At 46.0% G+C, this 57,671-nt stretch carries 47 protein-coding genes and 2 tRNA genes (1 of these 49 running past the window's edge); 31 read left to right on the forward strand and 18 right to left on the reverse strand.

Annotation, left to right across the window (positions count from 1 at the left end; translation table 11 throughout):
- Positions 1-1,012, reverse strand: a 1,012-nt coding sequence (locus HQM11_13340) for a hypothetical protein (protein MBF0352011.1), incomplete at its 3' end; no start/stop codon positions are given.
- 941 nt (positions 1,013-1,953) lie between these two features.
- On the opposite strand from HQM11_13340, the gene HQM11_13345 reads away from it, so the two are divergent.
- The gene (locus HQM11_13345) at positions 1,954-2,322 is read left to right on the forward strand and encodes an SPOR domain-containing protein (GenBank protein ID MBF0352012.1); all 369 of its coding nucleotides are present in this window, start codon (positions 1,954-1,956) and stop codon (positions 2,320-2,322) included.
- A gap of 90 nt (positions 2,323-2,412) precedes the next feature.
- Here HQM11_13345 and HQM11_13350 read toward each other — a convergent pair whose 3' ends face one another.
- Together HQM11_13350 and HQM11_13355 are read right to left on the reverse strand one after the other, a co-directional pair.
- Positions 2,413-3,846 (reverse strand): serine/threonine-protein phosphatase, encoded by a 1,434-nt coding sequence (locus HQM11_13350; GenBank protein MBF0352013.1) that lies wholly within the window; start codon positions 3,844-3,846, stop codon positions 2,413-2,415.
- 106 nt (positions 3,847-3,952) lie between these two features.
- Positions 3,953-4,279, reverse strand: a complete 327-nt coding sequence (locus HQM11_13355) for a hypothetical protein (GenBank protein ID MBF0352014.1) — start codon at positions 4,277-4,279, stop codon at positions 3,953-3,955.
- 271 nt (positions 4,280-4,550) lie between these two features.
- Between HQM11_13355 and HQM11_13360 the strand changes: the two genes are divergently transcribed.
- The 9 genes from HQM11_13360 (at position 4,551) to HQM11_13400 (ending at position 13,907) form a co-directional block, all read left to right on the forward strand.
- Entirely contained in the window at positions 4,551-4,979 is a 429-nt protein-coding gene (locus tag HQM11_13360) for a hypothetical protein (GenBank protein ID MBF0352015.1), read from the forward strand.
- Complete coding sequence (locus tag HQM11_13365) at positions 4,976-5,323, forward strand: STAS domain-containing protein (protein ID MBF0352016.1); 348 nt, start codon at positions 4,976-4,978, stop codon at positions 5,321-5,323. The genes HQM11_13360 and HQM11_13365 overlap by 4 nt, the downstream gene beginning before the upstream one ends.
- A 10-nt stretch (positions 5,324-5,333) precedes the next feature.
- Positions 5,334-6,134: an EcsC family protein gene (locus HQM11_13370; GenBank protein MBF0352017.1), complete on the forward strand. Its 801-nt coding sequence runs from the start codon at positions 5,334-5,336 to the stop codon at positions 6,132-6,134.
- A complete protein-coding gene (locus HQM11_13375) occupies positions 6,119-6,994 on the forward strand; it encodes an NAD(P)-dependent oxidoreductase (GenBank protein ID MBF0352018.1) in 876 nt (291 codons plus the stop codon). The genes HQM11_13370 and HQM11_13375 overlap by 16 nt, the downstream gene beginning before the upstream one ends.
- A 309-nt stretch (positions 6,995-7,303) precedes the next feature.
- A complete protein-coding gene (locus HQM11_13380; GenBank protein MBF0352019.1) occupies positions 7,304-8,722 on the forward strand; it encodes a hypothetical protein in 1,419 nt (472 codons plus the stop codon).
- Positions 8,723-9,012: 290 nt separating this feature from the next.
- A complete protein-coding gene (locus HQM11_13385; protein MBF0352020.1) occupies positions 9,013-9,774 on the forward strand; it encodes a thioredoxin domain-containing protein in 762 nt (253 codons plus the stop codon).
- Between the two features lie 20 nt (positions 9,775-9,794).
- Entirely contained in the window at positions 9,795-11,678 is a 1,884-nt protein-coding gene (gene uvrC, locus HQM11_13390) for an excinuclease ABC subunit UvrC (protein MBF0352021.1), read from the forward strand.
- 202 nt (positions 11,679-11,880) lie between these two features.
- Positions 11,881-12,282, forward strand: a complete 402-nt coding sequence (locus tag HQM11_13395) for a hypothetical protein (protein MBF0352022.1) — start codon at positions 11,881-11,883, stop codon at positions 12,280-12,282.
- Positions 12,283-12,395: 113 nt separating this feature from the next.
- Positions 12,396-13,907 carry a RimK family protein gene (locus tag HQM11_13400; protein MBF0352023.1) on the forward strand — a complete coding sequence of 504 codons (1,512 nt, stop codon included), beginning with the start codon at positions 12,396-12,398 and terminating at the stop codon, positions 13,905-13,907.
- A 10-nt stretch (positions 13,908-13,917) separates the two neighbouring features.
- Here the strand turns inward: HQM11_13400 and amrS are convergent, their stop codons facing one another.
- From amrS to HQM11_13425, 5 genes are all read right to left on the reverse strand, one after another.
- Positions 13,918-14,988 (reverse strand): AmmeMemoRadiSam system radical SAM enzyme, encoded by a 1,071-nt coding sequence (gene amrS / locus HQM11_13405; protein ID MBF0352024.1) that lies wholly within the window; start codon positions 14,986-14,988, stop codon positions 13,918-13,920.
- Positions 14,989-14,996: 8 nt separating this feature from the next.
- Positions 14,997-15,557, reverse strand: coding sequence for an AmmeMemoRadiSam system protein A (gene amrA, locus HQM11_13410; GenBank protein ID MBF0352025.1), 561 nt, complete (start codon positions 15,555-15,557; stop codon positions 14,997-14,999).
- A gap of 292 nt (positions 15,558-15,849) precedes the next feature.
- Positions 15,850-17,178 carry an ammonium transporter gene (locus HQM11_13415; GenBank protein MBF0352026.1) on the reverse strand — a complete coding sequence of 443 codons (1,329 nt, stop codon included), beginning with the start codon at positions 17,176-17,178 and terminating at the stop codon, positions 15,850-15,852.
- Positions 17,179-17,895: 717 nt separating this feature from the next.
- Positions 17,896-17,972, reverse strand: a tRNA-Arg gene (locus HQM11_13420).
- A 72-nt stretch (positions 17,973-18,044) separates the two neighbouring features.
- A tRNA-His gene (locus HQM11_13425) sits at positions 18,045-18,120 on the reverse strand.
- A 127-nt stretch (positions 18,121-18,247) separates the two neighbouring features.
- Here HQM11_13425 and HQM11_13430 point away from each other — a divergent pair.
- The 3 genes from HQM11_13430 to thpR are packed head-to-tail and all read left to right on the forward strand — an operon-like array spanning position 18,248 to position 20,924.
- Positions 18,248-19,087 (forward strand): hypothetical protein, encoded by an 840-nt coding sequence (locus tag HQM11_13430; protein ID MBF0352027.1) that lies wholly within the window; start codon positions 18,248-18,250, stop codon positions 19,085-19,087.
- Positions 19,088-19,103: 16 nt separating this feature from the next.
- Positions 19,104-20,321: a hypothetical protein gene (locus HQM11_13435; protein MBF0352028.1), complete on the forward strand. Its 1,218-nt coding sequence runs from the start codon at positions 19,104-19,106 to the stop codon at positions 20,319-20,321.
- Between the two features lie 24 nt (positions 20,322-20,345).
- Complete coding sequence (thpR, locus tag HQM11_13440; GenBank protein MBF0352029.1) at positions 20,346-20,924, forward strand: RNA 2',3'-cyclic phosphodiesterase; 579 nt, start codon at positions 20,346-20,348, stop codon at positions 20,922-20,924.
- On the opposite strand, the gene apaG is transcribed toward thpR, so the two are convergent.
- Positions 20,893-21,276: a Co2+/Mg2+ efflux protein ApaG gene (gene apaG / locus HQM11_13445; protein MBF0352030.1), complete on the reverse strand. Its 384-nt coding sequence runs from the start codon at positions 21,274-21,276 to the stop codon at positions 20,893-20,895. The genes thpR and apaG overlap by 32 nt on opposite strands.
- A 151-nt stretch (positions 21,277-21,427) precedes the next feature.
- Between apaG and HQM11_13450 the strand changes: the two genes are divergently transcribed.
- The 3 genes from HQM11_13450 (at position 21,428) to rlmN (ending at position 24,838) form a co-directional block, all read left to right on the forward strand.
- The gene (locus HQM11_13450; GenBank protein MBF0352031.1) at positions 21,428-22,555 is read left to right on the forward strand and encodes a hypothetical protein; all 1,128 of its coding nucleotides are present in this window, start codon (positions 21,428-21,430) and stop codon (positions 22,553-22,555) included.
- 18 nt (positions 22,556-22,573) lie between these two features.
- Positions 22,574-23,641, forward strand: coding sequence for a GTPase ObgE (gene obgE, locus HQM11_13455; protein ID MBF0352032.1), 1,068 nt, complete (start codon positions 22,574-22,576; stop codon positions 23,639-23,641).
- Between the two features lie 141 nt (positions 23,642-23,782).
- Complete coding sequence (rlmN, locus tag HQM11_13460) at positions 23,783-24,838, forward strand: 23S rRNA (adenine(2503)-C(2))-methyltransferase RlmN (protein ID MBF0352033.1); 1,056 nt, start codon at positions 23,783-23,785, stop codon at positions 24,836-24,838.
- An 8-nt stretch (positions 24,839-24,846) separates the two neighbouring features.
- Here rlmN and HQM11_13465 read toward each other — a convergent pair whose 3' ends face one another.
- Positions 24,847-26,277, reverse strand: coding sequence for a pentapeptide repeat-containing protein (locus HQM11_13465; protein MBF0352034.1), 1,431 nt, complete (start codon positions 26,275-26,277; stop codon positions 24,847-24,849).
- Between the two features lie 385 nt (positions 26,278-26,662).
- Between HQM11_13465 and HQM11_13470 the strand changes: the two genes are divergently transcribed.
- The 5 genes from HQM11_13470 (at position 26,663) to HQM11_13490 (ending at position 30,920) form a co-directional block, all read left to right on the forward strand.
- On the forward strand, positions 26,663-27,334 hold the full coding sequence (locus tag HQM11_13470) for a metal-dependent transcriptional regulator (GenBank protein ID MBF0352035.1): 672 nt from the start codon (positions 26,663-26,665) through the stop codon (positions 27,332-27,334).
- Between the two features lie 19 nt (positions 27,335-27,353).
- Positions 27,354-28,241, forward strand: coding sequence for a metallophosphoesterase (locus tag HQM11_13475; protein ID MBF0352036.1), 888 nt, complete (start codon positions 27,354-27,356; stop codon positions 28,239-28,241).
- Between the two features lie 99 nt (positions 28,242-28,340).
- Positions 28,341-29,225, forward strand: a complete 885-nt coding sequence (locus tag HQM11_13480; GenBank protein MBF0352037.1) for a universal stress protein — start codon at positions 28,341-28,343, stop codon at positions 29,223-29,225.
- Between the two features lie 218 nt (positions 29,226-29,443).
- Positions 29,444-30,004, forward strand: a complete 561-nt coding sequence (locus HQM11_13485) for a thioredoxin family protein (GenBank protein ID MBF0352038.1) — start codon at positions 29,444-29,446, stop codon at positions 30,002-30,004.
- 31 nt (positions 30,005-30,035) lie between these two features.
- A complete protein-coding gene (locus HQM11_13490; protein ID MBF0352039.1) occupies positions 30,036-30,920 on the forward strand; it encodes a TIGR01777 family protein in 885 nt (294 codons plus the stop codon).
- A 39-nt stretch (positions 30,921-30,959) separates the two neighbouring features.
- Here the strand turns inward: HQM11_13490 and HQM11_13495 are convergent, their stop codons facing one another.
- The 3 genes from HQM11_13495 to HQM11_13505 form a co-directional block, all read right to left on the reverse strand.
- Complete coding sequence (locus tag HQM11_13495; protein MBF0352040.1) at positions 30,960-32,393, reverse strand: DUF3336 domain-containing protein; 1,434 nt, start codon at positions 32,391-32,393, stop codon at positions 30,960-30,962.
- Between the two features lie 390 nt (positions 32,394-32,783).
- Positions 32,784-34,220, reverse strand: coding sequence for an aldehyde dehydrogenase family protein (locus HQM11_13500; GenBank protein MBF0352041.1), 1,437 nt, complete (start codon positions 34,218-34,220; stop codon positions 32,784-32,786).
- 23 nt (positions 34,221-34,243) lie between these two features.
- The gene (locus HQM11_13505) at positions 34,244-37,696 is read right to left on the reverse strand and encodes a response regulator (GenBank protein ID MBF0352042.1); all 3,453 of its coding nucleotides are present in this window, start codon (positions 37,694-37,696) and stop codon (positions 34,244-34,246) included.
- 220 nt (positions 37,697-37,916) lie between these two features.
- On the opposite strand from HQM11_13505, the gene HQM11_13510 reads away from it, so the two are divergent.
- The 3 genes from HQM11_13510 (at position 37,917) to HQM11_13520 (ending at position 41,294) form a co-directional block, all read left to right on the forward strand.
- A complete protein-coding gene (locus HQM11_13510) occupies positions 37,917-39,272 on the forward strand; it encodes a cyclic nucleotide-binding domain-containing protein (protein MBF0352043.1) in 1,356 nt (451 codons plus the stop codon).
- Positions 39,273-39,350: 78 nt separating this feature from the next.
- Positions 39,351-40,136 (forward strand): MBL fold metallo-hydrolase, encoded by a 786-nt coding sequence (locus HQM11_13515; GenBank protein MBF0352044.1) that lies wholly within the window; start codon positions 39,351-39,353, stop codon positions 40,134-40,136.
- Between the two features lie 6 nt (positions 40,137-40,142).
- Positions 40,143-41,294, forward strand: a complete 1,152-nt coding sequence (locus HQM11_13520; protein MBF0352045.1) for a glycosyltransferase — start codon at positions 40,143-40,145, stop codon at positions 41,292-41,294.
- 437 nt (positions 41,295-41,731) lie between these two features.
- Here HQM11_13520 and HQM11_13525 read toward each other — a convergent pair whose 3' ends face one another.
- The 4 genes from HQM11_13525 to HQM11_13540 form a co-directional block, all read right to left on the reverse strand.
- Positions 41,732-42,730: a metallophosphatase family protein gene (locus HQM11_13525; GenBank protein ID MBF0352046.1), complete on the reverse strand. Its 999-nt coding sequence runs from the start codon at positions 42,728-42,730 to the stop codon at positions 41,732-41,734.
- Positions 42,731-42,745: 15 nt separating this feature from the next.
- Positions 42,746-44,146, reverse strand: a complete 1,401-nt coding sequence (locus tag HQM11_13530) for a sodium:solute symporter (GenBank protein MBF0352047.1) — start codon at positions 44,144-44,146, stop codon at positions 42,746-42,748.
- Positions 44,147-44,233: 87 nt separating this feature from the next.
- Entirely contained in the window at positions 44,234-45,235 is a 1,002-nt protein-coding gene (locus tag HQM11_13535) for a radical SAM protein (GenBank protein MBF0352048.1), read from the reverse strand.
- Positions 45,236-45,244: 9 nt separating this feature from the next.
- Positions 45,245-47,395, reverse strand: a complete 2,151-nt coding sequence (locus HQM11_13540) for an FAD-dependent oxidoreductase (GenBank protein MBF0352049.1) — start codon at positions 47,393-47,395, stop codon at positions 45,245-45,247.
- Positions 47,396-47,758: 363 nt separating this feature from the next.
- On the opposite strand from HQM11_13540, the gene HQM11_13545 reads away from it, so the two are divergent.
- From HQM11_13545 to HQM11_13575, 7 genes are all read left to right on the forward strand, one after another.
- Entirely contained in the window at positions 47,759-48,547 is a 789-nt protein-coding gene (locus HQM11_13545; GenBank protein ID MBF0352050.1) for a dioxygenase, read from the forward strand.
- A 149-nt stretch (positions 48,548-48,696) separates the two neighbouring features.
- On the forward strand, positions 48,697-50,523 hold the full coding sequence (locus HQM11_13550; GenBank protein ID MBF0352051.1) for an aminopeptidase P family protein: 1,827 nt from the start codon (positions 48,697-48,699) through the stop codon (positions 50,521-50,523).
- Positions 50,524-50,745: 222 nt separating this feature from the next.
- Positions 50,746-51,594: a hypothetical protein gene (locus tag HQM11_13555; protein MBF0352052.1), complete on the forward strand. Its 849-nt coding sequence runs from the start codon at positions 50,746-50,748 to the stop codon at positions 51,592-51,594.
- Positions 51,595-51,791: 197 nt separating this feature from the next.
- Positions 51,792-53,420: a TolC family protein gene (locus HQM11_13560; GenBank protein ID MBF0352053.1), complete on the forward strand. Its 1,629-nt coding sequence runs from the start codon at positions 51,792-51,794 to the stop codon at positions 53,418-53,420.
- 416 nt (positions 53,421-53,836) lie between these two features.
- Positions 53,837-54,496 carry a hypothetical protein gene (locus tag HQM11_13565; protein MBF0352054.1) on the forward strand — a complete coding sequence of 220 codons (660 nt, stop codon included), beginning with the start codon at positions 53,837-53,839 and terminating at the stop codon, positions 54,494-54,496.
- A 397-nt stretch (positions 54,497-54,893) separates the two neighbouring features.
- A complete protein-coding gene (locus HQM11_13570) occupies positions 54,894-55,640 on the forward strand; it encodes a hypothetical protein (protein ID MBF0352055.1) in 747 nt (248 codons plus the stop codon).
- Positions 55,641-55,721: 81 nt separating this feature from the next.
- Positions 55,722-56,750 carry a DUF2804 domain-containing protein gene (locus tag HQM11_13575; GenBank protein ID MBF0352056.1) on the forward strand — a complete coding sequence of 343 codons (1,029 nt, stop codon included), beginning with the start codon at positions 55,722-55,724 and terminating at the stop codon, positions 56,748-56,750.
- 3 nt (positions 56,751-56,753) lie between these two features.
- Here HQM11_13575 and HQM11_13580 read toward each other — a convergent pair whose 3' ends face one another.
- Positions 56,754-57,671, reverse strand: partial view of an adenylate/guanylate cyclase domain-containing protein gene (locus tag HQM11_13580; GenBank protein ID MBF0352057.1) — the end only. It continues 1,215 nt past the right edge of the window; only the last 918 of its 2,133 coding nucleotides appear in the window; its start codon lies off the right edge, out of view; it ends in the stop codon at positions 56,754-56,756.

The following is a 57,671-nucleotide window of genomic DNA, read 5'->3' on the forward strand; positions in this document are numbered from 1 at the left end:
CGACTTTCGCTTTAAAACTGGAACTATGCGTTTTTCGGGTTGTCATCTTCCACCTCCTGCCATTTGAATCAGGGTTATTGTCGGGATGGTACCTTAACACACTGTCCAAATTTTGGGGGGAATTATAGATAGTCGTTTGATTGCTAGATTCATAGTCAGCACCAACAACTAACGTATCTCCGGATATAGCAACTGATTTACCAAAATGATCACTAACGTCATTATTGACGGCTTTGATATAAGCTTCCTGAACCCAAGAGGTTCCAGTCCGTTTATACACATAAACAGCACCTGATCCTGAATTACTGTTATCACTACTGGCGGTAGTACCATTGGTGATAGTCGTTTGATTGCTACTTTCACCCTGAGCACCAACAACTAAAGTATCTCCTGATATAGCAATTGATTCACTAAAATGATCAGGAGAATCATTATTGACAGCCTTAATATAGGCTTGTTGTGATATCTTATCGTCATCCGTGTTGGTCAATGAAACCGAGGAAATGGCTATCCCTTGATAATTGGAATCAGAACTGCTGGCGGACAGGGTGACAGAATAGGCAATATTTCCATCCGCCACATAGTCATTCACGCCTGTAATTGTGACAGTTTGAGGTGCCGCATAGTTGGCGGAGGTGAAGGTTAATGTCGCAGGTGAAACCGTGCCTTCCGTGGTATCGCCACTTGTAATATTAATGGTGACATCCGCGGTGGGTTGCGAATTCAGTTTGACGGTGAAAGTGCCAGTGTCTCCGGCTTCAGTGGTGGTGGCATCGGTAGTGACCACTGTCACACCGGCGGTTTCATCATCGGTATTCACAACAATCACATCGTCTGGATCAAGCCCATTGTAAAGCAAGTCTAAACTGGATGCAGGAGAAATAATTACAGTGTAGGTAACATTTCCATCCTTGATATGATCATCCACTCCGGTAACTGTGATGAGGTTTTCAGCGTTAAAGTTGTTTGCTGTCAAGGTAAGTGTCGAAGGATTGACTGTGCCTTCAGACATATCGGAGCTGGTTATTTCAAGGGTCACATCATTCAATGGCTGACTTTTAAGTTTCACAGAGAAAATGGCTGTTCCTCCTGCTTCAGTGGTGTTTCCGCTGATTTTATTCACATCGAAACCAACCAGTTTGTCACGAATGGCTGCAATGGTATTATTCAAATGCGCAATGGCCTGTTCCGGCGGTACCAGATTTTGACGACCTCCTGTTGCCGCTGTCACATTGGCAACAGAGGCAACAACGGATTGAACTGAGGCGTTTTCGGAAAAAACGGAAGAATCAACATTGAAGTTGATGGATTGTCCGCTACTGACTATAGCTTGAACTACCTCTTTGGATATGTTGATACCATTTGTTGGATCACCATCACTATCCAGCGTTTGAAGAAAGGCGGAAATGTTGGCTACGGCTGGAGTGTCCGCTGTCCCATTCTCAACCAGATTGATAGGTGTTAATACCGCCCCGCCCTGTGTTTCACCCAATAAAATATCACCTACTTTGAATTGTATGCGCTCACCGGAAACATAGGTGAACTTCCCGTTGTTGTCGGTGGTCCCGCTCGTACTGTTTGAAGAATATCCAATTCCTGCGGCTGGACTATCATGGAAAAAGCCTTCCAATGCACTTTCTGAAGTGTATTCAGGCTCTTGAGTGTATTCGTTATTTGAGGCGTTTTTAGCTCTTTTTAATGTTGAGGCAGGATCTTCACCACAGGAAATAACCATTAAAAAGGACGCTGTGAGGGATATTATTGAAATTAAAATAATATTTCTATTAGCATTTTGGCTCAACATAATCATTCCATCTATAAAAAGGTTTTCATCTACAATGGAATAAGTATATTTTATTTTGTGAAATGTTCAATTTTCAAGTTCGGAAAAGTTCGGAAAAACTATGACCCACCGGAGGTGGGTGCGAAGCAGAGCTTCGCTTGGTGGATAACGTGCCCCACGGGAGTAGGGTACGAGCAAAAAATCGTTTTTCCGAACTCCAGGCCACAAACTGGGTGACCCGAATCAACCGTGAATCTGATTTGCCCGGTGAAGCTTATCGAAAAGCCTTGGGAAAGGACTATCAGATTTCGCTGGGTTCCTATTCGGATAAACAGACCGCTGACCGCGTTTTGAAAGGAATCAATCAGAAATTCAAAGGGGAACTGGTGTTTGAAAAACATCGTGTCCGTCAGAAAATTGCCCAGTTCAAGATCCGACTGGAAAATTATGACACACGGGAAGCCGCCAATCAGGTTAAAAAAGAACTCTCACGGAAGGATAAACGATTGCAGGATATCTGGGTGGTAGAAACTCCATGAACAAAGGACAAAGGGAAAAGGGAAAAGGGAAAAGGGAAAAGGAAAACTTCGTTGTCTGGTTGTTGGCGGAAAAATGCGGTTTTCGGTCAATTACGGCGACGGGGTTTTCCATTGAATGGCCACAATGGTGGTATCATCAGCCATTTGCTGTCCCTCATAAAATTCATAGGCGTCCTTGACCACTATATTCACAAACTCTTTCAAGGATTCCTCACCTTTTTCGGCTAATACGTTTCGCAAACGTCGTTCGCCCCACATTTCGCCTTCCTTATTTTCATTTTCGATCAGCCCGTCGGTATACAGAAAAATAATATCGCCTGTTTGCAGTTGCAGGGCGGATTCTGTGAATTCAGAATCCATTTTGTCACCCAGTCGAAGATTGCTGTTGAGGAGTTTGCTCACCTGTCCACCGCTTTTAATGACAAACGGGAAATTATGGCCAGCGTTGGAAAACGTCATGTATCCCGTCTGAATGTCAATGGCCGCGACAAAAAATGTCATGAGATATTGGGACGAACCCGTGTCACGTACAATGTGGTTGAGATGGGACAGGATTTCTCCGGGGGATAATTTTTTTTGTTCCAGCAGATACAGTTTCTGGATCATGGCACAGGTCGCACTGGCTGTGGCGGTTACCAGCGCGGCCGGAGTTCCGTGGCCTGTGACATCCCCGATGAGACTGTAGAGTGTGTTTTGAATCTGCATGAAACCATACCAGTCGCCCCCGGTTTCGGAGGCTGACTGAAAAAAACTGGCAAACTTGAGGTTTTCAAAATCTGGAAGATGTTTGGGAAACAGGGCCTGCTGCACCGCGGAGGCTGTTTTAAGTTCCGCGGCCATACGGATTTCACGCTGAATCTGACCAAGATTATTGATCAGCGTATGAATTTTTTCTGTAATGCCCTGAACAAACTCCACATCAAAATCAAGGAATTCTTCGCTACCGATGCGAATGAAGCACATGATGAATTCGAAGCCTTTCAGATGGACAAACATGAAGTGAGCGCCATCCAGAAACAGGGCATCTTCCTCATGAAAAAATTCATAAACCGGGTTTCCCGCGGCAAGATGGTTGAAAATACCGACTTCTTTTTCAGGTGTATCAAAGATTACAGGCAGAATGGTCTCGTCCAGGGGCTTATTCAGAAAATCTGTGAACGATTCCTCAACAGGAACATATTTGTCAATTTGTCTGGCATAGAGAGTCGCGTCACTGTTGTCCAGATAGCGATTGAGCAGTGTGAACACATTTTTAACAATGGTCTGGTTGTCTTTGATCGAGTTGAAGCTTTCAAAAAAATCAGAAAGGAAGAGCAGTTTTTCTTCTTTTTTCTTGGAATTGATTCTGAGCAGATGGAGTTCATGTGCCAGAACATTCACCGCACTGTGGGGCGAGGTGAAGATCGTATCCGTTTTGAGTCGGGCCAGTGAAAAATTTTCAATTTTTTTGATCCATTCCAGCAAAGAACTCAATTCTTCCTTAATGGAGTCGGCCTCTGAAAGATGATTGTCTTCAGTGCTCATTATTTTTCCTTCCGTAGTGTTGATTGTTGTGGGCGAATGGATCAATTCAAGGATTATCAAGGTAATACAAATCAAAACTTTTACAGAAGGTCAACAGAGAATTATATTACAGACCGGAATCCATGAAAAACGGGTCGCCACTGTCAAGGTTTTGCCATTCCAGATCAAAGGCGTCACAAAAGTTTGAAGCTTTTCTGACATCCCGGGCGGCTCTCCGGGATTCGCTGCGGAGACGTTCATGGAACGCTGAAAGAATTTGTTTGTCTGATTTGCCTTTAAGTTGTTTTCGATAATATCCCAGCAGTTGCACATTATCTTCTTGCTGTTGTCGCCATGATTCACTTACAATTTTCAGCACATCTTCAGCGTAAGTCAGGTCTGATTCAGGTTGTTGTGCCCAAGACCGTTTTGATTTCTGGAAACTTGTGTTCATGGTGCCTCCTGATCAAGCATAAAAAGTTATTGAAGGATGAATTTCCTGCTTTTTCATTCAAAAAACATACCAGCAGGATGCTGTAGAACAACTATTCACTGAGTCTCAGGGCTGTTCAGTTTTCCTTATTGTGAGCGTCAACTGGATGGTAGGCGGGAATTATAGGCCCCGCAAACGCCACAAATCGTATGTTTGACGGGCACGTAATCCCGTCCTACCATAGAAGTGAACCGCCCTGAGCGGAGTCTGGATCTTTTGGGGTAAAACTGAAATGCCGTTGAAAACCGCTGAAATGAGTGAAAAAGAACTGTTTTTCCGGGTTAAATCCGCGTTTGGCTGGAAATGCGCGGCTTGCGGGTTGAGGTTGAGCCGGGAACGGGCTGCGGATTTAGTGATTCATTTCATTGATCTCAATTCTGTCAATCGACGAAAAGACAACCTGCTGGCCTTGTGTACGGCCTGTCACAAACAAATAGAGGATGAAGCACAGCATGTTTTTTCAAAACACTATTGCCAAGGCTGTTTATTTAAGGAATATGAATATATAGAAGTCATGAGACAATTGCTCTGGAAAGGCTTGCAACAAAATTTATTTGACGAGGCCATCGCTCCAGCGTTAAGAAAGAAACAGTCGTCCCATTCCAAATCAATGATCAGGCAGTTGTCGCTGTTTGAAAAACCTGTTATCCGAGATAAATGACTATGCCCGTATATCATCAAACCACTGAATCTGCCTGTGTCTTGTTTCTGGAAGACAATGTGGACCTTGCTTCACCAGAGCGGATGCATCCGTACTTGTTGGAAATCAAACAGAATGACGCCATCAAAAGCGTGATCATCAACTTTGAAAAAATTGACTTTATTGACTCCTCCGGAATCGCGGTGATTGTGAAATTGTTCAAGGATCTTCAAAATCATGGAGTTCGCATGGTTCTGTGTCAGATGGAAAAACATGTTTTTGAATTGTTTTGTCTGACAGGTTTTGACCGTCACATTAAAGTCTATGCCACTGAGGCTGATGCCCGAAAAGCCCTGGAGGAGTGAATACTGAAACATGGTGAACACAATGAACATGACTCTGGAAGATAGAATAAAACTGAATGAAGCACAAACCCTGCTTGAAAGCCAGGGGCTTGCGTCTCATTTGAATCGGGTTCTGGGATCTCCAGTTGAAAAAGGCTTTCGCATGTTGCCTGACAGTTGGCAGGAAATTGTGGAGAATGCCACAGAAAAAGCTCTCAAAAAAGCCCTGGAATTTTCCATTCACAGTTTGGATGGTACCCCAAAAGATGACCCGTCCAATCTGTTTCATAAAACCCTGGCGGCATCCAGTGGCGCGTTCGGGGGCGCGTTCGGAATTTTTTCACTTCCTGTGGAATTACCAGTATCCACCGTGATCATGTTGCGCTCCATTGCTGATATTGCACGCAGTGAAAAAGCCAATATCCATCTGCCTGAAACAAAACTCTCCTGTCTGGAAGTGTTTGCGCTTGGAGCGGGAACAGCCAGTGATGGCAATAAATCAAATTATTACATCACCCGCACTGCCTTGGCACAGGCTATTGGCGAAGCCGCTGAATATATCGCGACCAGAGGGTTGGTGGATGAAGCCGGTTCTGTGGTGGTTCGTCTGTTGGCCGCGATTGGCGCAAAATTCGGGGTGATGGTTTCGGAAAAAGTCGCGGCCAGTGCCATCCCGCTTGTGGGTGCGGCCAGTGGCGCATTGATCAATACCATTTTCATGGATTATTTTCAGACACTGGCCAAAGGGCATTTTATTATCAAACGCCTGGAACGCAAATATGGTCAGGAACACATACAAAACGCCTATCAACACTTATGTCTCGCCTCTTGATTACAGGTGCCAGCGGATTCCTTGGATGGAACCTGTGTCAGCAACTGAAGCATCAATTTGAAATCATTGGCACATGCCATCAACATCCGATGAGGATGCATGGAATTTTTACTGTCCCCATCAATCTGGCACAGCTCGGGGATCTACAGCATTTTTTTGAAGACATCCGTCCCGATGCAGTGATTCATACCGCCGCCTATTCCCAGCCGAATTTCTGTGAAACTCACCGGAATGAAACAGATCCGCTCAATGTCATGGTGCCCGGCCGTCTGGCTGATTTGTGTGCTCACAAGAAAATTCCACTTGTCTTCACCTCTTCAGATATGGTGTTTGACGGAAATCATCCGCCCTATGACGAAGCATCAACGGTGAATCCGATCAATTATTATGGCACCCAGAAAGCGTTGGCCGAACAGAAAGTGATGGCACATTATCCAGAGGCGGTTATTTGCCGCATGCCCCTGATGTTTGGCAACCCCGGACCGTTTGCGTCCAGCTTTATCCAGCCTTTTCTGCAGGCCCTGAAAGCTGGAAAACCCCTGGATTTGTTTGTGGATGAATATCGCAATCCCATCAGTGCGCGCGATGCTGTTTCAGGCATTTTGCTGGCCCTGAAATCATGGCACGGCATTTTGCATCTAGGGGGACAGGAGCACCTTTCACGGTATGAATTTGTGAAGAAAATGGCCCGGATCTTTCAGTTTCCGGATGCCATCCTGAATCCCTGTCGTATTCAGGATGTCGTTATGCCAGCACCCAGACCCGGAGATTTGAAAATGATCAGTAACAAAGCTTACAAACTGGGTTTTAATCCCGGATCTGTTGAAACCGAACTCGAAGCTCTGTATCAACAATTGTAGGGGCGACCTGCCGGTCGCCCTTGTGTTTGCAAGGGCGGTGGGAACGTATTCCGCAGGAAAGGGCGACCCGCCGGTCGCCCCTACGATTTTTGTCATGAAAACAGAACCGAAATCACCCACAATCATTTGTAGGGGCGACCCGCCGGTCGCCCAACGATGTGGTTTATGAAAACAGAACCAGGATTATCCGACATCAATTGTAGAGGCGACCCGCCGGTCGCCCAACGATGTGGTTTATGAGAAAAGACCCGAGACCACCCACAATCATTTGTAGGGGCGACCGGCGGGTCGCCCCATTATAATTCTGCAATGGCTATTACCATGACCAACGAAACACCCGCACAGTTATTACGTGAAGCCCTGAAAAACAAAGGCATTGGTCCCACAGGGAGCAAACATCTTGATCCGGAACTTCTGGAACAGGTTCTCCCTTTGTTGGGCCTGCCTGAAACCAATGTGGTCACTGCCGCGACTTTCTGGACAGCCTGTCTCATGCTGGATAACAATGATGAAGAAGAGGCTTTGTTGCGTCCGTTGAAAGCGAATCCTCGGCAATATCTGACGAGGGAACTGCAATCACTCACCAAGCCTGAGATTGTCGAGCCTGAGTCACGAAGTTTTGCTGAATTGACGAACATCGTTATTCAAAAACAGAATCTGACGTTTGATCAGGCATCCTCTGCCGTGAGTTATCTCTGGCATCCGGAGATTCCTGTCTGGCTCAAGGCCTCATTTTTACAGGCCGAACGGCTGAAGCGTGAAACCCTGGCAGAAAATGTGGCGTTTCTTCAGCAGATGTGGAACCAGTCCCGTTCTGTGGATGTTCAGTTGCCTGTGCTGATTGATCTTTGTGATGCTTATGACGGCACTAAACGCAGTTATCATCTGACACCTTTTTTTGCGGCGGTTCTTGCTGCCATGGGGATTCCCTGTGTGGTGCATGGCCTGGAATCCGCGGCACCCAAACATGGCATCACAACCGCCCGGATATTGAAACATGCCGGTAAAAATCCGTATAGAGATTTAGCGTCGGTTCAAGCCGGTATTTGTGATTCTCAAACAGGTTGGGGATACTGTGATCAGTCTGTGTTTTTCCCTGAACTCCATGCGTTGCTCCCGATGCGTCATGACATGGTCAAACGGCCTTTTCTGGCAACCTTTGAAAAATTGCTGAGTCCTGTGCGTAATCAGGGGGGAAACATTCAGATTACCGGTTATGTGCACCCGCATTACCGTATTGAGATGGTCAAGGCCCTTGCCCTGCATAATCGTCAGCGGATGTTTTTTAATTTGAGAAGCATTGAGGGTTCAACCAATTGCTGGATTAAGAAAGAAACACCCTATGTGGGATATCAGCTTTCGGATCAGGTGAAGATTCCTCATGGATTAAAAGGGACACCGACCCCGCTGATGCTGGACGCGGATTGGACCACCCTGTTACATTCCCAGCAATCCCAACCTCTGGAAGGAACCTTGGCCCCTGAAACATTCGGAGTTTTCCGGGAGGATCAGGAAATCCTGAAAGACATCACACTGGAACAAACGGTTGAGGCCGGAATAGCCGCGTTGAAAGGCGATTCCGGACTGGTACGTGATTTGCTGATCTATCATGCGGCGATGTACGCATGGCTTGGCGGTTGTGAAGCTTCTCCGGCCTCAGCGACAGCTCATGCCAGAACGGTGCTTCAATCCGGAAAAGCACTGGATCACTGGAACGCACAGAATTAACCTTGCCCTGAGCCATGGTTTTATGGCATATGCCGTGCTTCATGAGTTAAATGCTTGCAAAAAAATAAAATACCAAAGTCTCAGGAAGACAGTTAACGGTAGCCCGGGGTTACGTCCCCGGGAATGAGCCCAATGTCGTCAACTTAAACATTCTGAATGGTGCTGTGTTTCAATTCCCCCTTGGTTCAAGGGGGTTAGGGGGATGTAATTCTGAGCTTTAAATCCCCCATGCCCCCTTTGAAAAGGGGGATTCCCCAGCGAAGAACGCCTTAAGTTGATGACATTGGGGAATGAGCCGGGACGTAACCCGGCTCTACCAATCATCCCGGAATGGTATCTTTGACGGGATACCTGAAAATTGGAGACGCACCAATTGTGTGTTTCCACGGACCATTGAACTGGAAATTTTTGTTAACCAAACAGCAGGAGAAACGCAGATGCGACAAAATCTTAAACTTGGATTGATAATTTTCACCCTCATTCTTGGTCTTGGCACAATTGCCTGGGGTGCAGAAAAAAAAGCGCCGTATGAAGTGATTGGAACAGCGCCGGCGAAACACAGCCTGGACAAGGTTGTTGTTGAGGAATTTATGAATTTCGGCTGTCCCCATTGCAATCATTTTCATGAAATGAGTGAAAAAATTCGTCTGGATTATGCGTATCGTGTTGAATTTGTGACTAGGCCCATTCTATTCCGTGGACAAAACGACGCGCCCCTTCGATTGTTTTACATCGCTCAATCTCTGGGGCAGGGGGAAAAAGTGAAGGCTGAAATTTTAAAGGTGAAATTCAAGCATGGTGTCGATGTGTTTGATCCCGGCGTCGTCAATTATATGGCCCGTTCGCTCGGGTTGTCTGAGCAATATCAGAAAGAAGCCAAACAGGACTGGGTGACCGAAAAAATCAAGGAAGCAGAACAGCGAGCCACCGGCTTTGGCATCAACAGCACTCCGACAATCGTGATCAGTGGCGCGTTGAAAATGCAGCCTCAACAAAGCATGGAAGCGTTTGTAGAATCTCTGCCGGCAGTGTTTGATGAGTTGCTGAAATAAGCCTCCAGCCTGTGATAGCCATGTCTGAGACACCTCTTCCACTGGATGAAAAACTGGCGCTTCTCCCTGAGGCGCCAGGGATTTACATGTATAAAAACCAGTCGGGAGATATTCTTTATATCGGCAAGGCGAAGTCTCTCAAAAAACGGGTTCGTTCCTATTTTTATCCTTCCGCCAAACATACCCTGCGCATCCAGGTCATGATCCGGCTGGCGTATGATATGTCGATCATTGTCACCGATACTGAAGCCGAAGCCCTGATCCTTGAAGAACAACTGATCAAAACCCACCAACCCCGCTACAATATCTTACTCAAGGATGACAAATCCTATCCCTATTGCAAACTGACCGTGAATGAAATGTATCCGCGCCTGTTTCTTGTTCGTGAGAAACGGGATAAAAACGCGGAATATTACGGCCCTTACACGTCGGTCCGTGATACGCGCCACATTGTTGAGGTGATCCAACGCTATTTTCCGTTGCGGACCAGCAAGATGGAGCTTGATGGCACCAAAACATATCGCCCCTGTCTGAATTTTCAGATGAAGCGTTGTCTGGCACCATGCACAGGACAGGTCAAGGTGGAAGACTATCAGGAGGCAGTCAATCAGGTCCGATTGTTTTTCAAGGGAAAGGATCAGGAACTGGCGCAGAGCCTCGAAACCAAAATGCAGGAAGCCGCGGCGGAATTGAAATTTGAAAAAGCCGCCCAGATTCGCGATCAACTCAGAGCGATTCAACGCATCTGGGAACGGCAGAAAATCATCAGTCAGGACAAACACGATCAGGATGTGTTTAATTTCTACCGTGAATCGGACACGGCCGGGGTTCAAGTCATGTTTGTGCGCAATGGCCGGTTGATCGGCACTGATTTTTTCTTCATGGAACACACGGAATCCGTGTCTGATGACAATCTTCTGGGCCAGGCTCTGAACCGGATTTATACCGGTGATGCTCCTGTCATTCCCCACGAAGTTTTTCTGCCGTTCCATTATTCGGATCAGGAGGTTCTTGAACAGACGCTGAGTGATGTTTCCGGTCGAAAAATCAGCATTCTCGTTCCGCAGAAAGGTCAGAAAAAAGAACTGGTTTCCATGGCCTATAACAATGCCAAAATCAATTTGCAGGAAAAACGGCAACGGATCTATGATCAGAGCAAAATTCTGGAGCAGGTCAAATATGCCCTGCATCTCAGGAAAGAACCTCAGATGGTGGAAGCCTTTGATATCTCACATCTGGGCGGCAATCACACGGTGGCATCCCTGGTTTGCTGGAAAGACAATAAACCCTTCAAGGAACAGTACCGTAAATACAAGATTCAGAGTGTTCAGGGGCCGGATGATTTTGCCAGCATGAAAGAGGTTCTCAGTCGGCGTTATCAGCGTGCGGTTTCCGGTGAAATGCCTCTGCCTGATATGATTATGATTGATGGCGGTCGCGGGCAATTGAATATCGCGGTGGAAGTGCTGAAGGAGCTGGGAATATCGCTGGATCAGGTGGATCTCATCGGGTTGGCCAAGGGACGTTCTGACAGACGTAAAAAAGTACAGCGTCCCAATCAGGAAGATTTTGAATATGTCATCAAACCCAATCAGAAAAATGAAATCCGTCTCCATCGCCATTCGGCCGTCCTGTTTTTTTTGCAAAACATCCGGGATGAATCACACCGGTTCGCGATTACCTTTCAACGCGAGCTGAAACGCAAACAAAACCTCCATTCCCTGCTGGACGAAATTCCCGGTATCGGACCTCATCGAAAAAAATCACTGCTGAAACATTTTGGCAGTCTCAAACGAGTCAGGGACGCTTCTGTCGAGGACCTTCAACAGGTCCGGGGCGTTTCAGCGGAACTGGCTCAGTGCATCCGTGATTTCTTGTCACAGGCTCCTGAAGAGTCCGGTTGAAAACGGATTGGATGATTGCTCAGGGGATTATGATCGGCTGTAAAGTTCACTGAATCCAAAACCACAAAAAGTATCTTGTACTTTATATATATTAACGTTAGTGGGGGTCTCAGGTGAGGCGATGTGTTCCAAAATCTGAATCTTGAGTTATTCAGTGCATTGAACTCACATATCGGGATATCAAACACAACAAAGAGGGATTATGAAATCAAAACTTTTCGGAAAAATAACCAGGGTGATTGTGATCGGGTTGCTGGCAACAGGGTTGTATGGCTGTAAAAAAGCCGAACAACCACCCGCCAACGAACCTGTTACCATGGAACAGCCCGTCATGAAACCGACTGAAGCCACAATGCCTGAAGAAAAAATGGCACCAGCTCAGGAAGAAAAAATGATGTCTCAGGAAGAGGGCTATGAGCAACCGTTACCTGAAGACAATGGCACGGAAGAAGGCGATATGAATGATGAAATGTCGCCTTCTGAAGGAGACACCCTTTATCCCTCTGATGAAATGATGGAAGATCCCATGGATGCTCCGCCCCCCATCGAAGAATGCGCCAACCCTGACGATTGTCCTGAAGACGAACCTACTGAGGTTCAGTAAGATTTAAATTTCCTGCTTTTCCTCTATAAAGCTGGATCATTCCTGACACGGATTATGCCGTGTTCAGGAATGATTTTCAACACAGGTTTCATCATTTTATTTGAAAGTGATACATGGAAACATTGATTGTTGTTAATGAACCTGACGACTGGGTTCTGGATATCCCGGATATCAAGGTGGTTGCGGCACGGGACTATCTGATGGATCCCTCTTATACGGAAATACGGGCCAGGGTTTATAACCTGTGCCGCAGTTACGAATATCAGCGTACGGGTTATTATGTCTCGCTGCTGGCTGAGGCCAGAAAACATAAACCCATTCCCAACGTTTCCACCATTGAAGACCTGAAATCTCCCACACTGATCAGTGAAGCGGCTGATGATCTGAATGAACTGATTCAGAAAGTCTTCCGACATTTGCAATCGGACACCTACACTCTCAGCATCTATTTCGGACGAAATCCCGCAAAACGCTATAACGTCTTATGCTCCAGATTGTTCCGTCTGTTTCAGGCCCCGTTTGTCAGAGCCTATTTCATACGTCAGGATGAAAAGTGGTATATGGAATACATCGGTCCGATTTCAGCAAATGATATCCCTGTGGAACATCTGGAGTATGTCCATGAATTCACCCGGGAATATTTTGATGGCCGACGTGCCTATTCCAAACCAAGAGAACAATCCCGGTATGATCTGGCCATTCTGCTGAATCCCAATGATCCCCATGCTCCGTCTAATGAAAAATCCATCAAGCGCTTCGTGAAAGCCGCGGAAACAGTTGGCTTTTCAACAGAATTGATCACGGTTGATGATTTCCAGCGACTTCCGGAGTTTGATGCGCTGTTTATCAGGGAAACAACCAATGTGCATCATCACACCTATCAATTTTCCCGAAAAGCTGTGGCCGACGGGTTGGTTGTGATTGATGATCCCGATTCTATTCTGAAATGCACCAACAAGGTGTTTCTTGCGGAAATGTTACGCAGACATAAAATCAAGGCTCCCAAAACATTCATCCTGCATCATGACAACCTGGAACAATGTCTTCAGGAAATTGGACTCCCCTGCGTGTTGAAACGTCCGGATGGTTCTTTTTCTGATGGTGTGATCAAAGTTCAGACACGTGAAGAGTTTGAAAAAGAAGCCGAGCATTTTATGGAAACGTCCGATCTGGTGATTGTCCAGGAATATCTGCCTACCACCTTTGACTGGCGGGTGGGCGTTCTGGATCAGAAACCCCTGTATGTCTGCAAATACCATATGGCCCGAAAACACTGGCAGATTGTGTTGCGTGATGAGGATGGCAAAACCAAGGATCAGGGACGAGTGAACACGTTTGAAATTGATGATGTCAACCCGTTGCTGATTTCAACCGCGGTCAAAGCCGCCAATCTGATCGGAAACGGTTTGTATGGTGTGGATGTCAAACAGGTTGATAAAAAATATTATGTGATTGAGGTCAACGACAATCCCAGTATTGACGCCGGCATTGAGGATATGGTTCTCAAAGATGAACTTTATCTGACGATCATGCGAAGTTTTGCCCAGAGAATTGAGCGAAAACGGCTGGAAGTCTTGTCTGATTCAACCCCTGCCGTTAAAGAACAACCAAAAGCTTCACAATGACAGACATTTTTTAATAGCCCTGAAGAACAACTGGTTGACGGCGGGCGCCCCAGTTTCCCGGTTGTTCCTCAAACAATCCCGCACAAAGGGTGCCGCAAAATCCGCAATGGCCGCCACGATCCAGATTCCAATCACTCAATTCATACCAGTCTCTGCCAATCAGCATTTTGCCACAATGATAACAGAAGGTGCTTGAGCCTGATTTGTCATGCACATTCCCGGTATAGGCGTATCGCACACCATTGCTGAGGGCAATAGTTCTGGCCTTGGTCAGGGTTGTTGCGGGCGTTCGTGAAACATTGGTCATTTTCCAGTCCGGATGAAAGGCTGAAAAATGCATCGGCACCTCAGGTCCCAGATGTTCCACCACCCATTGTGTCATGGCATGCAGTTCCCTGTCCGAATCGTTGTGTCCGGGAATCAGCAGAGTCGTGAGTTCCATCCAGACCCGGGTTTCCTGTTTGAGGTATTCCAGGGTTTCCAGAACAGGCTGAAGCGAACCGCCGCAAATTTCACGGTAAAACGACTCGGTGAAGCCCTTGAGATCAACGTTCGCGGCATCCATGTAGCGAAAAAATTCATTGCGGGGTTCGGGTTTGATATACCCTGCGGTCACGGCCACTGAATAAATTCCCAGTTCTCTACAGGCCTGTGCGATGTCCACCGCATATTCCAGAAATATGACAGGATCGTTATAGGTATAGGCCACACTCCGGCAACCTTTGGAATGGGCCGCGCGGGCAATTTGTGACGGTGATGCCCTGTCGGCCAGAATATCGGTTTCACGGGATTTGCTGATGCCCCAGTTCTGGCAGAATTTGCAGGTGAGATTGCATCCGGCTGTGCCGAAAGACAGGATCGAGGTTCCCGGGAAAAAATGATTCAGTGGCTTTTTTTCGACCGGATCAATGCAAAATCCACTGGATCGGCCATAGGTTGTGAGCAGGATCTGTTGATTGACGCATTGTCTGACAAAGCAAAGTCCCCGTTGACCTTCGTGCAGTTTGCATTCCCGGGGACATATATCACACTGGATTCGGGAATCCTCGAGAACCTGCCAGTAACGTCCTGGAGCACTCATGGCGCCTCCTAAAATTCATCGGTGGTGTAGCGTGTGATTTCAAGGGTGTTTGACCAGTAATGGGCCGACAAACCGGCCTTTTGTTTTAAATGACGCAGAAACTGTACTGGCTCTGGGAGTTGCTCCCATACGCTGGGCAAAAATGTTCCTCGATACCGTCCCTCGGTGAGCACCAGTCCATCAATTCCAGGCCGGATCTGTTGGAGCAGATCTTCTTCTGATACAAACACAATAGGAGTCTCCGGACTCAACACAGAAATTTTAATAACGAGTTCAGGAAATTCTCTGTCGGTCAGTGGAGAGAACCTGTAATCACGAAAGGCCGCGGAATAAGCATTGGACATGACATCTGCGGCCAACGGCTGGTGGGCCTGCAAGGAACCAATGCAACCACGGAGTTGTTTGTGTTTCATCAACGTGACAAAGGATGCTCCGGGCTGTCCCAAGGCCCCCTCAAGATCTTTCGTCGTTGCCGTGGCTGGTTTGCCTGAATTTAATCCGGTTTCAATGGATTTTCCTGCAAGGATTTTCAGGTGTTGCTTGTGCGATAATGATAACATTGTTTCCATTCAAACCTTCTTACATTTTAGGGATTGATCCTGTTTTTGGCCACAAATTGTAGGAGCGAACCTGTGTGTTCGACCTGAGCCCACTGTTGTCAGTTTAGGAACGTTCAAAAAATAACATAGGAAACTTTCTGGTTACGAACGTCCCGTTTGTAACAGGGCTGTTCACTTCTCGGTAGGACGGAACTACGTGCCCGTCAAAAATACGATTTTTGGCGTTTGTGGGGCATGTAATCCCCGCCTACCATCAGGTTGACGTTCAAAATAAGGAGAAATGAACAGCCCTAATCCCCGATCAAATCAGATCTGAATTGACCATTCCATAACCACGTTCGCTATGCAGTGAATAGTCGAGTCCCATCACCTCAGATTGTTCATCAATCCTGAAGCCGATAGTTTTATCAATCACCAGACAGATCAGATACGTTCCCACACTTGCCAGCGCAATGGTGGTTGCCATTCCAAGCAACTGAATTCCAAACTGATCCCAGACAGTCCAGCCACCGGCACCCGCTTTTTGGGCGGCCTGTTCCATCCAACTGTCACGGATAAAAAATGACAGCATCAACACGCCCAGTCCACTGCCAACACCATGAATTCCAAAACAATCCAGACTGTCGTCATAACCCAGTTTGATTTTCATTTTAAGTGCGTAATAACAGGCGAGGCTGGAGAGGGCACCCAGAATAAGCGCGCCTCCAGGTTGGACGACGCCCGCGGCGGGTGTGATCACAACAAGACCGGCCAAAATACCTGATACAAAACCCAGGGATGTTACCTTTCTGAATTGGATCGCTTCGACCAGCATCCACATCAAGGCGCCACTGGCCGCGGATATCTGGGTCATGGTGAGTGCCTGTGCGGTGGCAAGTCCGCTTTGAAAGGTAGATCCCGCATTGAAGCCATACCAGCCAACCCATAAAAATCCTGCTCCCATCAGGGTCATGACCAGGTTGTTGGGATGCATCGCTGTTTTAGGATAGCCTTTTCTGGCACCCAGATATACTGCCACCACGAGGGCGCTGGTTCCCGCGGAAACGTGAATCACCAGACCGCCAGCCAGATCAATCACTCCGGATGCTCCAGCATTGAACAACCAGCCATCAGCCGCCCAGACCCAATGGCAAAGAGGGCTGTAAACCACCAGAAACCACAAAGTAATAAACGCGCAGTAACTGCGGAAATATACACGCTCGGCGAGGGCTCCACTGATAAGTGCCGGTGTGATGATGGCAAACTTGCCCTGAAACATGGCAATGACATATTCCGGAACACCATTGGTGATGACATCGTCAATGCCCTTGAGAAAGAAAAAATCACTGTTCCAGCCATAAATCCCACCCAGAATATTATGTCCGAAGGTCAGGGAATATCCGACAATCACCCATAACACACCGATAATGGCCATTGAAACAAAACTGTGCATCATGGTTCCCAGCACATTTTTGGTACGTACAAGACCGCCATAAAACATGGCCAAGCCCGGAATCATGAACAGCACCAAGGCGGTTGAAATCATCATCCATGCGGTCGTCCCGCTATCAACGGGGTCCGCGGCGAAAATAATTTGTGGAAACAAGATCATTGAAATGCCGACATACAACTGTTTTGCTCGTTTGCTCATTCCTCCTCCATTGCCAAAAAGTATTAGGTGAAACTCAGGGAACCTGAAAACCCGACCGAATACCACCATTCAAAATAATCTGACAGTAGTAAATAGGATTTTTTTTGAGATTCGGAATTGAGGAGGTGCTGTAGGCTGGAGAAGTACCCGACCATAAATCTTTAACCCTTTTTTCTGGTTCCCTGCCTCTGGGGCAATACCCGTGAGTGAATTTGGGCTGATAGTTAATAAGCTATCTAATTACAATGAGTTATATGCTTATTTCGGTTTTCCATTAAATCATGGAGAAAAGTTCGTAGTTCCGCCTTCAGTCGGCTTTTCCGCAGGGCTTTCAACCTGAAGGCGGGACTACGAACCTGATTTCACTCACGGGTATTGGCCCTGAGCCCAGGGTGCATTCCAATAGTGTGACATGTAGATAAATTTGAGCTCCAATACCAGAAATTGCAGTCAAATACTGCATAAAATTTATTAAAATCCCTGTATATTGTGTGATTTTTTGTCGAATAATTAGAAAATCACATTATTGGAATGCACCCTTTAAATGGTCTATTTGGCATAGAGTATCAAAAAAAAATTAAATGGTCTATTTGGCTCTGAATTTTCATCAAAAAACAGGTTCGGTATTTATCGTGAATTGTTTTGAGTTAGTGGAGCAAAATTGGAGCAAAAGCTATTTTTGAAAAGTGCCTGAATCTGTGGAAGCTTTGAGGAATGTGGCGCGCCTGGAAGGGTTCGAACCTCCGACCCTTGGAATCGAAATCCAGTACTCTATCCAGCTGAGCTACAGGCGCATAAAAAAGAACTTCCAGCAGAGAGTGGAGGAGGGAAATATTACTTTCCATTGGAAGTCAATAAGGAAGATCTGGGGCGAGCGAAGGGACTCGAACCCTCGGCCACTGGAATCACAATCCAGCGCTCTACCAACTGAGCTACGCTCGCCATTAAAAATCGTTAGAGATGTATTGGTTTATTAAATCATTTACAATATAAAAATTGAACATTATCTGAATTTGATGTTTTTGATGGGTTTATCCCTCCTTTTGTATTTTGGAAATTGAAGGAATGTATGGTCTGGTGGCAATTATTTCCGGGTCGTTTGAGGCTCTCGATCTTGTTGCTGTGTTTTTTTTGGGGGTTGGGCGGATTGCTGTTATGGAATTTGTCTCAATGGGTTGACATCGCTGAGAAAATGCATAGAACATTTATCATTATATTGGATTCATCCGTGGAAGAAACCAGGCTCCGGCAGTTTATTCTGGAGCTAAAAGCCAAGGGCTTTGGCCAAATTTTCGCCATGGGACAGAATAACCTGAATTCACAGCTTTCGGATGAACTTGCTGTGGAAGCCGCCTCTGAATCTGAAAAATCCATGAATTCAGCAATCATTTTTGAATTCATCCCCTTCACCAGGGATTCGTCAGAATTACTTCGTCTCGAAAAACAACTGAAAGAATATCATCAAATTAGGTATGTCACGCAAGCTCATGACTTATGGAAAAAATTTCAGCAATGGCAGAATCTGCTATGGTGGGTACTTGTAGTTTGGTTTGGTGCCATGTATAGTCTGGCCCTGTCACAAGTATTGAGGGTATTGGGCGTTGAATTACAGGTCCATCAACAAAACATCCGTTTGATGCAAAAATCCGGGGAAGCCCTGTGGAAGATCCGTGGATGGTTCTGCCTCAAAAATCTGGGGGAAACATGGCTTATGGCCGTGAGTGCCCTGGGGCTGATCTATGTGATTTATCTTGGCTGGGGAACCAGTCCCACGGTGCGGGAGTTCCTGCCCTTTACTCAAAGCTCTGTAGAATTTTTTGCCGTGGAAGATATCCTGGCAAGCATAGCTGTCATGGTAGTCAGTCACGTAGTGTGTCTCTCTTTCATGACTTCTTCGATCATCAAGTGATCTATCTGAGGACAATATGTCATTAATAGATTCGGTAGAACCTCAAGCGATTCCCTGTAAAGTTCCAGGATGCAAACGAACCTGGCTGCTCGATGCTCATAAAGTGGTTGAAAGCTGGAGTAATCCACAATTCAATGTTCCCAAACGAATGTGTGATGAATGCAAGGCCCAGTTTGACAAACTTCAGACACAGAAGGTGAAATGCTCCACGCTGGATTGCGAAGAATTTTTGGAAATTGCGCCATACCAGCAACTGATTTTAATTCGGAAGCATAAAACCATTGAGAAAGAAAAGTTCTTTTGTGATTCCTGTAAAGTGTTATTGAAGTCGGTTGGCGATCTGGAAGTTCCCTGTAGAATGAAGGCCTGTCACAACTCCTGGAAATGGTATGCCTCTTCACGCCTGCAAATGGGTGGAAAAGCACTGACAGCCCAACCGGAATCACGCTTGTGTGATCAATGTTTCTCAATTCTGAAGAATCTGAGCATTGAGAAACATCCCTGCAAAGTCAAGGATTGCAACCGGGAATACACTGTTGATCGAATGACACAACTGGAAGTTCAGTTGACAGGACACAAGGAGAAAAAACGCATGTGTCCGGATTGTTCTCATCTTTTAAAAAACCTTTCCACCCGAAAAATGCCCTGCAAGGTCGCCGAATGCACCAATACGTGGAATTGGGCCGCATTTGCCCAACTTGAATTTCAACGTCAGCAAGAGATTAATCCTGAACTGAAAGAACCTGAGAGATATTGTGACCACTGCTTTGGTTTTTTGAAAAGACTAAAACCGCTCCATATCAAATGTGCCAGACATGGCTGTTCCCATCACATTGATTATTCTGTGGAATTGCAGTTTGAAGATTATATTAAACATCTCAAACCCAACCAGCGTGACCTGTTATGTGATTCCTGTATCAAAATTCGTGAAGGCCTCAAAGACCAGTCCTTCACATGCAAGGAAGAAGGCTGTGGCAAAAAATGGGTTTGGACCGCAGTCCAGCAATTTGAGACGGGACACTTTGAACATGGGAATTTTGTAACAGGCCCACACCATGACCGCTATTGTGATTCCTGCCGTGATTTTGTAAATAGCCATTCAGATTGTCATGTGGATTGCCAGCAATGTGGATCTCCCATTTTGTGGACGGTTCATCAACAGTTAAAAACACATCTGGGACAATGGGTCGCCCCCAGCGTATGTCCTTCATGCCTTAAACCGCATGATTCTTGAGAACGCAAGAACTGATCACTGAGTATGTATCGATTATTCGTCGCTCTTGACCTTCCGCCGGAAATCAGACAACAACTTCAGGAAATTTCCGGCTATGGAATTCAGGGAGCCTCCTGGGTTGTTCCTGAAAACATTCATTTGACATTAAAGTTTATTGGTGAAGTCGATGGTGGGCAACTGGAAGACATTTCAGGATCACTGTCAGAGATTCGTTTCACCGCATTTGAGATGAAACTGAAGGGAACAGGTTGCTTTCCACCAAAGGGGGAACCCCGAAGTTTGTGGGCTGGCGTTGAGGATGACTCCGCCCTGGCTCATCTGGCCCGGAAAATTGACCAGCGGTTGGTTCGTCAGGGCATTCCCCGTGAAGCCAGAAAATTTTCTCCACATGTGACTTTGGCCCGTCTGAAAGCATCCCGTGAGGAGCATCTGGTATCATTTCTCACGTACCACAGTCTGTTTCAGTCTTCCACCTTCACAGTCAATGAATTTGTGTTGTTTGCCAGCGTGCGGACTCCTCGTGGATCTGTTTATCAGAAACTCAGAACCTATCGCTCTGATCAGGCAGATCTCAGTTCAGCACCCCGGGAACAGCCAGCGTGAAACAAGGGATTTCCACATCAAAAATCACTCCGTCCGAAGAACGCATCCTGTAGGTGCCCTGCATGGTTCCAAATTCTGATTCAAGCTGTGATCCGCTCATGTATTCATAGGATTCGCCCGGATTGATCAGGGGTTGTTCACCGACAACACCATCACCCCGTACTTCCCTGATTTCACCAGTGCTGTCCGTGATGATCCAGTGCCGACTGATCAGTTGAACCTGTCGATAACCGAGGTTGTTCATACGGATTCGATAGGCAAACACAAAAAGATTGTCTTCAGGGTTCGAACGATCGTCCAGATAAAACGATTCAACAGATATTTTGATATTGTGAGTAATCGCGGTTTCCATAAAACATCCTGTGATCATGAAAAAAGTCAATGATTCTCATACAGTGTTTATGAGAGGCATATGTTTTGCTGTAAGATTGTCTTAACATTAATTCTGTATGGACTACAGACGTATCAAGCAATGTTACTTCTCATATTGATGGTAAAACGCAATGCTGAACATTCCTGATGAACAATTGAAATTGACCATTCGTCCCGGCAGATCCCAACTGGGCGAAATTGGCATCCATCTTGATATTGCACAGGATTTAAGAACCCAGGCTCAACTTCAGGCTAGAGAATTCAAATCCCTGAAACAATTCAAACCGGAAAACAGCAATGTTTCCACTGCTCTGCGAATTCTTCAGGCCAACCTGGTCAATCGGTTGTACAGGGGAGTTCAGCAAGATCTTCAGAAGATGAATATTCTGGAAGGTCCCAACCACAGTCAAATGGCTTATGAAGTGTTTCAGGATTATCCGGCCCTGGTGTGTGATGACGACAGCTTCTGCCGGCGCAGTTCCCTGAAAATTCAAAGAACACTGCTCAATATCGGGCAACTACGACAAGCGTATCCTGTGACAGCGGAACTTTCAGAACTTGAAGCGGTACTTCAGGAACTCGATCAGGACGCTGATGCTCGTGTTCTTCGAAAGACCTTGCTGCAATTGGGGCGGTCTGTTTCATTTGCTTCATATCTGAAAATGAAGCAGCAATTTGTGGAGGAATGGGTTGATACTCAGAAAAAACAACATTGCAACGCAGATTTTAATCCCTTGAATGACGATGAACTTTCGGGGATGATGAAAGCCTTGATCCAGCAGAAAAAACAATTGGTGGCAAATCATGAAGTGATGCGATATAAGGATCAGCAGTTTTTCCGGTATTTCAACTCTGTGTCCCATGATGTTCTGAACACACAGTCCATTCAATTCTGGAAAACAGAGGAAAACAGGGAAAGTTTTCTAAGGTTTATCATGGCAATTCGGAGTTCATTTCAGGAAACAACACCATTTTTCGTGTTCCGCTTTGAAAATTCCTTCACTTATTTGTTGTGCGGATTCTCAGATGAGGATATTCTGAGTGCGTTGGAGGGCAACCGGGATGTCGTGATGCCTCACGCAAAAATCATTCTGCGTCAGTCCAATCAGGTTTACCGCGAATTGACCGTCAAAGATTCCGGAAATCAAACCCTGTATTTTAACTGCCTTAAAGAAGCGATGAAATTGTTCGTCCTTCAATTGAACCATCATTTACAAATAGATCTTCCTCCGGCTTTTCTCCGTCTGTTTGAAATCTGACTTTAAAGTTGATTCCCCATGAAATTTATAGATTCTGTAAAAATCCATGTCAAATCTGGCAATGGAGGCGCTGGATGCACCGCATTCCGGCGTGAAAAATATATTCCCAAAGGTGGTCCCAACGGTGGCGATGGTGGCCATGGGGGTGCCGTTATTTTCAAAGGTCACACCGGTAAGTCAACGTTGCTTGATCTTTCCTTTCAACAACACCAGCATGCCGAAAACGGTATTCCCGGTGGTGGACAAAACATGCACGGTCGCAGCGGACAAGATATTGTGATACCTGTGCCCTTGGGAACTGTGATCAAAGACATCGAAACGAATGAAATTCTGTTGGAGATCCTGGATGAACAGGAATATCTCTTTCTTGAAGGTGGACGGGGAGGACGCGGAAACGCCCGATTCAAGACTTCAACCAACCGCACCCCGAGGTTTCACCAACCGGGAGAAGACGGGAAGGAAATGTGGGTTCGTATGGAACTCAAACTCATGGCCGATGTCGGACTGGTCGGGTTTCCCAATGCGGGCAAATCGACTCTCATCAGTTCCATTTCACACGCTCACCCCAAAATCGCGGATTATCCGTTCACCACCCTTGTTCCTAATCTGGGCGTGGTCCAACTGGATAATTATGACAGCTTTGTTGTGGCTGATATTCCGGGTATCATTGAAAATGCGCATTTGGGCGCAGGACTTGGTATTCAGTTTTTAAAGCATATCGAACGGACCGCTATTTTACTGCTGATGCTTGATGTTTCGGGTTTTTCAGAACATCCTCCGTTTGAAGAATATGAAATTCTGAAACAGGAGATGGCCTTGTTTTCTCCAACGCTCATGGAAAAACGGCGCATCGTCGCATTGACAAAAACGGATTCCATCGCTGATGAAGATTCAGTGCGAACCCTGACAAAAAAATTGGAACAACAGGGTGAAACCGTATTTCGGATTTCCTCAGTTTCCCGCGATGGGTTGCCTGAGTTGATCCATTTTCTGGCTCAGGTTGTACGTGAACGACGAACCGCAAGGTTGGCTGAAACAGTCCCGGAGGAAACTTCTCAGGAATCACTGCAACTTCAACAGAATTAATTGTAAAAGTTTTTTAAACAATTGATCTCGATTCTAAGGTCTGTAGAGACGTGCGAATCGCGCGTCTCTACGCATGCCTGCGGGAGCGATTTTCCAAATAGTTTTCTATTTTTTTCATCTATTTTACTATTATCCAGGTCCATGCTTCCCAATATCAAAAATTATTCCCATGACGATCTGAAACAATGGTTTCAAGAGCATGAGGAACCCGCGTTTCGGGCCGATCAGGTTTATCACTGGCTGTATAAAAAACGGGTCCAGACTTTCAATGACATGCGCAATGTGTCCAAATCGGCCATTCGCTTGCTCGAATCTTCATTTTCATTGGGGCCTATTGAACGGGGACCTGTCCGGAAATCAGTGGATGGTTCGATCAAATATGGATTTTTAATGTCCGATCAGAAAATGGTGGAATCTGTCCTGATGCCTCATCGTGACCATCATACGGTTTGTGTGTCATCCCAGGTTGGTTGCGCCATGGCCTGTGATTTCTGCATGACGGGAAAAATGGGCTTCATCCGCAATCTGGAGCCCGGCGAAATTGTGGAACAGGTGCTTGAAGCATGGAAAGATCTTTCGGCAGAGGATTCCATTAGAAATGTTGTCTTCATGGGGATGGGAGAGCCGTTTCACAATTATGAAAATGTCATGAAGGCGCTGGAAATTCTAACCAGCAGCAAAGGGCTCAATTTTTCTTCAAGGCGTGTGACCGTTTCCACGTCTGGATTGTTGCCGCAAATTCAGCGGTTTGGTCAGGAATCGGTCAGGGCCAGCCTGGCCATTTCCCTCAATGGTGTGACCGATGAAGTACGCTCACGCCTGATGCCGGTGAACAAAACTTACAATCTGGAAAAACTGGTGGAAACCTGTAAGGCCTTTCCGCTGGAATCCAGAAAACGCATTACCTTTGAATATATTCTGATACGGGATGTGACCGATTCCCTGAGTGATGCCAAGGCCTTGATCCGTTTGCTTCATGGGCTGAAATTCAAGGTCAATCTGATCCCCTTCAATGAAACCGGAGGCAGTCCCTACAAACGACCGGATCCTGATACAATTGAGGAATTTCAGCGGTATCTGCTGAACCATGGGGTGGTGGCTACACAAAGAATTTCCAAAGGACAGGATATTCAAGGGGCGTGTGGGCAACTGATCACGGCTTCCCGGCGTGAGCCTTCCCTCAAGTCAGTTGGATGACATACGAATTATTCGGTTTTTTCCCAGACTGTTCCCCGGCGGTTGGCATCGGTGAAGCGGGTGCCCTGATAGTTGACACCAATCATGATTGCCTGTTGCAGGTTGGTTTTGGTAAAATTCGCGTTTTTAAGATTGGCATGACTTAAATCAGCCTTGACCAGTGATGCGCCCTCAAGATTGGCACCTTCCAAAGAGCTGTGTATTAGATTGGCCCCCTCCAGGTTTCCTCCCGTCAGATTACTTTGATCCAGTAACGCGTTCTCCAGATTGGCTTTTTTTAAATTCACATGATTCATTTCCACGTTGGAGAGGTTTGCGCCTTTCAAACTGGTTTGTTCCAGATTGGTTTCTACCAGTTTTCCTTGTGAGAAATCCAGACCATCAAGTATCAGATTGGGCATGACAGCGTTTGAAAGATCAGTCTGCGCAAAGTTTACGCCTGTGATTCTGGCCTGAGAAAAATCCGCGTTAGACAACTTTGCGCTTTGAAAATTCGCGTTTTCAAGATTGGCTTTGCGAAATCTGGACTGTGACACTTTGGCGCCTGAAAAATTAACATCTTCAAGAAACGCCTTTTCAAAATCAGTATTTTCAAGTTGCGCGTTTTCAAAATTGGCCCGTTCGAGTTCAGCCTGAAAAAATATGGCATTATTCAAGGATGCGTCCTTAAATGTGGCACCGACCATCAACGCCTTGGTAAAAATAGCCCCATCCAGGATGGCACCTTCAAAATTGGCATGATCATAAATAATTCCAGCAAAATTTGCGCCCAGCAAATTTGCGCCCATGATGGTCGCCCCCTCCAGGGCGGCACCCCGCAAATCTGCTTTTCCCAGATCCGCATCCTGAAAATCAACGCCTTTGAGAATACTTTTGCGTAAATCAGCACCGACCATATCCGAATAATGGAGATCCGCATCGGTCAGATCCGCCTGTGAAAGTTGTGCTCCCGTCCATTGACTTCTCACCATTCTGGTCAGATTCAGGTGGGCTCTGTTGAGCCTGGCCCCATTGAAATTGGTGCGATACAACATGCTGGCAGTGAGATCCGCATCATCCAGCAGAGTGTTCTCCAGATTGGCCCCGGATAATTGTGAATTGGGTAAAATGCTGTTTTGCATTTGAGCTCCCTGGAGCTGGGCATCTTCCATCAGGACACTGGTCAGGTTCGCACCATTCAATCGGGCTGATTTCAGATTAACGCCCACCAGATAGGATTCCTGAAGATTGGCTGAATCAAGGTTGCACCCCTCAAGATTGGCACCATACAAATCACTTCCAGCCAAATCCGCACCTTTCAGGTTGGCACCGGAAAGATCGCATTTCACACAACTCCGGGTCTCTTTCAGACGAATCAATGCCTGTTCGTCATATCCCATGGCTGACGTTGAGAACCCAATAATTCCCATAAGCATCCAGAAGGTTCTTCTGTTTTTCATTGTGATCCTATCAGTCGCTGTGCGAGATTGTGTGTTTGTGTCAGTACGCCTCCGAAGGCTCTTGAACTGCTTAATCTGCTGATTTTACAATATTCAAGAATGCGCTCATCAGTCAAGATGACACCACTTCTGAATTACGCGACAACGGCTAATTAATGGTTGATTTTATATGAGTGAAAGCGTTACTCTGTTTACGTAGAGTTTTATTTGTGTGAAGGTCAAGTCGCATATAATCAGATAATGCCATAAACAGGTTGTTTCCTGTCATTTTTTTGTTTTGATGTATATCAAAACTTTGCATATATGAATAAAATCAATGTAAATCAAAAATGATCGTTTGATTTAGCTTTCCTGGTTTTTCCAATGTAACGCAAGAAGGGCCGCTATGAAAAATATTGCCTCCACAGTCATTGAAGAATATCTCCAGATCATTTATCAATTTCAGATAAGGGATGAAACCCTGAAAAGTATTGCTCTTGCTGAACATCTGGATACAAGCCCCTCCACAGTTCATGCCACTTTGCAGAGAATGATGAGGGATTCATTGATTCGGATGGATGACAAAAAACAAATTTTCCTGACAGAAGAAGGTCGAAAAGTGGCTGAAAATATTAAATTCAGACATAATCTGGCTGAATATTTTCTCTGCAATACACTGGGAATTCCCTGGTATGACGTTCATGTGCACGCCCATCGACTGGAACATGCCATGACGTCCCTGGTCACTGAAAAACTGGCTGAATTTCTGGGATTTCCCCACGCTTGCCCCCATGGGTCGCCAATGCCTGAATTCCGCAAGGATTTCTTGAAAGACGCAGAAACACTGGACATGGCCCAGGAAAACGCTGAGATTAAAATTGTGATGATTGATGAGAAGCTTGAAGAATCCAGAGACATGTTGAAACATCTGCATGAGAAAAACATGTTGCCGGGAGTACGCTATCGGATCAAGGAACGTTCTGATGTGACTCATTCTTTGTTGCTGGAAGCTTCAGATCACCAGGTCATGGTCCCTTTTGATCTTGCCAAAAGCATCTGGGTTAGATTCGTCGAGTAACAAATAAAGAGACTATTCTATGATGCTCATCTGGTGGTTGGTGATTCTCGCCGCAGGGACAGGGGTTGTCTTGCTGGCGAGAAAAACCATGATTCAAAAGGCCTGTTTCCAGCAAAAGATTACGCTCAAGAAAACTGTCGAGCCTTCCCTGAAAAACCCTGAAGAAGTCCGGATTCTTGTGTTGGGAGATACTGGTTCCGCCTTGCCCGAACAGCATCAGGTTGCCAGGGCCTGTGCAAGAACCTGTGAGGATCTGGGCTGTGATCTGGTTTTATTGCTGGGAGATAATTTCATTCAACAGGGCGTTTCCGGCATTGATGATCCCCAGTTCAAAAATAAATTTGAAAAAATTTATCCACAGCAACTCCCGTTTTATGCGGTGTTGGGCAACCATGATATCCGTGGAAACTGGCGAGCACAGATTGAGTATACAAATCACAGTTCCCGCTGGTTCATGCCGGATGTCAATTATTCTTTTGAAGCCGGTCCCGTATTGTTTCAGGCCATCAACACGACTTGTACCATTTGTTCCTTGTGGAGCCTTTTCCGGAAAAGCAATAAGGACTGGCGCGTTGTGTTCGGGCATCGTCCCATGTTGACCACAGGCAGGCATCCGGGAATGACCTGGCTGGAACGCTGGCTTATCCGGCGTTCAGGAGCGAAATTTGTGCTTTCCGGGCACAATCCGGGACTGGAACATCTTGAAGATCATGGATTGCATCAAATTGTCTCTGGCGGTGGTGGAACGCCGCTTCCTCCATTGCAGGAACGGGATTCCCCCGCCAAAAAATTTTCCGCACACACCCTGGGATATGTCTGGTTGCATCTCACAACGGGAAGTGTGAAGGCCAGATATTTCAATGCTGAGGGAAAATTTCTGTATTCGTTTGAAGACCACAAAAAATAGCATTTCCAACGAAATAATATTGTGCTCTTGTCAAGCTCCTCAGAGGATGTTACATAAAGTCAGATGCTTCTTTTGATAACTTAATCTTGCAGGGATTTTATGAGTAAAAATATTATTGTTCCCATCGATTATACGCTGATAAGTGAAGATGTGGCCTATGTTGCTGATGTCTGGGCCTCACATCTGGGGGATGGCATTCTTCATTTTTTGCATGTCAACCCTCCGTTGCGTCATTTTGTGAATCCTGAGTTATATGAATCAGCCAAACAGGATGTCAGCCAGAAAGCATTGAACAAATTAACAGGGTTTGTCGAAACACTGGGATTGAATAATCCTGTTGAATTTCATCATGTGATTGGGGAGCCAAGCTATGAAATTGTCCAGTTGGCAAATCAGCTTCACCCTGATCTGATTGTGATGGGGGCTCACGCCCATACAGAAGAAGACCGCTTTTTTCTGGGCAGCAATACTGACTTTGTAGTCCATCATTGCCAGTATCCAACGCTGGTTTACAAAGGTCATGAAGAAAGTTATGCGCGGGTGATTATTATTCCTACTGATTTTCAGGCAAACAACATCCCTGTCATTCAACTGGCTGACAAACGGGCCCAACAGACTGGTGAAGAGTTATGTTTTGTGCATGTGGAACGCAGTTCAAAATTTCATTTTTTACAACTTGAAGATGGTTCCTGGGATTATGACCGTCTGGATGAATCTCAACTACAGCAGGAACATACAGAGATCGAAACCCGGATGAAAGAATTTCTCAACACTCTGAATATCAAATCAAAATACCAGTTCAGAATTTTGTTTGGCAATAAAGTTTATCTCAAAATTCTGGATCTCCAGCAGGAACTGCATGCTGGAATGATCATGATGGCATCCCATTCAAGCACCTTCAAAAAACTGTTTCATGGAAGCAACGCGGGATATCTGATGCATCATGTCCAGTGTCCCATGTATGTCCATAAAACAAACTCCTGATTTGATTCCCTTCAACGGAGAATTTGGCTGGTAACTATCCTTCCAACGGAGTACCACCCGTTCTCCATTCCTGTTTTTTGAATTAACCAGTATCCTGTGATTCTCTGGTCGCTGTCTTGAGACTGGTTTGAAACTCGTCTCCACACCTCTGGATTTCGTGTCAGGCACGAAATGACAAAAACAGAAAATCACACCATACTAACTACCGGATTAGATTCATGGTTGCGATTCCATCAAAAATGATCCCCCTGGGAACAACGGCTGTTCCATTTTCCCTGCCAGATACGGTTTCTGGGAAAATGATGTCCCTGGAAAATTTGAAGTCTTCCAGGGCCACAGTGCTCATGTTCCTCTGCAATCACTGCCCCTTTGTCAAGCACATACAAACGCAACTGGTGCAACTCGCAAAGGATTACCAGTCACGGGGTGTGGCTTTTATCGCAATCAATTCCAATGATGTTGAAAATTACCCTGAAGACTCGCCTGAAAAGATGAAGGCGGTTGCACTGGAAAAAGGTTATTCTTTCCCCTATCTGTATGATGAATCACAGTCGGTGGCCAAAGCCTACCAGGCAGAGTGCACACCTGACTTTTTTATTTATGACTCCAGTTTGAAGTGTGTGTATCGCGGTCAACTGGATAATTCCCGTCCGGGAAATAACCTGCCAGTCACAGGTAAAGACATGCGCCAGGCTCTGGATGCCATGCTTGATGGGAACCCGGTTTCTTCTGATCAAAAGCCAAGTGTTGGCTGTAATATCAAATGGAAAAAACAGTAACCTTCTCCAGACTCAGAAAAAGGAATGACTTATGAAAATTTTGATTACAGGTGCTTCAGGCTTGGTAGGTAAGGCTCTTGTTCACGAGCTGGAACAACGTCATGAAATTGTTCCGCTATCGAGGACTCAATCTTCAGGTAAACCGTTCTGGAATCCGGAACACGGGGTGATCAACCCGAAAGATTTTGAAGGCGTGGAAGCGGTCATTCATCTTGCCGGCGAAAGCATTGTGGAGGGGCGCTGGAGTGAAGAAATTAAAGATAAAATTTTGAATAGCCGTGTTCACAGCACCAGATTGCTGGTCGATACCCTCGCGCAGATGCCACAAAAACCTGCGGTGCTGATTTCTGCTTCAGCCGTCGGCTACTATGGAAATCGAGGAGACGCATGGCTGGATGAAAACAGTTCTTCGGGCACAGGCTTTCTGCCTGAAGTTTGCAGACATTGGGAAAATGCGTCACAACCGGCAACCGCCGCGGGAATCAGATTGGTCAACACCAGAATTGGACTGGTACTCAGTAAGCATGGCGGCGCCCTCAAACGGATGCTCCTGCCGTTCAAACTCGGAGTTGGCGGACAACTTGGCTCAGGACATCAATATATGAGCTGGATTGCCATCAATGAACTGACCCGAATTTTTGAGTTCCTCATCAATCATCGGGAAATCAAGGGGCCTGTCAATGTCACAGCTCCCAATCCCGTGACAAACGCAGAATTCACCTCAGCTCTCGGGAAGGCGTTGTTTCGTCCGGCAATCTTGAAACTTCCTGCGTTTCTACCCAAAATGGCGATAGGCGAAGTGGCAGATGAACTTCTGTTTGCCAGCGCCAGAGTCAGACCACAGAAATTGCTGGATGCCGGTTATTCCTTTCAATATGATACCATTCTGCCGGCTCTCAAAGCTGTTACAAGCTGAAGGTTCCCCTCAAAGTGGAGACGCGATAACCTGCGTCTCTCACTCCATTCCCCGCAATTTTTCCAGACATTCTTCAAAGACCTTGTAGAGAAAAATCTGATCTTCGATTTCGGCGATTTTAGGCCAGGTAGCCTGTTCCCCCAGGCGAATGTAAAGTTTGAGCCCCTTCATATCAGGATTGATTGCGACCTTTCGATAGAGCAATGGCTGGAACGGAAACTGGATGTTGATATCTCCCAGATAGGTCTGCTTGGTCATGGCATAACCTTTGTCAAACAGAGGACGCCACAGGGAATTTTCCATCATGCTACTGGAAACCTCGAAGATTTCCGCAAGCTGGGAATGGAGCATGGAAGATCCCAGATGCTTGACAAACGGGATCACACCTTTTTTGCGACGGTGAGTGATGAACGGCAACACATGAGGGTTGGCCTGACTGACAATGGTGTGATTCACATTGTGCAGACGTGCGATTCTCAATTTGGGCAAATCACTGTGAACTGAACCATCAATCCATTCTTCGGTTGCCATGTATGGAACGGGTTCACCGGAGTTGTTTTTCGAATGCAGTTTTACCGGACGGAACACCCCCGGAATGGCACATGACGCAAGTGCGCTGTGGGCAATCATCACATCCGGTGCGGTCAGGTAACACAACACACGAGGCTTTTGTCTGGATCGAGTCGGCGAAACGGTGATGTTGAGAATTCTTCCGGAATGTTCATACGCTTCAAGAAAAGTCGCGGGTCCTACGTTGGACATGATATGTTCCAACAGGTTTGATGAATCCATGAGGAATTTTTCTTCCCGGATTTTTTGGGGAGATAACCATTTGAGAGCCTGCCTGTGTATCCGTTCAGGATGTGCGAAAAACTCATCCAGCTCCGTGTCATTTCTGGAACAGATTCCAGCCGCGACAATAGAACCCATGCTGGAACCCGAAATCACTTTGGGCAGTAGTTTCTGTTCCCAGAGTGCCTTGACCACGCCCAGATGGTAGATTCCAAAGGCTCCGCCACCGCTCAGCATCAGAGCCGTCTGACCAAAATTATGTGACGCCTGCTCAAACATTTCCCGTTTGGTTTTCCGGGAAAGTCCCTCAATTTCATGATCACATAAAAATCTCATGGCGGCGGCGGCTTCTTCCAGAAATTCCCGGACAATCAAATGTGTGCCGGTCAGTGCGTTATGATAGAGAGACGGATTGCTGATTTCGCCCAGATGCCGGTAAAGACTTTCCTGAAGAACCCCGGCCAATTGCAGTTCAAAACCGGGCTTCCTGAGCGTTCTCATTTTATGCAGATGGCTTCCAAGCAAAGCCGCGTCATAGTGATGTGAATCATGGGTTTGACGCCATTCCAGTTTTCCTTCCATCCTGTCCAGTTGGGTGGCGATTTCTTTCCACTGGGAATAGCTGGTTGCCTGGGACAGTTCTTTTTTTAATTTGATGATCCTGGGGTCTATAAACTTCATAGGTGGTCCTGTGTAAAAAAAAGAGAGAGGTCGATCATATTTTCGGCCATGTATCAAAACCGGGTCTTTGATTTGTTTCCCGATTTTGGTTTTGTACTGTAGGGGCGACCTGTGTGTCTGCCCGGGAGCAGGGCCAATGTCATCAATTTAAGCAATTACCTCCGAGAAAATCCCCCTTTTCAAAGGGGGCATGGGGGATTTAACGATCAGAATTACATCCCCCAACCCCCTTAAACTAAGGGGGAATTGATACACAGTACCATCCAGAAAGGTTAAGTTGAGGACATTGTGAGCAGGGCGAACACACAGGTTCGCCCCTACATTTTGTGGCATAAAATATTACCAACCCCAAAAAAGAGATATAAAATTGAATACTATCAGTTACCCTTGCTAAAAAACAAGCAGTTGCGGTTCAGTCATATCACGAATGGCATACCGCAGTCCTTCTCGTCCCAGCCCTGAATCCTTGAGGCCCCCATACGGCATGGAATCAATCCTGAACCCCGGAATCTGGTTGACAATGACAGCGCCAACTTCCAGACGTTCTGTCGCGGTTCGCATGGAATCCAGATGGTTGGTGAAGATCGAGGCCTGCAATCCATAGCGGGATTGATTGACGGCCTCAATGCCCGCCTCAAGATTTTTGAAGGATTCGATGATGACCACCGGTCCAAACACTTCTTCACAGACAACTTTCATTTCAGGAGTGGTTCGGGTCAGCACGGTGGGTTGATACAGGTTGTGGGATTCATCCGCGATTTTTCCTCCGGCAAGGATTGTTGCGCCCTGTTTTGTGGCGTCTGTCACCCACTGATCAACGCGCAGGAGATGATTCCGGTCAATGAGGGGGCCAACGACCGTTTCCGGCAAGTGCGGATCACCCATTGCCACATTGCTGGTATGCAGAAGAAACTGTTCCACAAACTCATCAAATCTGTTTTCATGGACGTAAATGCGTTGGGTCGAAATACAGATTTGGCCGGCAAACAAAAAACTGCCCTGGACCAGTGCTTTGGCTGCAAAGGGCACGTCTGCCGATTCATCAATGAGCGCGGCCGCGTTTCCACCAAGTTCAAGAATTATTTTTTTTGTGCCGCAAATACTTTTGAGATACCAGCCCGTGGCGGCACTTCCTGTAAAAGACAACAGTTTGAAAGTTGCCTCACGTACCAGTTTTTCCGCAAAGGGAACATCACATTGAAGGACATTCACACTTCCTTCTGGACAACCAGCCTGTTCGCACAGTTTGGCAAAGGCCAGACAGGTCAAGGGGGCATACGGTGAGGGTTTAAGGACAATGGGACATCCTGCCGCCAAAGCCGGAGCAATTTTATGCAACGCCAGATTGAGTGGGAAATTGAAGGGCGAAATTCCCAGAACAGGTCCAATGGGAAACAGGCGGGTGAAGGCTGTTTTTCCAGTGCCATTGGCAAAATCCATGGGAATTGTTTCTCCCGTGAGTTGTAAGGCTTCCCGGGCCGCAATGTTGAGGGTGCTGATACAACGTTCGGTTTCAGCTCTGGCATAACTCAGTGGTTTGCCTGATTCCGCTGTGATCAGTCTGGCGAACCATTCTTTCTGACTGGTCAGATCTTGAGCAAGTCTGGATAACAGATCCGATTTTTGACCGGCTGACCAGGATTTTAAGGCTTGAAATCCCCGGTTTACCGCCGCTGTCACCAGCCCCAACTGTGACTCGTTCATCAAGTTCAGTTTGCTGAGGAGGTTGCCGTGAAATTTGTCACGAACTTCAAGAGCGGCACCGTTGCCGTCGATCCATTCACCACCAAGGTAATTCTGTGTCTGTAACAAGGATAAATCGTTCATACAAACCTGATCAATTCGGGAATTCAAAAATGTTTCTGTTGAAGTCGGATGGTGCCATTCCAATTGGCATCCGGAGGATTTTTTCGATAATAATCACAGCGTTCCACAAACTGTTGACTGACCGTATCTTCCGGGAAGATTTTAAGACATTCCCGAAATTGATCAACGGCGTCAGTCCAGTTTCTTGAAAAATAAAGCATTAGTCCCTGATGATAGGGATTCAGAATTTGTTGTTTCAGATCCCGTATGCGTTCCTCATTGGCATCAAACACTTCAAAAATGCTTTCAGGCCGGTCTTTGCCTTTCACACTGACAAAATCAAGCTCTCTCCACAGGAACGGAGTTGTTGTTTCCGCCATTCGCCAGGTCTGGGAGGAAATAATAATTTGCGCGTTATACAGTTTGGTTAAACCTTCCAGTCGTGAAGCCAGATTGACCACATCGCCCAACACGGTAGAATCCATGCGATCGCGTGTTCCAACGGTTCCAATGATGACATTGCCACTGTGAATTCCGATCCCGGTCTGAATGGGCACATAACCGGATTTTTTTCGATAGACATTATATTCCTTGAGCGTCTTCTGCATTCCTATGGCTGTTTTTATGGCAGCCGTTGCTTCATGAGCATCACTGGATTCAGGGAAATCAAACAGGACCATCATGGCATCACCAATGAATTTATCAATGAATCCGTCATTTTCATGGACGGGTTGGCTCATCCGCTTGAAGTAGGCATTAAGAAAATTGAGCAGTTCCTGAGGTGAAAGTGTTTCTGAAAGATGGGTGAAATCTCTGATATCGGAAAAAAGAACGGTGATGATATCGCTCTCAGCCTTGCCCAGTTCAATGGATTCCAGCCCGTGATCGGCAATTCTGTTGAGAAACTGGCGGGGAACAAATTTCTCAAAGGTCTGGGTCATCGACGCGATTTTTTCTGTCACCTCAAGTATCGTCCGGGTTTGATCCAGTTCCCGCGTGCGTTCCCTGACCCTGTCTTCCAAATGTTCCACAGAACTTTTCAGTTGCATGTGCAGGCGGATGCGGGCCAGCAACTCAGCTTTATTGAACGGTTTTTCCAGATAGTCACTTGCGCCGGATTCATAGCCATGAATCAAGTCCTGGACCTTGCTTTTGGCTGTTAAAATTATAATGGGCAACTGGGATGAATCATATTTCTGCCGAACCCTTGACGCGACTTCATAACCACTTATGCCCGGCATCATCAAATCCAGCAACATCAGATCAGGCTTGTGATGTTCCAGGATTTCAAGCGCCTTGAAACCATCTGCCGCCGTCAGCACACGAAAATGATTTAGATGAAGTTGTTGTCTCAACACTTCCAGATTGACCGGTTCATCATCCACCACCAGAATCAGCCGATCCTGAAGATTCTCTATGATTTGTTCATCGGGTATGATGGCAATATTCGGCTCCAGAGCGGGCAAGGGTGTTTTTTCCGTTGACCTGAGGTCACGTTTTGTTTTTCCTGACGTGTTGGTGGATACCGGCAGGGTGAAAAAAAAGCTGGATCCTTCCCCTGGAACACTTTCTACCCACAGATCGCCATCGTGCAGTTCAACCAGTTGCCGGGTTACTGATAAGCCAAGTCCTGTGCCGCCAAACTCACGGGACACAGAACCATCAACCTGTTCGAAGGATTCAAAAATCTTTGACTGATGTTCCGGGGCGATACCGATTCCGGTATCCTGAACACTGATTTGAATGACGGCAGGCAGGTGTTCGGCGGTGATACGCACCATTCCGCTGTGAGTGAATTTGATGGCGTTGCCCACGAGATTGAACAGAATCTGTTGCAAACGGTTTTCATCAGCGTCAACCAAAGGCAAATTTTGCGGAATCGCATGAATCAATTGCAGATTTTTTTGACGGGCAGACTGTTCCGATAAATGGACAACAATGTCCACGACACTGCGGATATCAACGGGAGTGATCTGCAAGTGCAGGTCATGATTTTTCATTTTGGCAAAATCAAGAATATCATTGACCAGATTGGACAGTCTTTTTCCACTTTGCGCAATCATGATGAGATTGTTGTTTGCCAATTGGGGCAACTTCCCGGCACTTCCGTCCAGCAACGATTCAGCCAGTCCAATGATCCCGTTGAGGGGAGTGCGCAGTTCATGGGAGGTGTTGGCCAGAAATTCATCTTTGAGCCTATCAACGTTTTTCAGGTTTTCCACGATCTGTCTTTCTGCTTCAAGAGCTTCCTGATGTGCCTGCGCCGCCGCTTGCTGGGCCACGTATTTTTCTTTTCGTTCCTGATTGATCCGGTCCGCCAGGCCAAGAGACAGCAGCACCACTTCAATGGCAGAACCGATTTGTACCGAGTTTTCAATCAGAATGCTGGAGGTCAGAATTCCAGCGATTTTCAGGAAAAACAGTATCGTACCGAGAATCAGGCTCCCCCACGCCAGCAGGAAATACCATGCAGAGCGGTTGCCTTTGAGCCAGCATCGGATTCCCGCTGTGATGATGAGGATCGCTCCAATGAACACCAGCACGGTGAGACCGAAGAAAAACCATGAATATTTTGACAGTGAAAGCGTGATGATTGCTGTGAATAAAATGCTGACAGCCCAGACAAACAGAAATTTGTGTATTTGAGGAGTGTACTGCGAGGTTTTTAGAAACGATCGTGAAAATAACGCGACAAACAGCGCAATGCTGGTGGTTGACCAGATCAGTACATTGTTGAACCAATCCGGTGAATCAGGCCAAAACAGTGGAAACGCATACCCGTGAAAGGAAAATGTCCAGAGGATCAGGCTCAGGATATACAGCACATAATACAGATAACTGAGGTCTCGGACAGAAAAGAAAATAAACAGATTGTACAGTGCCATCACCCCCATGAGACCATAATACAATCCGAGGATGAAATTCTGCCACATATTGTTCTGAATATATTTTTCAGGATTCCACAAAATCAGTGGAATGGCTTCATGCAGTCCATCATAGGTTTGAAAACGGAGGTAGATCGTGCTTTTCTCCTGTGGCGGAAAATGAAGCAGAAACAGAAAATTTCTGTGAAAAATCCCCCGGTTTGCGAAGGGACGGCGGTCGCCCGTTTGAATGAGCCTGTAGGTGTGGTCCTTTTCGGGAATCCAGGCATCCAGATAGTCATGTAACGGAAAGGCCAGTTCCAGGTAACGTTCTACTTCTTCGGAATCCGGATTTTCAATAGTAAGTCTCATCCAATAGACAGACTTTGAGTAGGCAAAATTGGGAATCGAAACAGTATTGAGGATAAATTTGTCTTGAAATGCAGAACTTCGCAGTTGATCAATCGTAAGCGTTCCGTCTGGATCTTCCATAAACTCCAGCCAGGGCCCAAGCTCATATTTGCCTGTCAGCGGATCGATTGCCAGGACCGTTTCAGCCTGTGAAAATCTTTCCAGAAAGATTACAAGCAGAAGTAGCATGATTGTTTTCATTAATACTGTTTTGTATGACATTGCTCGCATCCAATTCATTGTTTCATTAGCTCCCTATAACTTTTGCAGTAAAGCCCTGCGTGTAATCAAGGGAAATCATGTTTTCAGGGTCCGAAACGATATATTTTTTAAATTATGAATGAATTTATCCATTTTGCTGTTACCCAGGCTTGATCTTGTTTATGTATTTATGGGATAGAAAAAGAGTTATGTATCAGTTTCAAATTGTTTTCCGGATGATATGTCTGTTCCTCACGCAAATTACCTTAAAAACACCATACCGCAATGTGAACAGGAATTTGTGGATGTTGTTGGACAAATTCCGGTTTTTTCAAGCCTTCCATCTGAACTCCTGTCCCAGTTATTCTGTTATTCAAAATTTGTGGCGTTGGTTGATGATCAGCGCGTGATTGAACAGGGAATGTTTGATCAGGAAATTTTTGTACTGCTCAAAGGCGCTCTCAGTGTATTGCTCAAAGATGAAAGCGGATCTGAAGAACTAATTGATATGATGCAGGAAACATTCACCCTGTTTGGTGAACGCAGTCTGCTGGGCGAACCACGGGGTGCGACAATCAAGGCTGATGGCAATGTTTTTCTGCTGGGAATTGATCTGTCCTCACTGCCGGATATGCTGGATGGCATTGATCATCCCGAAAATCGGGCCGCTGATGAAGAGTATCTGCGCAACATCCAGATGTATATTGTTTTTTCCATCGTGCTGACCCAGCGCCTGGATCGCCTGATCCGGGATCAGTATAAACTCCGTCAGCGGTTGCTCGGATTTCAGGAACGCCAGTCCACATGGACCCTTAATTTTCTGAAAGCCAGACTGTTCAACCAGTTTTACAGTGATGAAATTCCTCAAAACCTGAAAGTTCGTGAAATCATCACTAAAAGTCTTAAAAAATTTGGAATGGTCAATCCCGCGATTCGTAATGTGCTCACCAGCCGCAGAATCAATACCCGTCTGTTGTACACAGAGTTGATGAAGCAGGATGCGTTAGGGAAAATCACGGACCTGAACGGTCTGATCATGTCGCTGATAGGTGAATTGACTGATTATCTGAAACATGAACCCGATTACAGCATCCTGTTTGAAATCGATTTATTCACGATTCATGAAGAATTGAAAGAGAGCAGTTCACTGGGAGATTATTTGAATGGCCTGTACAAAAATATCCGCGATTCCGGCGCTTTATGCAAAAAAATGAGCAAAGAGGCTTTTCTGGATGTTTTTATGCGGGATATGTCACTGAACCCACCGGCGCTGGCAGAATATTTACGTGACAATCAAATGGTCAGGACTCATTTTGATCTGGCTCATATTATGTTTCTTGTCTGCCAGCAAACAATCTATGGCGTTTCACAGGCCAACCGGCATATCCGGGATTATGTGAAATTTTTTCATACCTATGACGCCCCGCATCAGGATAAGCGGCACATTGAGAACCGTTCCACTTCCATTGTGGAAAAACTCTTGCAGATGCAAACACAGCAGGACGCTTCCTGGAATGATAATTCAGGCACGAATGATGAATCAGAAGATCAGTCTCAGGAAAATGTGGAGGATCTGCTTAAAAGCCTGGGAATGTGATTTATTTTTATAATGAAAGTACTTTTTTTGTCAGTTTTCACAGAAAAGCACTTTAGACGATACCTTCAGGAAACATCCATGAAAATCACTTTTCTAGGCGTGGGCTCAGCCTTTTCCAAGATGAATTCCCGCAGTAACATTCTGGTCGAAAGCGACAAGATTAAGCTGCTGGTTGATTGTGGCTGGACTGCCTCTTCCTCCATATTGCGTTACGGATTGCAACTCGATGAAATCACGCATCTGTTTATCACGCATTTGCATGCGGACCATATTGGCGGTATGGAAGAATTCTGCCGGGTTTCTTTAGATAAACATCACCAGACTGTGTTTTTGAGTACAACCACCCTGGAAGAACGACTCTGGGATGCCAGTTTACGCAATGGACTTGAATACCTTGACTGGAATCCAGCCAGTGAGCCCAAAACCCTGTCATCTTATCTGACGACGAAACACATCCAACCCGAGCAGTGGTTTCATCCGCTGGCAGGCGATCCCCTGGAGATGTATCTCCATAAGACCCGTCATGTTAAAAATCTGGAAAGCTATTCCATTGAATTTCGTTACACCGCTGGTGGAAAAACGCGTCAGGCCTTATTTTCAGGCGATCTTAAATTCACTCCGGAATTACTGGAGGAATGCGCGGATCGTTGTGACTGGATTTTTCATGATTGTCAGTTGTTTGACACGGGTGAGAACAATTATTTAGGGGTTCATACGTCCTACAATCAGTTAAAAAAACTTCCCCCGCATATTCGAAATAAAATCTGGATTTATCATTATGGCGATACATCTTTGCCGGATGCCGTCAAAGATGGTTTCCAGGGATTTCTTCCACACCTCAGTCAATTTATCTTATCTCCCTGAGCCCTTATGTCTGTATTATTTCCTGATAAAAAAATCGCGATTGTTCATGATTGGCTCAATGGCATGCGCGGAGGCGAAAAATGCCTGGAAGTTTTTTGTGAAATTTTTCCTCAGGCCCATCTGTATACCCTGATCCATGAACAGGGAAAACTGTCAGACGTGATTGAAGCCATGGACATTCGTACTTCCGCTCTTCAAAAAATTCCCGGTGGTCTGACACATTACAGGCATTTCCTTCCCCTAATGCCCAAACTTGTGGAGCAGTTCAAACTGGATGATTATGACATCATCCTGAGTTCCAGTCACTGTGTGGCCAAAGGCATTTCCTATGCGGATCATCCCTTCCACATTTCCTATGTCCATGCGCCAATGCGTTACATGTGGCATTTGTTTGATACCTATTTTTCTCAGGAAAAAGTGGGCTGGGGAGTGCGTCTGGCCGCGTTGACCGCAAGACCCATGCTTCAGAAATGGGATGTTGAAACCTCTTCGAGAGTCCATGCGTTACTGAGCAACAGCCAGAATGTCAGAAAACAGATACAGAAATATTATTATCGAGACGCACAAGTGATTTATCCGCCTGTCGATCTGGAACAGTATTACCCGGGCGGAACTAAACAGCGGTATTACCTGATGGTCGGGGCCTTTGCTCCCAATAAACGTACAGATCTGGCAATCAAGGCCTTCAACCGTGCAGGGTATCCACTTCGTATCGCCGGGACGGGTCAGGAAGAAGCCTATTGCCGGTCAATCGCTTCAGCCAATATCGAGTTTCTGGGGAATGTGAGTGATGATGAACTAAGAATTCTGTATCAGGAAGCCCGGGCGTTTATTTTTCCCGGAGAAGATGATTTCGGCATCACACCGCTGGAAGCCCAGGCCTGCGGGACACCTGTTATCGCCTTTGGTGCAGGCGGTGCTCTGGAAACCGTGACTGAACAGACCGGGATCTTTTTCTATGAGACCAACGATTCCGCCTTGTATGAGGCCATTGAGCAAATGGAAGACAACTGGAAAAACTTTGATCCACACGCTTGTGTTCTGAACGCGACACGTTTTGGACGTGAGCGCTTCAAAATGCAGATGTCTCATGCTGTAGAGTTTGGCTACCAGCAGTGGAAACAACGTTCAGGCAAGTCAAAATCTCCCCTGCCGTAAATTTTCCGGTGTCGGCAACCGGTTAGCCGTCGCACGGTGTCATGCCGTGCTTTCAATCCCCCCCTTTCTGATTATGGCAAGATGCCTTCCCTCCGACCAAATTATTTTGTAAGCGTTCAGCTTTCAGTATTCAGCTTTCAGTGTTTATGCGCTTCAGAAGCATTATAACTCAATAGCAGAAAATATCGTTTGGCTTCCAGGCCTTGAGAATTCCTGAAAACTGATAACTGACGGCTGAACGCTTACATTATTTTTTTGGAATATATATGCCAGGCTCACAAGGAGGATTCTCCACCAGAGGTAGGGAACCAGAAAAAATGGTTAAAGATTTATGTTCGGGTACTTAACATCGCCCTTACCGTCTTGAACCAAAGAGGACTTGTGCCACTACCGTCAGAGGGCTTAACAGCCTTGTGCAGGAGCAGATGGTGTGTCAATCAAAGATGATTCCTGAAGTTTCCACGGATTGCCTGCGGCATTTGAAATGTTGGTCCATGAATGATTCGATTGAAATATGATTGATGACCGGGAGATCCTTCCGGCCAGTTTTGGAGAAAGGACGTCACCCATTGATTCCTGTTGAAATGGACTGGAACAGCATCACAATACACACCATCCATTTTCAAGCCATACAAGGATGAATTGGAGACATGAATAGAAATACGTGTAATCACTCCGAAGGCTGTGTTCGCGAAATTTGGCATACCGGCCGAGCCATTATTGATGATCACATGAGAACGACCATTGATCTGAAAATCTTGCGCGACAGGGAGACAGGTGTGCGTTGAAGCAAACACCCTGACTCCGGACTCAATAAAATATCGGGTGATCTGTTCATAAGAGGTGGGGACAGAAGGCGATGACGTTCCACAACCTGATGAAGTTTCACCGGGCAGACATTCTGCCGCAAAAGCCCATCCCGCAAGCGATTGCGCATCACCATGAACAATTCCGATGACGTGATCCCCAACTTTAACACGAAGATAACGAGGAAGATTACGCAACCCGATAGAAATTTCAGGATAATCTTCCGCTCTGCTCTGAAGTTGCTGTATGATCTGATTGGAGCGTTCCACGATGCCCTCAGCCACCCATTCCGGATAATTGCAACCACAACCCGTATCCTCTGAGGGATCTGCCATTTCCATTTCTACGTTACCCTGAATGGCTGAGTGCCGTAAAACCTCATAATTTATTTGTTCAAAGGTCTCGTGGTCTACATTGAACCAGTTGAAATCCCCATTGAAAACCAATAACACAGGCCTTCCCTGTTGCTCCTCATCGGCTTTCATTTTCAGAATGGATTTCAAGGCTTCATGGTTTCCATAAAGCCCACCAATGACATACAGCGTTTCTGCCTGATATTCAGGAATCTCACAAAAAACAGATGGTGAATAACGATAGCGCAGTGAGCAATTGCGTCCGGCAGGAGGCATTTGATTCTCCTATGGTCAGGATGGTCGTTTTTCAGAGGCTAACGCATTCATCGGGAAGGCTAACGGAATGACATACCCCATGGTGCATAGCAACAGTCCATAAACATTGGTTCCCAGCAACAGGGCATATTTTCCTGTACCAATGGCCAGGGCTTCAGGAATATTCCCGGAGGCCAGCAGAATTCCCAAAATCACGCCAGGCCAGAAACTGAAATGAAAACTCATGGGTGAATAACGAACCAGTCCCTGCATTAAAAACACGGGTGCCAAACCGATCACCATGGTTCCACTGATAGTGGTCGCCTGCAAAATTTCTGTACCGGCAAACAGCGGCAGATTTCCCAATACCGCAAAGGCAATCATGACCCAAACGCCTGTTTTGATGGAAGGTACATAATCCTTCTTTCCTCGTAGCATGGGGAATTCCAGGGCAATTGTTTTTGAAATGGAACTGAAGGTGGAATCAAGGGTGGACCCGGCAGAAGTCATCATGATCACATTCATCACAAAAAAAGTGACCATTCCCAACGATTGTCCAACGGCGACAGGAGCGTTCCCACTCACCGCAAGGTCACTCAATTTGGCGTGAATTCCAACCAGGCTGAACAACAGAATGCAGACGAACCCCAAGGCTCCCGCAATCAAAAATGAACGAAGCATGATTTTTTCATCATTCAAAAAGCCACGGTCTGTCAATACCGGATCATGGAAGGGATAACTCAACACCTGTAACAGGGCAACCAGCAACAAATCCACGCCGCCACTCATTTCAAAGGTTCCAGATTGCAACAAGGCAACCGGACCATGAATCGGCACAATAGTGAACAGGACGATCCCCAGAAAAAACACAAAAATGACGGTTTGAATGGCATCGGTCACAATGGAACTGCGTAGTCCGCCCTTGATACTGTAAACCAACGTAAAAAAAGTGAAGATGACTGCGCCAAGATAATAGGGTTGACTGCCCGTTGGTCCAAAATATCCGCCGACCACCGCGGTATTGCTCCAGACTTCATTATAAAGCCGGATCAGAATCGCCAGAGAAAACGCTACCGCGGCTCCTCGTCCATATTTTTGAATCAGGAACGGAACCAGTCCTGTCGCGCTTTCACGGGTTCTCAGCCAGTAAATGACCAGTCCGGCAACAGGAATTGACAACCAGTATGCCGCATAGGCCACGCCGCCGACAATGCCGAAGGAACTTCCAAGATTAGCGGCATTGGTGACTGATTTGGCGAAAATCCAACTGATAAAAATACTGCTCGTCAGCCACCATTGCGACACTGGTTTACCGGCTCCATCAGAACCGCTGAAAAATGCCTGAAGCGATACGGATCTGGGAGAAACCAGATACATGACAACCCCATAAACCAATAAAAAAAACCAAAAATATAAACTTCCGCCTGTTTCCAACATATTCTCCTTTCTTCATGAATCAATGGTTCAAAATCGTTTTAACAATGGCTCAGTTGCGCCAATCTTCAAAAACCCGCACTCTGTTTCTCAATCAAGCTGGCTACAGGATGCGCCATAGGCAAAACAGGAATAGCAACGATGATGTTTCAGCATGACCCGGATTTTCATGGCCTCTGTCAATGTTTCTCCAAGATCATAATCCGGGTCATCATCCACCAGGGTGCAGGCGTAAACTTTCATTTTTTCCTGTTTTTTCAATACCATTTTACTGGAATAGCACATAAACCGGGCACGACTGCTTTCTTCTTTTTTGTAGGTTCGGATACAATTTTCGCTGATCGGGGGAACTTCCGCGAAGGAACTGGGCGTGAGAAAATCAGGAAAAGCGACTATTGGAACGTCGGTTGGTAATCCCGCTTCAATGAATAAATGTTGATAAGCAGCATGGATTTCCCGGGGATTCTCCCCGCGTGAGGATTGTCGTGCCACGGAAACATGAAAGCCACTTTGAAACAGGTTCGTCAGCGTCTTCAATGATTTATGAAAATTCCCTTTCCCCCGTCCCGCGTCATGTCGCTCCTGATCAGGAAAATCGAGGCTGATTCTGAATGATAACTCATGAGGTTTATCGCGGAGAGGAAGAATTTGTTTGAAGCGTCTCAGTAACGGATCTGTGCCATTGGTCAGAACCAGACAAGGACGGTGATCCAGCGCATAATTGAGAATTTCAACAATATCCTTGATGACAAAAGGTTCTCCTCCTGTGAACGAAAATTGTTCGACGCCCATGGTCAACGCTTCATCCATAAATGGCACGGCGTCTTCTAATCTCAGACTTGCCAGTCGGGTATCCCCCGGCTTGGAGCCTTCCAGACAGAAGGGACACTGTAAATTACAGATCGTGCCCGTATGAAACCACAATTCTTTCAGGAGTCGCGGTTGAATATATCCGCGAGGTTCTCCCGTCGGGGTGTAGAACCAATCCTGTTTATGCGCTGATGGAACTTCTGCATCGGCGACGATCCGCACGGTTGTTTTTAAACGGGATGAATCTGATTGAATTCCTGTCTGTTCAGAAAGTGTTTGCATAAATTTTCCTTAGCGTAATTGCCATTGATGAAATTTTTCGACCCAACGCAAAAGCTTTTCGGGAGCATGAGCGCGTTTCCATTGTCCGGCCGCGTATTTATTCGCTTCCGCAAGCGTCGGATAAATGTGAATCGTTCCCAGAATTTTGTTCAATCCCAGTCCGTGTTTCATCGCTAGAATGTATTCAGCGATCAAGTCACCGGCATGTTCTCCCACAATGGTCACACCCAGAATTCTGTCTTTCCCGGGCACCGTCAAGACTTTGACCAGGCCATGCGCCTCCCCATCGGCAATGGCACGGTCCAGATCATCCAGCCCGTAAACGGTCACTTCATAGGGAATATTTTTTTGTTTTGCGTCCTGTTCATTGAGTCCGACACGGGCCACCTCAGGATCCGTGAATGTGGACCACGGAATGACGGAATAATCCGTTCTGAATTTTTTCAAGGATCCAAACAGGGCATTGACTGCGGCATACCAGGCCTGATGAGCGGCGGTATGGGTGAACTGGAACGGCCCGGCGACATCTCCGCAGGCGTAAATATTGGGATACAGGGTTTGCAGATATTCATTGGTTTCGATGGTTTTCGCAGGGGTCAGCGGAATCCCGAGTTCTTCCAGACCATAACCTTTGGTGTTGGCGACACGCCCCAACGCGCACAGAATTTCATCACACTCAATCCGTACCTCACGTCCTTCATGCTGGCAATAGATTATTTTAACATCACCGTTCCGTTCAAAACGGCTGGCTTTATGGTTTACCAGAACATGAACGCCTTCCTTCCTGAAACGGTTCATGACCATCTCAGAAATTTCAGGATCTTCACGAATCATCAGGCGCGGAGCCATTTCAAGCTGAAACACTTCACTTCCCAGTCGTCTGAAACTTTGCGCCAGTTCACAGCCAATCGGCCCACCTCCCAGCACCACGAGGCGTTGCGGCAGTTTGCGCAGGTTCCACACATTGTCGGAGGTCAGCACGTCCATTTGATCAAGGCCGGGAATGGGGGGAACAAGAGGTCTGGCACCGGCGGCAATAATGATGTTGCGGGTGGTCAATGTTTGTGTCGCTCCCGTGTGGGTCCGTATTTCCACATGATACGGCGATTTGAGGGTGGCCGTGCCCTGAACGCATTCCACGCCCAGTTGTGTGTATCGTTCAATGGAATCATGCGGCGCCACCTGCCCGATCACATTCCGGACACGTTCCATCACATCCGCGAAATCAAACCGGGCATCAGCGGACTTGATGCCGAACTCAGAGGCACGTTGAATGTGAGACAGAAATTTGGCTGAACGAATCAAAGCCTTGGAGGGAACACATCCGGTATTCAGACAATCCCCACCCATCAGATGTTTTTCTACCAGCGTGACTCTGGCTTTGCTCACCGCGGCAATATAAGCAGAGACCAGCCCCCCGGAGCCTGCGCCGATAACGATTAGATTCCTGTCAAATTTTGCAGGTTTGGGCCAGTCCGCCAGAATTTTCCGGGACTTGATGAATCTCAAAACCTTGCGCGCAATCCATGGAAAAAGGCCCAGCAAGGTGAAGGAAAAGATCAGCCCCGGAGAGAGAATATCACGGATATTTTCCAGTTTTGCCAATTCGGTTCCCGCATTGACAAAAACCAGGGTTCCCGCCAGCATTCCGACCTGACTCACCCAGAAAAAAGTCTGTGTTTTTATGGGTGTCAGTCCCATCACCAGATTAATCACAAAAAATGGAACGGCTGGAACCAGTCTTAATGTAAAGAGGTAAAACGCGCCTTCCCTGGTGATAGCGTCATTGATAGCTCGTGCTTGCGACACGAATCGTTGCTGAACAAAATCTCTCAACAGAAAGCGCGAGATCAGAAACGCCAGGGTCGCTCCCAGCGTGGAGGCGAAGGATACAATGATGGTCCCTTTGATCAATCCGAAAACAGCTCCTGAGGCCAAAGTCAGTACCGTGGCTCCTGGAACAGATAAGGCTGTGATTATGGTGTAGATCAAAAAGAAAGTGGCGATGGTTTGAAGGGTGTGAGCTTCATAATACAGTAAAATTTGCTGATACTGGCTTTTGAAATAACTCAACCGGAGATACTGATCGAGATCGAAAATAAAAAATAATCCGACCAGCATTACAATAACAAGGGCAATGACAGTTTTTTGCTTGTTCATAAAATTCCTGTTAATAGTTTGAAATTGCGACGATCCGCCTAAAGCGGGACAACGAAAGGTTGGGAAGAGCCTCAACGAAACACTAAAACCCCGATTTTTTACTCTGGAATCAAGAATAAGTCGTCCCTGAACAAAAATTCTTACAGAGAACATGAAGATTGATAAAGATTTACGCAAGTTGGAATGAAATCCGATATTCACATGTGAATCCGGAGTTGAGTTTGTGTCATTTCAACGATAGAAGAACTTCAGGATTTGAACGTTGGCCAAACGATGACTATAGCTGGAAAACACATATTCTTGTCCTTTAACCTGACAGATCCTGAACCAGTCAGATGAAAAAAACCTGAATGAGGCGCATCAATGCACAACACACATAAAATGCCGGTAATTTTTGTTTCTCATGGCGCTCCGGATTTGCCCTTAACACGGATCCCCGCCTATCATTTTTTTTGTACATTGAGTCAGAAAATTCCTGAACCAAAGGGCATTGTGGCCATATCCGCACACTGGCTTGAAAAAAGACCGACCGTTGGTACCAGTTCCAGACTGGAAACAATTCATGATTTTTACGGATTTCCTCCGGCACTGTATGAAATGGAATATCCTGCAAAAAATAACGATTCACTGGTTGAAACGGTGTGTGATTCCTTAACACAGGGAGGTATCGCTTATGAGTTGAATTCAATCCGTGGACTGGATCATGGTGCCTGGTGCCCGTTGCGTCTGATGTATCCTGAAGCGGATATTCCTGTCATTCCCGTCAGTCTGATTGGCAGAGGAACCCCTGAACAACATCTGAAAACCGGACAGGCTCTGGCAACTTTGAGAGAACAGGGAATTCTGATTCTGGCCTCAGGAGCCATGACCCATAATCTGGCTGGCATGAAACCAGAGGGGAGTTTACCGGATCCATGGGCGATTAATTTTGTAGCCTGGATTGAGGATAAATTAATGACACAAAATCAGGAATCGTTGCTTCGTTATCGGGAAAGGGCGCCTCAAGCAGGTTATGTCCATCCTTCCACAGAACATTTTGATCCGTTGCTGGTCGCCGTTGGTGCTGCGGGGGACGATACCTGCTCAAAACTCCATGCCAGTTTCAGTTATGGCAATCTTTCCATGGCGTCCTATGGCTTTGGTATGGTCTAAGGAACGGCAAAAGAATATGTTGTAAAGTTTGCTCGTGCTCTACGTCCCGTGGGGCACGCTATGAGTTAAATGTGTCTTGAGAAACATGAATTTCCTCTTTATGTTCAAAAAACATGATTCTGCACTTTCTTTCATTCTGATTTAAAAATATGGCATCCGCAAAGATCACTCAAACCCTTCAGAATTTACGCAAACAATTAAGGAAGCAACAGTTACAGATGTATTGGGTGCCTGCATCCGATGAACATCTCAATGAATATGTTCCGCCCAACAAGCGTCGCCTTGAGGCACTCACCGGATTTACCGGGTCTGCCGGCACCGGTATTTTTTGTCTGGACGGCAAGCATCATTTATTTGTGGATTCCCGCTATCATTTGCAGGCGGAACAGGAAGTGGATGAAAATCTGTTTGAAATTCATAAATTGGGAAAACAAGGGGTGCTTGAACCTGAAAACTGGATGGCAAATCTTCAGCAAAACAAACAGGGACAGACACTGCGAGTCGGGATTGATCCATTCATCATCAGTGTGTTCCAATTCAATCGGACCCTGAAAAAAATTGCGGAGGGGGGCGTGATTTTGATGGCGGTGTCTCCCAATCTGGTTGATTTGTCTCTTGAGGGCAAACGCCCCCTCGCACCGGCACAGGTCATTTTCCCCCTGGATCTGAACAAGGCTGGAGTACGCTCGGATGAAAAACTCCGAAAAGTCAGGGAAAGCATGAAAAAACAGAACGTTGATGTTTTATGCCTGACAGAACTGGATGAGATTGCCTGGATCACCAATCTGAGGGGAAGTGATATTCCGCATAATCCTGTGTTTGAAAGCTTTGCGCTGGTGACAAAAAATAAGGCTTATTGTTTCTGCCATGCGGAATCCAATGGCGTAGAATTGAAAACACGGCGAACCTGCTGGGAATTTTATCCCTATGACGCCTTTCTTCCCTTTCTCAAAAAAATTGTTGAACAGGAATCCGGGCAAATATGGATGGATGCCAAACACACCACCATGGGGATCTACACCACCATCCCTGATAGTTCACGCATCTACAACCGAACCAATCCGGTAGCGGAACTCAAAGCCTTAAAAAATCCTGTGGAAATCGCCTGTAGTGAACAAGCTCATCGTCATTCAGGAAAAGCAAAAATTCGCAGTTTTGTTCATCTGGAACAGCAAATCGCACAGGCTCAGCATATTTCGGAAGCGTCTTATGCCCTGGATTTGTATGAATTTTACGCGTCAGAACCCGGATTTACAGATCTGAGTTTTCCAACCATTGCGGCCTATGGTCCCAATTCCGCGATGGTACATTATTCCACACCGGATCCCCGACAATTTTTGAAAGCGGGTGGTTTGTTGCTGGTGGATTCAGGGATTCAGGGAAATGGTGGTACGACTGATGACACCAGAACCATTGTCATCGGGACACCTGATGACAGGCAACGTGAAATTTATACCCATGTGCTGAAAGCGCATATCCGGCTTGCCAGCCAGATTTTTCCGGAAGGCACCACAGGCTCAGGACTGGATGCGATCACACGTGCCGATTTATGGAATTCAGGCATGGATTTCGGGCATGGCACCGGTCATGGTGTGGGGGCCTTCCTGAATGTTCATGAAGGCCCGTTCAGAATTTCACCAATGGCACATGACAGTGGAATTCCCGCAGGTGTTATTTTGTCCAATGAGCCTGGCTATTATGAAACAGGCTGGAGCGGCATCCGACTGGAAAATTTGTATGTGGTGGTGGTTCTGGACCATCTTGAACCTCATCCCTCCGGTAAAAAATGGCTGGGATTCAGACCCTTGACCATGATTCCCTTTGAGCGGAAACTCATTTGTCCTGAAATGCTGGGAAGTCATGAAAAAAAATGGCTGAATCAATACCATGAAGAGGTTCTCAGGCAGATCGGCCCCATGCTGGAAAATCCTGTCGAACAGGCATGGTTGGAACACGCCTGTAAAATTTTTGCATAAATTCTTTGTGTTCAATCTTCTGATGCGTTAATAAGTATCAGAATGATGCATAAACTAGTCGTTGTTGCGAAATTCCAAACTCGTGTCATCTCGACCCAAGGGAGAGCTCTTGAATATTTTGAAATCAGTAGCCTGAAAGGTTCAAGACCCCTCACATACATTCCGGATGACACACAAAAACACAATTTCGTGCCAGCGACAGACTAACCGGGGAGTTGTCTGATGAATCGTGGAAAAATAAAATTCACCTGCGAAAAAGATGTGTTCGATTTTCTGGATTCGTCCAGAGAATGGATGAAAACGATGTTTCCTGATACATGGGTTTCAGTCAATGATCCCAAAGGCGCATCACGCAAAGTTTCCATGGACACTCTGATCAATTTTAAAATATTACGCTGCAAGAAGTGGCTGACGGATGTGCTTGAACGTGCGATTGAGATCAGTATCAGCGGACAATATGATGAAATCCCCCCCACGGCGATTGATGTTCCCCCCAGGGTTGCCAGAATCATCATCCATGCCTGTCTGGATATTCTGGCCTGTGAACGTGACCTGACCGATGATGGACTTTTATATGCCAGTGATGTCGCCAGTGTCCTGAATATTGACGCTCATGCGGTGGATACCCTGATCGAACAGGTTCAATATGTTAAACGAAAAAGATTCACCCAGATGTTGCTTGAATGCCTCAATGACCAGCAACGATACTGGGTTGCCGCAATGCTGTGGCAGGCCATTCATATTGATGACAAAGTACATACGCAGGAATATAAATACTTCGAAAATATTTCTCATTTACTGAATTATGATCAGGTAAAATTCCATCAACTGGAACAGGATCATGACCTGCCACACCACCTTCCCATTCAGCATTTTGACGAAACCATGCGCTCATCAATCTATAAATATATTGTGGAAATTGTAATGATTGATGGCGAATATGATCCCAAGGAAGCAGAGTTTATCCAGTTTATCGGGGAAACATTCAATTTTGATAAATCCCAACAGGATGAAATCATTCAACCTGTTGCTTCGGCCCTGATGCTGCGCAGATCGTTGTTTTCCTATTAACATTTCGACAGTGGTAAGTTCTCAGCGTTCAGTTCTGAGTTTTTTGAACTGATTGAAATTATTTTTTTTACATAAGCCTAAAAGTTTCTTTGAAAGTTTGATATTCATCAAACTTTCAATTTCAATGACTTACAAAAAGCTGAAGGCTGATAACTGAAAACTTACAACTCTTGAGTTAACATACAAAAAAGAGAGATATGACTGGAAATCATGTACGTTTTTTATTGATCCAAGTGCTGATGGTCATCGGTTTGGTTTTTGCCGCATCGGTCATCAGAGCCCAAGACTTAAGCCAATGGATTCCAGAGGGAAGCATGACCCCTGAGGAAATTCAGTCGTTGATGTCCAAAGTAGAGTTATTCATGCTGGATAATGAACCTTATGCGAAGGTAACGCTGAAGGATATTCTTCAATATGGATTGGAACGAAGTATCGACCTCAAGGCTCTCAAACTGGCAGAACAAATTGCGCGAAAATCGCTGGCATTAGCCCAGAACAAGGATTTTCCGGTTTTGATCAGCAGTCTGGGTTGGAACAATCAGATCAGTTCAGGCTCGAGCTCGGCCACAAGTTTCATGACAGCGTCCGGTTCTGAAATTCTTGGATTTTCTTCAACATGGACAGAGAAGCTCAGCAATGGCATCGAATACAGCATGACCTATCAGGAAAGCCGCGCCCATGCGCGAGCCCTTGTCATCGCCAAGGAGGGTGACAATTCAGAACCTTCTGCTTATTCCGACTGGCTGGATAAAAGTTCTTTCAGTGGTTCGATCACTGTGCCGCTCAGCAAGGATAGCGGCGAAATCAACCAGTTGTCTGAACGAATCGCGGAGGTAAGTGTCCAGCAGTCAGAATTGGATACTGAACAGAGTGAGCTTTCACTGTTGCAGGAAATTGGTACGACTTATTGGGATATGGTGGGCGTTGTGGAAGCGATCGAAGTGCAAAAAGCCGCGGTTCAGCTTTCTGAAAACCTGCTGGCAGACAACAAAGCACGATTGCAGGCTGGCGTTGTGAATGAAACGGATGTGCAGATTTCAGAAACTCAACTGGTCCGTGAAAAGCAGGCGTTATTCAGCCAACAGGCTAATGCTAAACGCATTGAAGATGTGGTGAAAGTGGCCCTGGACCTTGATCAGGTCAATGTGGGACTTTACCCCAAAGACAAACCACAGATCAAATCTTATGAAAATGACCAGCAAAAGTTAGTACAAAAAGTTTATGAAAAAGATATCACGCTGAAAAAACTCAATGCCGCCATGCTGATCTATCAATACAACATGCTGGATGTGGACAATCAACAAAAGTCAGATATTGATCTGGTCTTTGGTTATGCCATGAATGGTTACAGTAGTGATCCCCTCAAACCTGTCCAGTATTATGGTGACACCAACCTGCATGGTCCAAGCATTAATCTGGTCTGGACGGTCCCATTCAATGGAACGTTGCTTTCTGAAAAGCAACAGCAAATCATTCAGGAACGTGAGCAACTTCAATTGCGGATTGAAAGTCAGAAAAGCCGCCTGAGGATACAACTCCATTCTGTGTTGAGATCTCTGGCATTATCTACCAGGGAAATTGAATTCGCAAATACGACAGTTCGTCTGGCCAAACGTCAGCTTCAGGATGAAATTCAGAAAATGAAACTCGGGAAAAGTACCACATTTCAGGTTTCTCAATTCCAGCAACAGGCGTTGACGGCCATCCAGCAGGAATCCGCGGCACGTATTAATTTTGAAAAAACCTATCTGTCGCTACTGGTTTTGACCCATGATCTCTATGAAGTTTTTGCACTGGAGTCCCCATACCATCACCAGCCAAAATGATTATTCGAAAAGTCCTTTGGAACGATAAAAGAATAAGTTGTAAAAGTTTGCTCGTGCCCTACGTTCCGGGGGGCACGCTATCCCTCAGGCGAAACTCGGCTTCGCACCCACCGGAGGTGGGTCATGGAACGGTTACGAACAGGACGTTCGCAACCAGATAAAATTATAATAATTTCAATCAGTTCAAAAAAAATGAAAAATAAAAGCAGTGAACTTACCACTGTCGAGTTATCAAAGAACTGGGTTGGTTTATCAGTGCTGTTAACAATGTGTGATTTTTCACTTTATATTGCCAACCGGATCCCCTATATAGGTTAGAGTTGTATTAGATATTTCTGAGTGGACGATAAGGATCTTGTGTGCCTGAAAGATCGTAAGGATATGAACTCAGAGTTGACAATAAATTCTAAAGATTTATGCAATCGAAAGAACTGATCAATCCATACACGCAGGCAATGGCTGATTGTCTGTTGAAAATTCAGCATCCGCCAGAACACAATTTAACTGATGATATGGTCATTTATTTTTTGACCAACATGATTCAGGGAAGGATGCTTGAGCATCTGATCGCGAGAATTGATGAATTCTATCAAATCCGTGATGCTCATTTTCGCACGGAACTGGCAATGGTTTTGGTGGACGTGTTCAATGAATCCATTTTCGGGGCCTTCCGCAAAAAAGTCGAGAGCAAGCCAGACATCGTCTTCACGGTAGCTCGACATATTGTTGAGGTGGAATGTCACACAGGTCTGGGACATCAGTCCAGGGTCAACCATCTGTACTTGTGTATTTTCAGGAAATATCTGGATTACCAGAATCTTGAAAGCATCATCCAGACCCTCCAATCCAATCCCCAAATTCAAAAACTCATCCTCACCTTCCTGTTGAAAAAAAATCTCAATAAAACAAGTTATAATGCCTGTCAGTATATGCTGGATCAAGACAGCCAGAACGTGATGACAAATGTCTTTATCCTGTGTGTAAAAAATTATTACCCCCTCCGCAACAAGCTTCACAAAGCCAGTCATAAATTCAAATCAAGGTTTCTCCATCTAAATCGGTTTTTTAATCATTAGCCGCTGTCGCTTAGGCACGTTCAAAAAATAACAGGGAAAACTTTCCACCTGTGCAGTTGGTTTGAAAATTTACCACCAAGAACACTGAAGCGATCGCCGGAAATAAACATACCCGAATTGTTGCTGTAACATATTATTCCGAAAACGGTAGCATCGGGTTACGTCCCGATGTAATTCCACGGTTTGTCGCCCTTCCCGAGACGTAACCCGGGGCTACCGTTCCCGGCATCGCTCTGCCCGGCTTGCACCACTCACTGGCGAAACGATGACTGTGCCGTAAAAAGTAATAATTTTGCCGGAATCAGTTCCTTTCTTGCAATATCCGCAATTTAAGTATGATTACAGGCACTTGATTTGCACAGGCAACAGGGCTTTTTGACAATTTTTAGAGACACCGATGGATCAAACCCAATTTTTACAGACCATTTCAAACTACACACTGGTCAATTACAGTCTGTTGAAGCGCCTCTTTCATGAAGAAAACCTGAAGGATATCAAGACTCTGCTGAAGCACACTGAACAAGCACGATTGGTGAATCGTCATGTGTTTCAGGGGTTTGATTGCTTTTCACTGACCAGTTTGGGCTTTCAGACAATTGGTGTGGATCATGCCCCCCAATACCATCGTTTTACCCGGAATCAGGCCAATCAGATTTGTCGTGTGAATCATTTACGGATCGGCTTTGAACGGGAACTTGCACGCTTTAATAATCTCCATCTCAAACGGTGGTTCACTGGCGGAAGCTTTTCCAAACGTCCTCTTTCCACGCGATTCAACAATGCGGAACAGTTTCTCAAGCCTCATGGTTTGGCAATGGTCTCGTTTCCGAACGACATTGATCGTTTGTATTTCATTCATTACTGGCAAAGTATGGAGCAGATTGATCGTGATCTGTTTTTTTATTTTCTTTACCAGACCCGTAATGAGCATGCTTATCGTTTCAGGGTTTCTCCGGAAACCGGATTGAGAGTTTTGTGTCTTGTGCCTAGTTATAAAACTGTATACGAAGTACTTCCCCGACTGGAAAATATTAAGGGTGAAGCCATCACATTGTTTATTCCGGAATCAAAGGTCCATGTGGATCATCCGTTGGAATCACAGATATGGTTGACCTGTCATGGTCGGAAACGCAGTGTCCTTTAACTGTGGATCATCCGTTGGAATCACAGATATGGTTGACCTGTCATGGTCGGAAACGCAGTGTCCTTTAACTTCGGGAGTCCCATGAAATCCTATGAATCATCGCTTGTCCTGCCAGATGGAACCATTCGTTTTGGCATTTATGACAAACCCATTTCCCGGATCAATTATCTGGATTATGATTTCCGTACTCCGATGGGACGAAAAATATCCCTTGCGGAAAAATGGGCCGGTTTCAATCAGTTCCAGTATTTCGGTATCATCAGCGATGACCTTCTGTTTGGTTGCGCGATCAGCAATATCAGGTTTATAGGGGTTGCCTTCATGTACCTCTATCAGCCTTCAACCCAACGTCTGATAGAATATTCCTACAAACAGCTATTGGCCTTGGGTACCAGCTTCAGTCAGTCGGCCACACATGGCACCAGCCGATTCAGCGGGAAAAATGTTAAGGTTGAAATGACCAGCGTGTTGAGTCCTGCTGAGAAGCATCTCAAAGTTCAGCTTGGCGAGGAACTTCAGGCGGATGTCTTTTTTTCTGAAGCGGATCCGCCGTTTCATCCCATGTCTATCTGCACGCGTGCGGGATACAATGGGTGGGTTTACGCACAGAAAGTCGCGGGTGTCGCTGTGCAGGGAAAATTGAGTTGCGCCTTGGGCGAATATGACTTTGCGGAAACAGAAGCTTATGCCCACCATGATTTTTCCGCGGGTTTCATGCGTCGCGAAACATTTTGGAATTGGGCCTGTTTTTCCGGAGCGCTGAGTGATGGAACCAGACTGGGGCTCAATGTGTCCTGTGGTGTCAATGAAACCAGCTATACAGAAAATTGTCTGTGGGTGAATGGGGAATTGATCAAGGTCGATCTGGTCCGTTTCGATTTTGATCGTAATGACATCCACTCCTTGTGGAACATTCATTCCAACGATGGTCAGGTGGACCTGATATTTTATCCGGAAGGATTCCATGCGGAAAAAGTCAACGCGGTCCTGGCCGCCAGCAATTTCAAACAGTTTTTTGGCAGATTCTCCGGTGAATTGAATTTGCGCAATCAAACCTTTGAAATTACTGATATGCCCGGTTTTGTGGAAGACCACTACGCCAAGTGGTGAGTTTCACTTCTCCCTCAATTCCGTCACTTCCTGCCAGGTGGCTTTGCCGTCAAGCAGTGCCTGGCAACGTTCAAGGTAAATTTGGCAGACTTTGTCCTTGGGGTAGGTTTTGAGGCAAACCTCAAACTGGCGCATGGCTGAACGGAAACGTTTCATGTAATACAGCGCAACGGCGTTTTCGTAGGTTTTGAGGTATTGCGTCTTGAGTTCGCATATTTCCGGGGGTTCTCCATTGAACACTTCATAGATCGTGACAGGTTCTGACTTTCCTTTGGCAATGACGTTATCAATCAGGCGCACTTTATAATCAGTGGGATTTTTAAGATTATAGAATGTGTTTTCGCTGATCAGAATCGTGGTTCCATACTGTTTGGTCATGCCTTCGACCCGGGCCGCAATGTTCACGGCGTTGCTGATCACAGTCTCTTCCATCCTGTAACTTCCGCCAATGGTGCCCAGCATCAATTCCCCTGAATTGATTCCAATGCCGATTGCCACTGGACGGTATCCTGCTTTTTCCCGAAACTCGTTGTATTCATGGAGTTTGAGATGCATTCCGATCGCGGCTTTTACGCCATTTTCCGGGTCATCAAAGATCGCCATGTTGGAATCACCGATGTATTTATCAATGACACCACCATGCTCATGAATTATGGGTTCCATGTGCCGAAGATAGGAATTGAGAAACCTGAAGTTTTCTTCGGGTGTCATGGTTTCTGAAAGCGTGGTGAAATCACGGATGTCAGAAAACAGGATCGTCATGTTCAGTTGTATACAATCCCCCAGATTGATATCCACAATACTGGATTTTCCAAGACGCTGGATCAACTGGTTTGGCACAAACCGGTTGGCGGCCCGGTTCAGCAGAAATAAATCATCGGCTTGACGTTCTACGAGATTGAAGGCCTGTGAAAATTTGAT

This window comes from SAR324 cluster bacterium (assembly GCA_015232315.1).
In the GTDB taxonomy this organism is placed as follows: Bacteria; SAR324; SAR324; order SAR324; family NAC60-12; genus JADFZZ01.

Excerpts from the sequence above, each read along its gene's own strand:
- HQM11_13350 (MBF0352013.1), bottom strand. The coding sequence starts at position 3,846 with ATGAGCACTGAAGACAATCATCTTTCAGAGGCCGACTCCATTAAGGAA.
- HQM11_13355 (MBF0352014.1), bottom strand. The coding sequence starts at position 4,279 with ATGAACACAAGTTTCCAGAAATCAAAACGGTCTTGGGCACAACAACCT.
- HQM11_13360 (MBF0352015.1), top strand. The coding sequence starts at position 4,551 with ATGCCGTTGAAAACCGCTGAAATGAGTGAAAAAGAACTGTTTTTCCGG.
- HQM11_13365 (MBF0352016.1), top strand. The coding sequence starts at position 4,976 with ATGACTATGCCCGTATATCATCAAACCACTGAATCTGCCTGTGTCTTG.
- HQM11_13370 (MBF0352017.1), top strand. The coding sequence starts at position 5,334 with ATGGTGAACACAATGAACATGACTCTGGAAGATAGAATAAAACTGAAT.
- HQM11_13375 (MBF0352018.1), top strand. The coding sequence starts at position 6,119 with ATGTCTCGCCTCTTGATTACAGGTGCCAGCGGATTCCTTGGATGGAAC.
- HQM11_13380 (MBF0352019.1), top strand. The coding sequence starts at position 7,304 with ATGGCTATTACCATGACCAACGAAACACCCGCACAGTTATTACGTGAA.
- HQM11_13385 (MBF0352020.1), top strand. The coding sequence starts at position 9,013 with ATGAGCCGGGACGTAACCCGGCTCTACCAATCATCCCGGAATGGTATC.
- uvrC (MBF0352021.1), top strand. The coding sequence starts at position 9,795 with ATGTCTGAGACACCTCTTCCACTGGATGAAAAACTGGCGCTTCTCCCT.
- HQM11_13395 (MBF0352022.1), top strand. The coding sequence starts at position 11,881 with ATGAAATCAAAACTTTTCGGAAAAATAACCAGGGTGATTGTGATCGGG.
- HQM11_13400 (MBF0352023.1), top strand. The coding sequence starts at position 12,396 with ATGGAAACATTGATTGTTGTTAATGAACCTGACGACTGGGTTCTGGAT.
- amrS (MBF0352024.1), bottom strand. The coding sequence starts at position 14,988 with ATGAGTGCTCCAGGACGTTACTGGCAGGTTCTCGAGGATTCCCGAATC.
- amrA (MBF0352025.1), bottom strand. The coding sequence starts at position 15,557 with ATGGAAACAATGTTATCATTATCGCACAAGCAACACCTGAAAATCCTT.
- HQM11_13415 (MBF0352026.1), bottom strand. The coding sequence starts at position 17,178 with ATGAGCAAACGAGCAAAACAGTTGTATGTCGGCATTTCAATGATCTTG.
- HQM11_13430 (MBF0352027.1), top strand. The coding sequence starts at position 18,248 with ATGGTCTGGTGGCAATTATTTCCGGGTCGTTTGAGGCTCTCGATCTTG.
- HQM11_13435 (MBF0352028.1), top strand. The coding sequence starts at position 19,104 with ATGTCATTAATAGATTCGGTAGAACCTCAAGCGATTCCCTGTAAAGTT.
- thpR (MBF0352029.1), top strand. The coding sequence starts at position 20,346 with ATGTATCGATTATTCGTCGCTCTTGACCTTCCGCCGGAAATCAGACAA.
- apaG (MBF0352030.1), bottom strand. The coding sequence starts at position 21,276 with ATGGAAACCGCGATTACTCACAATATCAAAATATCTGTTGAATCGTTT.
- HQM11_13450 (MBF0352031.1), top strand. The coding sequence starts at position 21,428 with ATGCTGAACATTCCTGATGAACAATTGAAATTGACCATTCGTCCCGGC.
- obgE (MBF0352032.1), top strand. The coding sequence starts at position 22,574 with ATGAAATTTATAGATTCTGTAAAAATCCATGTCAAATCTGGCAATGGA.
- rlmN (MBF0352033.1), top strand. The coding sequence starts at position 23,783 with ATGCTTCCCAATATCAAAAATTATTCCCATGACGATCTGAAACAATGG.
- HQM11_13465 (MBF0352034.1), bottom strand. The coding sequence starts at position 26,277 with ATGAAAAACAGAAGAACCTTCTGGATGCTTATGGGAATTATTGGGTTC.
- HQM11_13470 (MBF0352035.1), top strand. The coding sequence starts at position 26,663 with ATGAAAAATATTGCCTCCACAGTCATTGAAGAATATCTCCAGATCATT.
- HQM11_13475 (MBF0352036.1), top strand. The coding sequence starts at position 27,354 with ATGATGCTCATCTGGTGGTTGGTGATTCTCGCCGCAGGGACAGGGGTT.
- HQM11_13480 (MBF0352037.1), top strand. The coding sequence starts at position 28,341 with ATGAGTAAAAATATTATTGTTCCCATCGATTATACGCTGATAAGTGAA.
- HQM11_13485 (MBF0352038.1), top strand. The coding sequence starts at position 29,444 with ATGGTTGCGATTCCATCAAAAATGATCCCCCTGGGAACAACGGCTGTT.
- HQM11_13490 (MBF0352039.1), top strand. The coding sequence starts at position 30,036 with ATGAAAATTTTGATTACAGGTGCTTCAGGCTTGGTAGGTAAGGCTCTT.
- HQM11_13495 (MBF0352040.1), bottom strand. The coding sequence starts at position 32,393 with ATGAAGTTTATAGACCCCAGGATCATCAAATTAAAAAAAGAACTGTCC.
- HQM11_13500 (MBF0352041.1), bottom strand. The coding sequence starts at position 34,220 with ATGAACGATTTATCCTTGTTACAGACACAGAATTACCTTGGTGGTGAA.
- HQM11_13505 (MBF0352042.1), bottom strand. The coding sequence starts at position 37,696 with ATGTCATACAAAACAGTATTAATGAAAACAATCATGCTACTTCTGCTT.
- HQM11_13510 (MBF0352043.1), top strand. The coding sequence starts at position 37,917 with ATGTCTGTTCCTCACGCAAATTACCTTAAAAACACCATACCGCAATGT.
- HQM11_13515 (MBF0352044.1), top strand. The coding sequence starts at position 39,351 with ATGAAAATCACTTTTCTAGGCGTGGGCTCAGCCTTTTCCAAGATGAAT.
- HQM11_13520 (MBF0352045.1), top strand. The coding sequence starts at position 40,143 with ATGTCTGTATTATTTCCTGATAAAAAAATCGCGATTGTTCATGATTGG.
- HQM11_13525 (MBF0352046.1), bottom strand. The coding sequence starts at position 42,730 with ATGCCTCCTGCCGGACGCAATTGCTCACTGCGCTATCGTTATTCACCA.
- HQM11_13530 (MBF0352047.1), bottom strand. The coding sequence starts at position 44,146 with ATGTTGGAAACAGGCGGAAGTTTATATTTTTGGTTTTTTTTATTGGTT.
- HQM11_13535 (MBF0352048.1), bottom strand. The coding sequence starts at position 45,235 with ATGCAAACACTTTCTGAACAGACAGGAATTCAATCAGATTCATCCCGT.
- HQM11_13540 (MBF0352049.1), bottom strand. The coding sequence starts at position 47,395 with ATGAACAAGCAAAAAACTGTCATTGCCCTTGTTATTGTAATGCTGGTC.
- HQM11_13545 (MBF0352050.1), top strand. The coding sequence starts at position 47,759 with ATGCACAACACACATAAAATGCCGGTAATTTTTGTTTCTCATGGCGCT.
- HQM11_13550 (MBF0352051.1), top strand. The coding sequence starts at position 48,697 with ATGGCATCCGCAAAGATCACTCAAACCCTTCAGAATTTACGCAAACAA.
- HQM11_13555 (MBF0352052.1), top strand. The coding sequence starts at position 50,746 with ATGAATCGTGGAAAAATAAAATTCACCTGCGAAAAAGATGTGTTCGAT.
- HQM11_13560 (MBF0352053.1), top strand. The coding sequence starts at position 51,792 with ATGACTGGAAATCATGTACGTTTTTTATTGATCCAAGTGCTGATGGTC.
- HQM11_13565 (MBF0352054.1), top strand. The coding sequence starts at position 53,837 with ATGCAATCGAAAGAACTGATCAATCCATACACGCAGGCAATGGCTGAT.
- HQM11_13570 (MBF0352055.1), top strand. The coding sequence starts at position 54,894 with ATGGATCAAACCCAATTTTTACAGACCATTTCAAACTACACACTGGTC.
- HQM11_13575 (MBF0352056.1), top strand. The coding sequence starts at position 55,722 with ATGAAATCCTATGAATCATCGCTTGTCCTGCCAGATGGAACCATTCGT.